The sequence below is a fragment of the Bacillus sp. C1 genome (assembly GCF_054570475.1).
This window is the reverse complement of the sequence record NZ_JBTMZT010000001.1, coordinates 172,391-230,061: the sequence shown is the minus strand read 5'-3', so window position 1 is coordinate 230,061 and position 57,671 is coordinate 172,391. Positions and strand designations below refer to the sequence as shown.

51 protein-coding genes, 1 tRNA gene, 6 pseudogenes and 2 other annotated features (2 of these 60 running past the window's edge) are annotated in these 57,671 nt (G+C 37.0%); of the genes and pseudogenes, 4 read left to right on the top strand and 54 right to left on the bottom strand.

Features of this window, described 5'->3' with window-relative positions:
* The 25 genes and pseudogenes from ACX5JI_RS01180 to ACX5JI_RS01060 all read right to left on the bottom strand — a co-directional run.
* Nucleotides 1-870: the start of an ABC transporter permease gene (locus tag ACX5JI_RS01180; RefSeq protein WP_459499284.1), read on the bottom strand. It extends 1,044 nt beyond the left edge of the window; the window shows 870 of its 1,914 coding nt (coding positions 1-870); the start codon lies at nucleotides 868-870; the stop codon falls past the left edge of the window.
* 49 nt (nucleotides 871-919) lie between these two features.
* Nucleotides 920-2,842, bottom strand: a complete 1,923-nt coding sequence (locus ACX5JI_RS01175) for an ABC transporter permease (protein WP_459499283.1) — start codon at nucleotides 2,840-2,842, stop codon at nucleotides 920-922.
* The gene (locus ACX5JI_RS01170; RefSeq protein WP_459499282.1) at nucleotides 2,817-3,593 is read right to left on the bottom strand and encodes an ABC transporter ATP-binding protein; all 777 of its coding nucleotides are present in this window, start codon (nucleotides 3,591-3,593) and stop codon (nucleotides 2,817-2,819) included. Before ACX5JI_RS01170 ends, ACX5JI_RS01175 begins: the two co-directional genes overlap by 26 nt.
* Nucleotides 3,594-3,686: 93 nt before the next feature.
* On the bottom strand, nucleotides 3,687-4,769 hold the full coding sequence (locus tag ACX5JI_RS01165; protein WP_459499281.1) for a HAMP domain-containing histidine kinase: 1,083 nt from the start codon (nucleotides 4,767-4,769) through the stop codon (nucleotides 3,687-3,689).
* Nucleotides 4,759-5,466 carry a response regulator transcription factor gene (locus ACX5JI_RS01160; protein WP_459499280.1) on the bottom strand — a complete coding sequence of 236 codons (708 nt, stop codon included), beginning with the start codon at nucleotides 5,464-5,466 and terminating at the stop codon, nucleotides 4,759-4,761. The genes ACX5JI_RS01165 and ACX5JI_RS01160 overlap by 11 nt, the downstream gene beginning before the upstream one ends.
* A gap of 165 nt (nucleotides 5,467-5,631) precedes the next feature.
* Nucleotides 5,632-6,918 carry a GTPase ObgE gene (gene obgE, locus ACX5JI_RS01155; RefSeq protein WP_459499279.1) on the bottom strand — a complete coding sequence of 429 codons (1,287 nt, stop codon included), beginning with the start codon at nucleotides 6,916-6,918 and terminating at the stop codon, nucleotides 5,632-5,634.
* Nucleotides 6,918-7,466 carry a Spo0B C-terminal domain-containing protein gene (locus ACX5JI_RS01150; RefSeq protein ID WP_459499278.1) on the bottom strand — a complete coding sequence of 183 codons (549 nt, stop codon included), beginning with the start codon at nucleotides 7,464-7,466 and terminating at the stop codon, nucleotides 6,918-6,920. The genes obgE and ACX5JI_RS01150 overlap by 1 nt, the downstream gene beginning before the upstream one ends.
* 64 nt (nucleotides 7,467-7,530) lie before the next feature.
* The gene (rpmA, locus tag ACX5JI_RS01145) at nucleotides 7,531-7,821 is read right to left on the bottom strand and encodes a 50S ribosomal protein L27 (RefSeq protein ID WP_000944957.1); all 291 of its coding nucleotides are present in this window, start codon (nucleotides 7,819-7,821) and stop codon (nucleotides 7,531-7,533) included.
* A 3-nt stretch (nucleotides 7,822-7,824) separates the two neighbouring features.
* Entirely contained in the window at nucleotides 7,825-8,169 is a 345-nt protein-coding gene (locus ACX5JI_RS01140) for a ribosomal-processing cysteine protease Prp (protein WP_459499277.1), read from the bottom strand.
* An 11-nt stretch (nucleotides 8,170-8,180) separates the two neighbouring features.
* On the bottom strand, nucleotides 8,181-8,489 hold the full coding sequence (rplU, locus tag ACX5JI_RS01135) for a 50S ribosomal protein L21 (protein WP_000270909.1): 309 nt from the start codon (nucleotides 8,487-8,489) through the stop codon (nucleotides 8,181-8,183).
* A gap of 14 nt (nucleotides 8,490-8,503) precedes the next feature.
* Nucleotides 8,504-8,581 (bottom strand) — a sequence feature (ribosomal protein L21 leader region).
* Nucleotides 8,582-8,658: 77 nt separating this feature from the next.
* Nucleotides 8,659-10,047: an Rne/Rng family ribonuclease gene (locus ACX5JI_RS01130; protein WP_459499276.1), complete on the bottom strand. Its 1,389-nt coding sequence runs from the start codon at nucleotides 10,045-10,047 to the stop codon at nucleotides 8,659-8,661.
* 68 nt (nucleotides 10,048-10,115) lie between these two features.
* A complete protein-coding gene (locus ACX5JI_RS01125) occupies nucleotides 10,116-10,976 on the bottom strand; it encodes a M50 family metallopeptidase (protein ID WP_459499275.1) in 861 nt (286 codons plus the stop codon).
* Complete coding sequence (locus ACX5JI_RS01120; protein ID WP_459499274.1) at nucleotides 10,969-11,712, bottom strand: peptidoglycan DD-metalloendopeptidase family protein; 744 nt, start codon at nucleotides 11,710-11,712, stop codon at nucleotides 10,969-10,971. Before ACX5JI_RS01120 ends, ACX5JI_RS01125 begins: the two co-directional genes overlap by 8 nt.
* Before the next feature lie 159 nt (nucleotides 11,713-11,871).
* Complete coding sequence (gene minD, locus ACX5JI_RS01115; RefSeq protein WP_459499273.1) at nucleotides 11,872-12,669, bottom strand: septum site-determining protein MinD; 798 nt, start codon at nucleotides 12,667-12,669, stop codon at nucleotides 11,872-11,874.
* Between the two features lie 2 nt (nucleotides 12,670-12,671).
* The gene (gene minC / locus ACX5JI_RS01110; RefSeq protein ID WP_459499272.1) at nucleotides 12,672-13,358 is read right to left on the bottom strand and encodes a septum site-determining protein MinC; all 687 of its coding nucleotides are present in this window, start codon (nucleotides 13,356-13,358) and stop codon (nucleotides 12,672-12,674) included.
* A 35-nt stretch (nucleotides 13,359-13,393) separates the two neighbouring features.
* A complete protein-coding gene (gene mreD / locus ACX5JI_RS01105; RefSeq protein WP_459499271.1) occupies nucleotides 13,394-13,936 on the bottom strand; it encodes a rod shape-determining protein MreD in 543 nt (180 codons plus the stop codon).
* Between the two features lie 12 nt (nucleotides 13,937-13,948).
* Complete coding sequence (mreC, locus tag ACX5JI_RS01100; RefSeq protein WP_459499270.1) at nucleotides 13,949-14,803, bottom strand: rod shape-determining protein MreC; 855 nt, start codon at nucleotides 14,801-14,803, stop codon at nucleotides 13,949-13,951.
* A gap of 53 nt (nucleotides 14,804-14,856) precedes the next feature.
* Nucleotides 14,857-15,873, bottom strand: a complete 1,017-nt coding sequence (gene mreB, locus ACX5JI_RS01095) for a cell shape-determining protein MreB (protein WP_459499269.1) — start codon at nucleotides 15,871-15,873, stop codon at nucleotides 14,857-14,859.
* Between the two features lie 159 nt (nucleotides 15,874-16,032).
* Nucleotides 16,033-16,173 (bottom strand): annotated as a pseudogene (locus tag ACX5JI_RS01090) (JAB domain-containing protein); the annotation flags it as partial.
* A gap of 79 nt (nucleotides 16,174-16,252) precedes the next feature.
* Nucleotides 16,253-18,136, bottom strand: coding sequence for a reverse transcriptase/maturase family protein (locus tag ACX5JI_RS01085; RefSeq protein WP_459499268.1), 1,884 nt, complete (start codon nucleotides 18,134-18,136; stop codon nucleotides 16,253-16,255).
* 571 nt (nucleotides 18,137-18,707) lie between these two features.
* Nucleotides 18,708-19,244, bottom strand: a pseudogene (gene radC, locus ACX5JI_RS01080) (RadC family protein); the annotation flags it as partial.
* A gap of 47 nt (nucleotides 19,245-19,291) precedes the next feature.
* Nucleotides 19,292-19,867 carry a Maf family protein gene (locus tag ACX5JI_RS01075; RefSeq protein ID WP_459499267.1) on the bottom strand — a complete coding sequence of 192 codons (576 nt, stop codon included), beginning with the start codon at nucleotides 19,865-19,867 and terminating at the stop codon, nucleotides 19,292-19,294.
* Between the two features lie 418 nt (nucleotides 19,868-20,285).
* Nucleotides 20,286-21,245, bottom strand: a complete 960-nt coding sequence (locus ACX5JI_RS01070; protein WP_459499266.1) for a stage II sporulation protein B — start codon at nucleotides 21,243-21,245, stop codon at nucleotides 20,286-20,288.
* A 162-nt stretch (nucleotides 21,246-21,407) separates the two neighbouring features.
* Entirely contained in the window at nucleotides 21,408-22,709 is a 1,302-nt protein-coding gene (locus tag ACX5JI_RS01065) for a bifunctional folylpolyglutamate synthase/dihydrofolate synthase (RefSeq protein WP_459499265.1), read from the bottom strand.
* 94 nt (nucleotides 22,710-22,803) lie between these two features.
* Nucleotides 22,804-25,449 carry a valine--tRNA ligase gene (locus ACX5JI_RS01060; protein ID WP_459499264.1) on the bottom strand — a complete coding sequence of 882 codons (2,646 nt, stop codon included), beginning with the start codon at nucleotides 25,447-25,449 and terminating at the stop codon, nucleotides 22,804-22,806.
* 37 nt (nucleotides 25,450-25,486) lie between these two features.
* Nucleotides 25,487-25,718 (bottom strand) — a binding site (T-box leader).
* A 244-nt stretch (nucleotides 25,719-25,962) separates the two neighbouring features.
* Here ACX5JI_RS01060 and ACX5JI_RS01055 point away from each other — a divergent pair.
* The gene (locus ACX5JI_RS01055; protein ID WP_098491261.1) at nucleotides 25,963-26,157 is read left to right on the top strand and encodes a YszA family small membrane protein; all 195 of its coding nucleotides are present in this window, start codon (nucleotides 25,963-25,965) and stop codon (nucleotides 26,155-26,157) included.
* A 24-nt stretch (nucleotides 26,158-26,181) separates the two neighbouring features.
* Here the strand turns inward: ACX5JI_RS01055 and ysxE are convergent, their stop codons facing one another.
* From ysxE to hemA, 8 genes are all read right to left on the bottom strand, one after another.
* On the bottom strand, nucleotides 26,182-27,210 hold the full coding sequence (ysxE, locus tag ACX5JI_RS01050) for a spore coat protein YsxE (RefSeq protein WP_459499263.1): 1,029 nt from the start codon (nucleotides 27,208-27,210) through the stop codon (nucleotides 26,182-26,184).
* 227 nt (nucleotides 27,211-27,437) lie between these two features.
* Nucleotides 27,438-28,463 carry a stage VI sporulation protein D gene (gene spoVID / locus ACX5JI_RS01045; protein WP_459499262.1) on the bottom strand — a complete coding sequence of 342 codons (1,026 nt, stop codon included), beginning with the start codon at nucleotides 28,461-28,463 and terminating at the stop codon, nucleotides 27,438-27,440.
* Between the two features lie 190 nt (nucleotides 28,464-28,653).
* Complete coding sequence (gene hemL / locus ACX5JI_RS01040) at nucleotides 28,654-29,943, bottom strand: glutamate-1-semialdehyde 2,1-aminomutase (RefSeq protein ID WP_459499261.1); 1,290 nt, start codon at nucleotides 29,941-29,943, stop codon at nucleotides 28,654-28,656.
* Nucleotides 29,943-30,932 carry a porphobilinogen synthase gene (gene hemB, locus ACX5JI_RS01035; RefSeq protein ID WP_459499260.1) on the bottom strand — a complete coding sequence of 330 codons (990 nt, stop codon included), beginning with the start codon at nucleotides 30,930-30,932 and terminating at the stop codon, nucleotides 29,943-29,945. Before hemB ends, hemL begins: the two co-directional genes overlap by 1 nt.
* Nucleotides 30,933-31,157: 225 nt before the next feature.
* Nucleotides 31,158-31,916 (bottom strand): uroporphyrinogen-III synthase, encoded by a 759-nt coding sequence (gene hemD, locus ACX5JI_RS01030; RefSeq protein WP_459499259.1) that lies wholly within the window; start codon nucleotides 31,914-31,916, stop codon nucleotides 31,158-31,160.
* Between the two features lie 2 nt (nucleotides 31,917-31,918).
* Nucleotides 31,919-32,848 (bottom strand): hydroxymethylbilane synthase, encoded by a 930-nt coding sequence (gene hemC / locus ACX5JI_RS01025; RefSeq protein WP_459499258.1) that lies wholly within the window; start codon nucleotides 32,846-32,848, stop codon nucleotides 31,919-31,921.
* A 15-nt stretch (nucleotides 32,849-32,863) separates the two neighbouring features.
* Nucleotides 32,864-33,697: a cytochrome c biogenesis protein gene (locus ACX5JI_RS01020; RefSeq protein WP_459499257.1), complete on the bottom strand. Its 834-nt coding sequence runs from the start codon at nucleotides 33,695-33,697 to the stop codon at nucleotides 32,864-32,866.
* 17 nt (nucleotides 33,698-33,714) lie between these two features.
* Nucleotides 33,715-35,052, bottom strand: coding sequence for a glutamyl-tRNA reductase (gene hemA, locus ACX5JI_RS01015; RefSeq protein WP_459499256.1), 1,338 nt, complete (start codon nucleotides 35,050-35,052; stop codon nucleotides 33,715-33,717).
* 594 nt (nucleotides 35,053-35,646) lie between these two features.
* Between hemA and ACX5JI_RS01010 the strand changes: the two genes are divergently transcribed.
* Together ACX5JI_RS01010 and ACX5JI_RS01005 are read left to right on the top strand one after the other, a co-directional pair.
* Nucleotides 35,647-36,099: a MarR family winged helix-turn-helix transcriptional regulator gene (locus ACX5JI_RS01010; protein ID WP_459499255.1), complete on the top strand. Its 453-nt coding sequence runs from the start codon at nucleotides 35,647-35,649 to the stop codon at nucleotides 36,097-36,099.
* A 2-nt stretch (nucleotides 36,100-36,101) separates the two neighbouring features.
* On the top strand, nucleotides 36,102-36,518 hold the full coding sequence (locus ACX5JI_RS01005) for an organic hydroperoxide resistance protein (RefSeq protein ID WP_459499254.1): 417 nt from the start codon (nucleotides 36,102-36,104) through the stop codon (nucleotides 36,516-36,518).
* A 97-nt stretch (nucleotides 36,519-36,615) separates the two neighbouring features.
* Here the strand turns inward: ACX5JI_RS01005 and ysxC are convergent, their stop codons facing one another.
* The 10 genes and pseudogenes from ysxC to ACX5JI_RS00955 all read right to left on the bottom strand — a co-directional run.
* Nucleotides 36,616-37,212 carry a ribosome biogenesis GTP-binding protein YsxC gene (ysxC, locus tag ACX5JI_RS01000; protein ID WP_459499253.1) on the bottom strand — a complete coding sequence of 199 codons (597 nt, stop codon included), beginning with the start codon at nucleotides 37,210-37,212 and terminating at the stop codon, nucleotides 36,616-36,618.
* Entirely contained in the window at nucleotides 37,212-39,539 is a 2,328-nt protein-coding gene (lon, locus tag ACX5JI_RS00995; RefSeq protein WP_459499252.1) for an endopeptidase La, read from the bottom strand. Before lon ends, ysxC begins: the two co-directional genes overlap by 1 nt.
* Before the next feature lie 213 nt (nucleotides 39,540-39,752).
* Nucleotides 39,753-41,423 (bottom strand): ATP-dependent protease LonB, encoded by a 1,671-nt coding sequence (lonB, locus tag ACX5JI_RS00990; protein WP_459499251.1) that lies wholly within the window; start codon nucleotides 41,421-41,423, stop codon nucleotides 39,753-39,755.
* Nucleotides 41,424-41,529: 106 nt separating this feature from the next.
* Nucleotides 41,530-42,789, bottom strand: a complete 1,260-nt coding sequence (clpX, locus tag ACX5JI_RS00985) for an ATP-dependent protease ATP-binding subunit ClpX (RefSeq protein WP_459499250.1) — start codon at nucleotides 42,787-42,789, stop codon at nucleotides 41,530-41,532.
* A gap of 264 nt (nucleotides 42,790-43,053) precedes the next feature.
* Nucleotides 43,054-44,337, bottom strand: coding sequence for a trigger factor (gene tig, locus ACX5JI_RS00980; protein ID WP_459499249.1), 1,284 nt, complete (start codon nucleotides 44,335-44,337; stop codon nucleotides 43,054-43,056).
* A 331-nt stretch (nucleotides 44,338-44,668) separates the two neighbouring features.
* Nucleotides 44,669-45,667 (bottom strand): hypothetical protein, encoded by a 999-nt coding sequence (locus tag ACX5JI_RS00975; RefSeq protein ID WP_459499248.1) that lies wholly within the window; start codon nucleotides 45,665-45,667, stop codon nucleotides 44,669-44,671.
* A gap of 197 nt (nucleotides 45,668-45,864) precedes the next feature.
* Nucleotides 45,865-46,113 carry a hypothetical protein gene (locus ACX5JI_RS00970; protein ID WP_459500248.1) on the bottom strand — a complete coding sequence of 83 codons (249 nt, stop codon included), beginning with the start codon at nucleotides 46,111-46,113 and terminating at the stop codon, nucleotides 45,865-45,867.
* A gap of 280 nt (nucleotides 46,114-46,393) precedes the next feature.
* A pseudogene (locus ACX5JI_RS00965) lies at nucleotides 46,394-46,687 on the bottom strand (group I intron-associated PD-(D/E)XK endonuclease); the annotation flags it as partial.
* Nucleotides 46,688-46,735: 48 nt separating this feature from the next.
* Nucleotides 46,736-47,956, bottom strand: a pseudogene (locus tag ACX5JI_RS00960) (IS200/IS605 family accessory protein TnpB-related protein).
* A gap of 197 nt (nucleotides 47,957-48,153) precedes the next feature.
* Nucleotides 48,154-48,222: pseudogene (locus ACX5JI_RS00955) on the bottom strand (group I intron-associated PD-(D/E)XK endonuclease); the annotation flags it as partial.
* Between the two features lie 149 nt (nucleotides 48,223-48,371).
* On the opposite strand from ACX5JI_RS00955, the gene ACX5JI_RS00950 reads away from it, so the two are divergent.
* Entirely contained in the window at nucleotides 48,372-48,986 is a 615-nt protein-coding gene (locus ACX5JI_RS00950; RefSeq protein ID WP_459499247.1) for a PH domain-containing protein, read from the top strand.
* A 320-nt stretch (nucleotides 48,987-49,306) separates the two neighbouring features.
* Here the strand turns inward: ACX5JI_RS00950 and ACX5JI_RS00945 are convergent, their stop codons facing one another.
* From ACX5JI_RS00945 to ACX5JI_RS00895, 11 genes and pseudogenes are all read right to left on the bottom strand, one after another.
* Nucleotides 49,307-49,453: a hypothetical protein gene (locus ACX5JI_RS00945; RefSeq protein WP_459499246.1), complete on the bottom strand. Its 147-nt coding sequence runs from the start codon at nucleotides 49,451-49,453 to the stop codon at nucleotides 49,307-49,309.
* 84 nt (nucleotides 49,454-49,537) lie between these two features.
* The gene (locus ACX5JI_RS00940) at nucleotides 49,538-49,846 is read right to left on the bottom strand and encodes a hypothetical protein (RefSeq protein ID WP_459499245.1); all 309 of its coding nucleotides are present in this window, start codon (nucleotides 49,844-49,846) and stop codon (nucleotides 49,538-49,540) included.
* 122 nt (nucleotides 49,847-49,968) lie between these two features.
* Entirely contained in the window at nucleotides 49,969-50,169 is a 201-nt protein-coding gene (locus ACX5JI_RS00935) for a cytoplasmic protein (RefSeq protein ID WP_459499244.1), read from the bottom strand.
* 422 nt (nucleotides 50,170-50,591) lie between these two features.
* Nucleotides 50,592-51,455: pseudogene (locus tag ACX5JI_RS00930) on the bottom strand (tyrosine-type recombinase/integrase); the annotation flags it as partial.
* A gap of 472 nt (nucleotides 51,456-51,927) precedes the next feature.
* Nucleotides 51,928-52,001: transfer RNA gene (locus ACX5JI_RS00925), tRNA-Gly, on the bottom strand.
* Nucleotides 52,002-52,102: 101 nt separating this feature from the next.
* Nucleotides 52,103-52,609 (bottom strand): metallophosphoesterase family protein, encoded by a 507-nt coding sequence (locus ACX5JI_RS00920; protein WP_459499243.1) that lies wholly within the window; start codon nucleotides 52,607-52,609, stop codon nucleotides 52,103-52,105.
* A gap of 13 nt (nucleotides 52,610-52,622) precedes the next feature.
* The gene (locus tag ACX5JI_RS00915; RefSeq protein ID WP_459499242.1) at nucleotides 52,623-53,234 is read right to left on the bottom strand and encodes an XTP/dITP diphosphatase; all 612 of its coding nucleotides are present in this window, start codon (nucleotides 53,232-53,234) and stop codon (nucleotides 52,623-52,625) included.
* An 11-nt stretch (nucleotides 53,235-53,245) separates the two neighbouring features.
* Nucleotides 53,246-53,983, bottom strand: a complete 738-nt coding sequence (gene rph, locus ACX5JI_RS00910; RefSeq protein WP_459499241.1) for a ribonuclease PH — start codon at nucleotides 53,981-53,983, stop codon at nucleotides 53,246-53,248.
* A gap of 132 nt (nucleotides 53,984-54,115) precedes the next feature.
* On the bottom strand, nucleotides 54,116-55,159 hold the full coding sequence (locus ACX5JI_RS00905; protein WP_459499240.1) for a GerMN domain-containing protein: 1,044 nt from the start codon (nucleotides 55,157-55,159) through the stop codon (nucleotides 54,116-54,118).
* Between the two features lie 348 nt (nucleotides 55,160-55,507).
* The gene (gene racE / locus ACX5JI_RS00900) at nucleotides 55,508-56,323 is read right to left on the bottom strand and encodes a glutamate racemase (protein WP_459499239.1); all 816 of its coding nucleotides are present in this window, start codon (nucleotides 56,321-56,323) and stop codon (nucleotides 55,508-55,510) included.
* Nucleotides 56,324-56,525: 202 nt separating this feature from the next.
* Nucleotides 56,526-57,671, bottom strand: partial view of an MFS transporter gene (locus ACX5JI_RS00895; protein ID WP_459499238.1) — the 3' portion only. Its footprint extends 177 nt past the window's final position; only the last 1,146 of its 1,323 coding nucleotides appear in the window; its start codon lies off the right edge, out of view; the stop codon is at nucleotides 56,526-56,528.

The window sequence follows — 57,671 nt, the reverse complement described above, 5'->3', positions numbered from 1 at the left end:
CGTCAAAATAGAAATAGAAAATAAAAACTTTGCATGATCTTTCAATTTATGCTCAAGACTGCGAAGCACAAATAAATTAGGATATTTATAATAGATATGCTTTTGTTTTCGAAGCCCTTTCAAAACAATCAAACTTCCTTGCGTAAATAAAAAATAAGTCCCTATAATTACGGTACTAAAAATGGGATAGAAATAGAGGAATAACTTTCCTAGCGTTACTTTTACCGCCAGGGTGTAACCACATAAAAGAAAAATAATTCCTAAACCAAATCGCCATTTGCCTACTTTAAAAGCTCTACGTCCTTTTCTCTTATCCAATAATAAATCCACAATTTCTAACTTCCGCACATTCCATAAACTAAATAATGCTAAAGAAAAAAAGATACATGAATATGCAACAGTTGTCATCAAAATCGGTTTTATTTGAAAGCTAAAACCAATCGTATTCTCTAAATCTAAGAGCATACTTAATGTCATTAAAAATAAATTTGAAAATAACATCCCAATCCCAAGCCCCATACAAGTTGCTACAAAATCAACTACAACCTGTTCTAGCAATAATAAAACGGAGATCCTAACATTTGTAGATCCCATTAATTTAAGCAATCCTAATTCTTTCTTTCGCGCATCAAGAAAAGTGGCATTAGAACTTAACATAAACAATGCCGAAAACATAAGAATGAGATAACTACATCCTTGTAAACCCGACCTGATTCCAATATGGACATTACTGTCTGCAACTTCCGGATGATAAACAAAAGATGTATACATATAAAAAACTGCTACAGAGAAAGAGCTACTTAACAGAAATGCTTTATAACTCCGCCAATTCCCCCTTACATTTTGTATCGCTAGCTGCCTGATATTCATCTATATCCTCCCTGTAACTTGTTACATAGGTAAAAAGCTAGAGGTCTCCCTAGCTTTTCACGTGTTTTAAATACCCTCTTTGTGCAACCATAAAATAAATTGCTGAAGCTACAATATAGGCACCAATCACAATCGCTCCTGATTTCCATAAATCGATATAAAGCATTTTCCCTAATGTATGCAGAGCAAATCCACTATGAATCGTACCAATTAAAATTGGGATAAAGAAGATAACTCCCATTTGACGAATCGCAATTTTATGAATTTCTTTATCTGTCATACCGATTCTTTTTAACGACTTAAATTGAATACGATCTTGTTCCTTATCGTTAAACCATTTAAAATATGTCATGCTACAAGCAAAGAAGAAAAATAGTACCGCTACGAAGAAGCCGATGAACATTGTAATCGCTCCACCTTCTCTTATATTTTTATAAGCAAACACCGAATTCTTCAGTTCTCCTTGCTTCTCTGGTGCGATTTCCTTCTTCAAATCTAGCACAAGATCTTCTGTACTTTTCCAATCTTCAATATAATAGCCGTAATATTTTGTCTTTTCTTCATCTGGTACGAGCTTTGCATACTTCTCAAAATCTTGATCATTCACAACAAGATATTCACCATCATTAAAAACAGAATATGCAGTTGGTTTATTCATATGAACAGACTGTTTTTGTCCGTTAATTGTAAATTCATACGGTTTCGTCTGGTCTACCTTCATCATATCATTCGCCATATCAATTATAACCATCGTTGCACTACCTGGTGCATTATGAACTTCGCTAGGTTGTTCTCTCTTTTGTTTACGCACTTCCGCATTATATTCTTTTTCTGAAATAACCGCTATTGGTACTTCATGTTCACCGTTAAACAATGTTACTTTCTGCGTGGCAGGCAGTTTTACGCTGGTTACTTTTCGCACATCTTCAAACCCATGCTTTTTTAATAACTCTTGTACTTTTTCTTCGTTAATAATGCTATGTGTATTTAGTCCCTTCTCTTCATATGAAATAGCATGTGGCGTAAGATCTACCGTTTTCGCACTCATATTTTCAAAATATACATAAAGCGTACCTATCGCCGAAGAAACAACCGCCGTAATAATAGAAATTACAAACAGAAAACGAGCGTTATCTTTCATCTTATAAATAAGATTGCTAAGTACAAACATATTTGGATATGTATAAAAAGATTGTTTTCGTTTTTGCAGTGCTTTTAACACGACTGTACTACCTTGTGTAAACAATAAATATGTTCCGCCAATTGTCAATCCTACAATCGGTAAAAACAGTATCATAAAGTTCATGAACGTCACTTGGAAACAAAGTACGTACGCCACAACAATACATCCTACACCGACTACACATAACCATGTAAATGCAAATGGCTCTACTTTTTGTTTTCTAGCTTCTCTTAGTAAATCAATAATTTGCAAGCGTCCTACTGTCCAAACGCTAAACAATGATAGTACGAAAAAGAGAATAAAATATACACCAGCTGTCATAAGAACTGCTTTACTATTCCATACGAGCGGAAGTGTTTTATCAATTTTCAATAATACACTTAATGCTTGGAAAAAAAGTTTGGAACAAAGCGTCCCAATACCAATACCTACTACAATTGCAATGCTACCTAACATCATTTGCTCTAGTATAATCATTCGCACGAGCTGAGCTTTCGTTCCGCCTATTAATGTTAGCAAACCAAATTCTTTTTTTCGTGCTCGTAAAAACGTTGAATTTGCATATAAAATAAAGAGTGCTGAGAAGATGACAACGATATAGTTCATCGATTCTAATCCTTTTGTAACCATCACCTTCATGCTAATATTACCGCTCACGACATCTGGATGATAAATGAAGGAAGCATACATGAAAAAGACTACAATCGATAAACAACTACTAATCAAAAAGGCTTTATAATTACGCCAATTTCCTTTTACATTATTAAGCGCGAGCTGGCGAAAGTTCATGATATTCCCCTCCTAGCATCGCGAGTACGTCTAAAATTTCTTGGAAAAAGGCTTGTTTTGTTTTTCCTTTATGAATTTCCGAGAAAATTTCTCCATCACGGATAAAGAGAATTCGTTCGCAATAACTAGCTGCTACAGGATCATGTGTTACCATTGCAATCGTTACTTTCTTTTGCTCATATAAATCTTGCAGAGCACCCATTAATGATTTCGCAGATTTAGAATCTAAATTCCCCGTTGGTTCGTCTGCTAAAATTAATGTCGGTTCGTGAATAATCGCTCTTGCAGCTGCGGCACGTTGTTGTTGTCCACCAGATACTTCGTATACTTTTTTATTTAAAATCTCTTCAATGTTTAAGAATTTTGCAATTTCAAGTACTTTCGCATCAATTTCATTCACAGGGCGCTTCGCCATGACAAGTGGTAAAATGATATTTTCTTTAATCGATAACGTATCAAGTAAGTTGAAATCTTGGAATATGAACCCTAAATGTGTACGACGAAATTCTGCTAGTTTTGCTGCACGCATTTGACTAATCTCTTCACCATTTACATACACATGCCCCGATGTTTGTTTATCGATTGTTGCTAATAAATTAAGAAGCGTTGTTTTCCCGCTCCCCGAAGGCCCCATAATTCCGACAAATTCGCCTTCGTCAATTTTAAAATTTATATCGTTTAAAGCAGTCGTCGCTACTGAACCTTTTGATTGATATACCTTCGTTAACCCTTTTACTTCAAGAACACTCATTTCTAATCCCCCTATGTGTTTTCTTCTTACATTTACTATAAAAAAAATGAGAAAAAGAAACGAGTGATTTCTCTTACAAAACGATTTGTTATCTTACAATTTTGTCATTTTTCTCATCGATGTGTGATATTCTTCATCTTTAGAAAATTGAAATGTAAATGTTGTCCCTGCGCCTTCAGTTGATTGCACGTAAATTCCATGCTGCAAGTTATTGCAAATCTCCTTCGTAATATGTAAACCCATTCCTGTTGCTTCCCTCGTTTTCCGGCCATTTATCCCCGTAAAGAATGGGTCAAATACACGCTTTATATCTTGCTTCGGAATACCAATCCCATTATCACGAATATGTAATAAAATTTTCTGATTCTTCTCCTCTATTTGAAACTGAATTTCTTTCTTCTCTGCTTGTGCGATTTTTGTATACTTAATAGCATTCACTACAATTTGACTCATTGCGATACTAATCCATTTCCGGTCCGATGCAACCATACAAGTATCTTCTTCAAACATCAATTTCGGATATACAGAAGATTGGATAAAAGACTTTCGATTTTGATTAATAATATCTCGCACGATATCTATTACATTTATTACTTCTACTTTATAATCTTTAGCAAACTGCTCTAATCTCGCCATATGTAATGCTAAATCTAAACCATTTAAAATATGATTATTTTCTTCACGAATACTTTCAACTGTTTCCCTTGCCTCGCGATGTTCTTTACCGTATTTCTGCAGCAATAATTCAATAACTGAAACCGGTGTTTTCATTTGATGAATCCATTGATTCATGAAAATCATTTGTTGCTGCTCTTTCGTATGCTGCTGGTGAACCTCATTCATATATTGCTGCCGTAGCAACGTGAATGCTTCTACAATCACTTCTTGTTCTGACGTATAAGAAGCATCAATAAGTAAAGAGTCATGTAACGTATGTCCTCCAGCGATATATTGCTCTATTCTCTTTAAAAACACGCTTCGTTTTCGGTAATCGTAAATGAGATATACACTAAACACAACTATCCCTAATAAAATTCCATATAACCATGTACTCCAGTCGAGTGACCTTTTTTCTAACAAGCTTTGTAACTGCAATACGAGTCCAAATAAACAAAGACTTACAATATAAGAAAAGATTAAAGAGAATCGGTCTATGAGGTAGCTTTTAACCTTCATGCCCGTCTCCCCATTCTGTAAGAAGTGCATAACCATATCCACGTTTTGTCACAATTACATTTTTAATGCCAAGCTCCTCTAATTTCTTTCTCACGCGCTTTACGTTCACAGTTAATGTATTATCATCAACAAAAGCGACTTCATCCCATAGCGCCTCTAATAGTTCTTCACGCGTTACATATTGATTCGCCTGTTTCATTAAACACTCGAGTAAATAAAATTCATTTTTTGTAAGTTCAATTTGTTGTCCATTCCACTCTACTGTATGTTGTGATGGAAATAGTAATAATCCGCTAACACCTAAACAATCGCTTTCTGTTGATAACGCATACTCACCGTATCCACGTCGCAAGGCACTCTTCACTTTTGCCATTACAATATCTAAATGAAACGGCTTCATAATATAATCATCTCCACCATTTTCAATCGCCATCACTTGGTCCATTTCCCCTGTTCTTGCTGAAATGAAAATAATCGGTGCATTCGATACTGTACGAATTTGACGACACCAATAAAAACCATCGAAGTACGGTAAATTAATATCAAGTAACACTAAATGAGGATTCACCTTCACAAACTCGTCCTTTATTTGACGTAAATCGCTTGCTCTAAATGATTGATAACCGTACTTTTCTAAATGTTCTTCTAATATCCCCGCAATCTTTTCATCATCTTCTACAATCAATACTTTATACATATACTTCCTCTCCCCTTGTTTCACTCTAAAACATCAAAATTGCGACCTTGACAACAAAAAAGATACCCTCTTCCTCCTTAAAAAATGAGCTTTTTATCAGCCTTCTATATCTTCCTTCACACCCCTTTTTTCCATTATAAAAAAGACTGCCGTATTTTGGCAGTCTTAATCGATAAATTCGAATTGATATTCAAGAATTTTTACAATGTCACCGTCTTTAGCACCACGTGCACGAAGTGCTTCATCAATACCCATTCCACGCATCTGACGAGCAAATCTACGTACAGATTCATCACGCGAGAAGTCTGTCATCTTGAATGTTTTCTCAATGTCATAACCAGAAATGACAAATGTACCGTCACTTTCGCGTGTAATTTCAAATTTAGATCCTTCAGACTCAAATTTGTACATTACACTCGCTTCAGATTCATCTACAACATCATGTACTGGGAATTCTGGTGTTGTTTCTACTAGGTTTGCTACTTCAAATAGTAAATCACGAACACCTTGTTTTGTTACTGCAGAGATTGGGAAGATTTGTACTTCATCGCCCACTTTCTCTTTAAACGCTTGTAAGTTTTCTTCTGCATCTGGCATATCCATTTTGTTTGCAACAACAACTTGTGGACGCTCTGTTAGACGCAGATTGTATTCTTTCAATTCAGAATTGATCGTTACATAATCCTCATATGGATCACGACCTTCTAAACCAGACATATCAATTACATGTACGATAACACGTGTACGTTCAATATGGCGTAAGAATTGGTGTCCAAGTCCAACGCCGGCATGTGCTCCTTCAATTAGTCCAGGAAGGTCAGCCATAACGAAACTACGATTATCACCAGTTTCAACAACACCAAGGTTTGGAACGATTGTTGTAAAGTGATATTCTGCAATTTTCGGACGCGCTGATGATACAACGGATAACAATGTTGATTTACCTACACTCGGGAATCCAACCAGTCCAACGTCTGCTAATACTTTAAGTTCTAAAATTACATCACGTTCTTGACCCGGTTCCCCGTTCTCAGCGATTTCTGGCGCTGGGTTTGTCGGTGTTGCAAAACGTGAGTTACCGCGGCCACCTCGGCCACCTTTTGCGATAACTGCTGATTGCTCATGCGTTACTAAATCCGCAAGAATTTGACCAGTTGCTTCATCTTTCACAACTGTTCCCGGTGGAACTTTTACAATTAAATCATCCGATTTACGACCATGTTGGCCTTTACTCATACCATGCTGACCACGATCAGCTTTGAAATGACGTTGATAGCGGAAATCCATTAATGTACGTAAGCCTTCGTCAACAACGAAAACAACATCCGCACCTTTACCGCCATCTCCACCTGCTGGGCCACCTTTTGGAACATACTTTTCACGACGGTATGCAACCATTCCGTTTCCACCGTCGCCGCCTTTTACATATATCTTGACCTGATCTACAAACATTATTTCACCACACTTTTTTCGATTGGTTGTAATATAACTGAGACTTCATCGTCTCGCACTGTATAAGAAATGGAATACCATTTATTGTTTTGGTTCGTAAACCACGTTTGTAGTTCTTCTACATTCGTTAGCTTACCACGAAAATCAAAAAAGAAACGAGCATCTTCCGCGCTACATTCGATTGTGATACAAACATAATTTTCAACATAAACGTCTAAACTATGCTGAAGTATTGAGAAAAATTCATTCGTCCATGCACAAACCGTCTCATCGACATGAGATAAGTTATGTAGTTCTCCTAATACTTCGTACTCCAATAAGCACGGTTGCTGTTTCCAATTATATGTTAAAATCCATTCTGAAAATAAAGGCATCGATAGCCCCATCAGATAAGATTCTTGTCTCGCTTCTTGGACAAAACGATCGATGAGCCCATGAATCTCTTCCACTCTTCCGAGTGAAAGGTTTCCCTTAATCATCTGCATGCGATTCAGCCAATCATGCCTAGAATGGCGCAATGCATCTATAATTGTCCATTTTTTATTCATCCAGATACTCCTTAATATAGAAAAACTCTAACCTGCACTCAGGTTAGAGTTTTCCGTGAGTTTCTTATGCTTCTTGAGCAACAGGATATACGCTCACTTGTTTGCGGTCACGGCCAAGACGCTCGAAGCGTACTACGCCGTCAACTTTCGCGTATAAAGTGTCATCGCCACCACGACCAACGTTAACACCTGGATAAATTTTTGTACCGCGTTGACGGTAAAGAATTGAACCACCTGAAACCGTTTGACCATCTGCGCGTTTAGCACCAAGACGTTTTGACTGAGAGTCACGACCGTTCTTTGTACTACCTACACCTTTCTTAGATGCGAAAAACTGAAGATCTAATCTTAACATACGTTACACCTCCTGCATTTTTTCTATTAAACGGATATACTTTCCGTAATCAAGTTCAATCGTCTTAAGCGAAACAACTAATCCTTCTAAAAGCGTTTGGGCTTTCTCTGCCGTATGAGCATCTAAATCATTAGGCAACTCATACGTTAAGAACCCACCATCACTTCCGAGTTCAATAGTTGCTTGCACATTACAAAGTACTTCCACTGCATTTATAGATCCAAACACGACCGCAGTTGTCGCAGAACAGACAAGGTCTTGCCCATGCGGTGCATAATCGGCATGTCCGGTCATTTTAAATGATTGGATACTTCCTAATTTCGTGCGACTTATCGTAACTTTAATCATCTTAACCCGAATTAAGCGTTGATTGCTTCAATCACTAGCTTAGTGTAAGGTTGACGATGACCTTGTTTTTTACGATTGTTCTTTTTCGCTTTGTATTTGAAAACGATGATTTTCTTAGCGCGACCTTGTTTTTCAACTTTCGCAGTAACTGTTGCACCTTCTACAACTGGGCTACCAACTTTCACGTTTTCGCCACCAACGAAAAGAACTTTGTCAAAAGTAACAGTTTCACCAGCTTCAACATCTAATTTTTCAATGTAGATTTCTTGACCAGCTTCAACTTTGATTTGTTTTCCACCTGTTTCGATAATTGCGTACATACTTGCACCTCCTCATAATTACTAAGACTCGCCAAAACGAGGTAGACATAAAATGTCTTTTTGGAACCTGTCTTGCGCGGTTGTAGCATATAGCAGTTTAGGTGCTATAAACTATAACATAAAGATGTTATCACGAAACATTGACGATTGTCAATAAATGTTCTGCTAACTATTTTTTCCGTTCTATCATTTCTTGTTTCTTTCCAAATCGAACAATCGCATACTTCTCCACTTCTTCATCCTTAAAATAAATGTGAAACGGTATATTTTTTTGTAATTCTTTTTGTAAAAATATTTTTTGTACTTCCCTTGGTGCTGCAATTAACACCGCTTCATCTTCTATACTACTATATGTAATAAGCTCTCTTTCTAACTCGTATGCAACTGCTTCATTTGAAATCACATATCCTGCCGTTTTACACTGCACACAATCTTCTAGTAGTACGTCACGCAGCGAGTGTTTTTTACGCTTGCGTGTCATCTCTAAAATACCGAGCTCTGTAAATCCGAGAACACGTGTATATGTACGATCTCTTTGTAAAGAAGAAATAAGTCTCTCTCTTACCTTCTCTTTATCTTCTTGTTTTTTCATATTAATGAAATCAATTAAAATCATACCACCAATATCACGTAATCTTAATTGGCGAGCAATTTCTTCCGCAGCTATTTCATTCGTTCGTAATACTGTATCTTGCAAGTTCTGTTTTCCAGTAAATTTACCGGTATTCACATCAATTACCGTCATTGTCTCCATTTGCTCCATAATTAAATAAGAACCATTTGATAACCACACAATTTTTTGCAGCGCCTTTTCAATTTCACGATCTACACCATAGTGACTGAACATAGAAGTTTTTTCATTGTAAAATAAAACTTTTTCTTTCCCTACTTTTTCTTGTAGTTCTGGTACTATACTACGTGTATCTACAATGATTTTTTCAATCGTTTCAATCGGATTTTCATTAAAGACACGATCTAAAAAAGTAGCCGGGCGATGAAGTAATAACGGCGCCTTACCTTGATCTTCTTTTCTTTTTAATTCTTTAAACAACGTTTGAAAATGTTGCATTTCAAGCTGCACTTCACCGATTGTACCTTTATCACAAGCTGAACGAAAAATATATCCTCCTGCTCCATCTACTTGAATTTCAAGCAATTGCTGTCGTTTTTTATTATTTTTTATTTTCCGGGAAACAGCGCGCATCTCGTCATAAGGCATATACACGACATATTTCCCGGTAAATTCTACATTCGCTGTTAATTTGGGACCTTTTGTATCGATCGCTTCTTTTACTACTTGCACGAGCAATGCTTGCCCTTCATGCACTCGATATGATGGTGGAACATCATCATATGAAAGATAGGCATGTTTTTCTAAACCGATATTAACAAACGCTGCATTCATCCCCGCAATCGTTCGTACGACACGCCCTACATAAATATGTCCAACAATCTCTTGCTCTTGATTTCGTTGCCATAAAAGTTCGACAATCTCTTGTTTCTCCTCTACAGCAACTCGTTTTTCCGAACCAGTGTAGTTGATGTATAACGTCTTCAAAATACTTTTCCTCACTTTTTTATTTTCTTTTTCTCTTACAATATAAAAGGTTAGTGTCTGCGTCAACACTAACCGATTAACTCTTCCACAGATGAAGTTGTTCGTTTTTCAGTAAAATAAGCATAAAGCAATTCATTTTCATCCAATGTATAATGTTCTTTATATTTGCCATGAACAATAATTGAGTGCTTATATCCCCTTCGAAACTTTGTAAAAATCGTATATAATTGATCCTCCGTCTCCACCTCAATGGGAGCGATTTTTTCAATCTCTCGCTTATTTCCATAATAACGTTCCAATAGAAAACGTATAAATGCATAGCGTCGTTGTTTCCATTCTTGATACAGAGAAATCGCTAAAAATAAAAGAAGCACCCACATCATAATACTATTACTATTCCACAGAAGCTGCCAACCTAATATCACACTAAAAAAAACACATGATATTTTCATCATTTTCTCATGCGCTTGTAAATAAGGAAATTGATATGACAAAACATTAAACAATATTTTCCCACCGTCTAGTGGCCAAATGGGTAGTAAATTAAACCCTAAAATAATAACATTGTTCCATACAAAAAAATGATACATATCCTCACTAAACCACCCAATTCTTGCTAAACCATACGCTAGCCCAATCATCCATACATGTTGAATAGGGCCAGCTATTACAACGATTAATTCTTCCTTTAACGACTTATTCCCATGTTCTTCAAGCTCTGCCACCCCACCAAACGGCAAAAGTTGTATTTGCTTAATTCTCCATTTAAAATGTGCTGCCGCAAAAGCATGCCCAAGCTCATGAATCAAAACAATACAAAATAAAAGTAGTAATTCTTTAAATCGAGCTGTAAAAATCCCAATTGCTATAATTCCCCAAAACAGTGGATGTACTGTAATTTTTGACAATACTTCACTATATTTATTCAAATGAAATCACCTGGATCGGATCGATAAATTTTTCATTCTTTTTGATAGCAAAATAGAATGTCCCATTTTTGTTATCTGCACTAGTTCCAGCTGTTCCAATCTTTTGTTTCTTTTCAACATAATCATATAATTTTACAGACGTCTTACCTAAATTCCCGTACCACGATTCCGTACCATCTGCATGTTGAATCTCCACTATATTCTCAAACCCCTTTTTTTTACCAGCGAAAATAACAACTCCTTCATTTACAGATTCAACAGCTGTATTCGCAGCTGTTTGTACAAATACACCTTGACCATCTTTTTGAAAACTTTGCATCACCTTCCCTGAAGCGGGAACTGCATAATCTTTTTCTTGCACAAATTGCTTCTTTTCATTCGCTGGTAGAAAAGCGAGGGGCTTTCCAAATTGATTTTCATACCATTTCGCTATAGTAGCAAACTGAAATTCTTCTTGCATAACTTGTTTTACAGCCGTTCTCACTCCATCAAAAGAAGCAGGTGCATTTTTAAATAAAATAGCTACCGAGAGGACAAGAATTGCAGCTAATAAAAATTTAAATAAAAAGACTTCCTTCCGAAAAAGAGGATGTACCTCTTTTTCACCTTCTTCAATGAACATCGTTTCTCCATCAAAATTTTCTCCTGAAAAATACCGTTCTTCTTCAAATTTTTCTTGTTCCTCCCTTCTCTTTGCAATCCGTTTTTTAATCTCTTCTACACGTCTATTCTTCATCGTGTCCCCTTCCTTTTTACCTCTTTTCGTAAGAGAGGAGTAAAGTAAACGCACTCTATTTGCCAAACTTTATACAGTTTGTACATATGTATGAGCCCTAAAAAGAATATATTCATGAGAAGAAAAAAGAAAAGCACCTCGCATACATGCGAAGTGCTTTTAACGAATTCCAAAGAAATTCTTTACTTTTGTGAAAACAGATAATTTTTCTTGTTCAAACGCCTGTAAAGGTACAGCTTCACCTAGCAAGCGTCTTGCAATATTTCGATATGCTAATGATGCTTTCCCATTCGGCTGCAATGCTACAGGCTCGCCTGTGTTTGTAGCGCGAATTACTTCATCATCGTCCTCGACAACTCCGAGTAGCTCAATCGAAAGTGTACGTACAATTTCATCTACATCTAACATATCTTGCTCATGTAGCATATGGCTACGTACACGGTTAATAACAAGTTTTGGTGGCTCAATATCTTCTTTTTCTAAAAGCCCAATAATACGATCCGCATCACGCATCGAGGATACTTCAGGTGTCGTTACAACAATCGCTTTATCCGCGCCTGCCACCGCATTTTTAAATCCCTGCTCAATACCAGCAGGACAATCAATTAATATGTAATCATAATCTTGACGTAATAATTGTATTAATTCATCCATTTGTTCAGGTGTTACCGCTGATTTATCACTCGTTTGTGCTGCAGGTAATAAATAAAGCTCATCAAAGCGCTTATCTTTAATAAGAGCCTGAGGTAAACGACAACGACCTTCGACGACATCAACAAGATCAAATACAATACGATTTTCTAACCCCATTACTACGTCTAAGTTTCTTAGACCAATATCCGTATCAATTAAACATACTTTTTTTCCGGATAATGCTAAGGCTGTACCAATGTTTGCAGACGTTGTAGTTTTTCCTACTCCGCCTTTTCCAGATGTAATTACTATTGCCTCTCCCACAGCTATACAATTCCCCTTTCTAACTTTGTTAAATTAGGTCTAAGATGAGTGAGAAGTTGCAGGCGATCGACAACAATGTGATTGTTCTCATCAATATACGCACATTCTGCCGCCTCTGCTCCGTCTTCTTTCTCTTCCGGAGCCCGCATTGTCACATCACTAATTCGAAGTTGCATTGGATTCATAACAGATGCTGCAATGACAGCATCTGCATCTCCGTAATATCCAGCATGTGCAATACCTCGTAATGCTCCAACGACAAAAATATTTCCTCCAGCGATAACCGTTCCGCCTGGATTGACATCTCCAATTAACAATAGATTTCCTTTTACATGCAATACTTGACCTGAGCGAACGATTTTGGAAACAGGGACAATTTCTGTTTCTTCTTTCCATGCTATTGCTTCAGCTTTTGTTATAACATCACTTTCAATTGAATCCACAACAAGATTTTTTTTATTGCGAATCAAAGTGCGAAGTTCTTCTTGCTGTACATTCGTTAAATAGCGATTGCCAACTTTAACATGTACTTCAATTAATGACCGTCCATCACCATCATAATAGTGAGTGGATAGTTTTTCGTCCAATTCTTGCAGTAATTCAGAAAATGAACAGCAATCATCTAAATGTAATGTCAGTCCATCTTTCGTCCCTTTTATCGTTACATTATGTTGCATTTTTTCTTCCACTAAAGTTCACCCCAACGATTCAATTCGACATAAAATCAGAAAATCCTTTTTTCTTTTTCTTCCATCGCTTTTGAAAGACGCACAAGATATCGTCTCAGTGGGAAACAAATTAGCAACAAGAAAATTCCATTTAACAATAAAGTAGCAACGAGACGATCTGAGAAAAAGATATGCGCTGGTACATGAATACGTCCTAGCAAAGTTAAAAATCCATATACATAATACTCTAATGCTGCAATACCCATTAATACAATAAAAGAAACAATAAATAAGTTCAATTGCAACACTCTCATCGTATTATAAACAATATACGCTAAAATCGGATATGCAAATATATATACACCAACGAGTTCTGTATATACAGTGTCAAATAAAAAACCAAATAATAGCCCATAGTAAACACCTTGTAGAGGACTAAAGTAAACAGTAATAAAACATAAAACAATCATAAAGAAATGCGGAACTGCAATACTGTCTTTCCAAAACAATTCTGTTGAAACTACAGTAGAAAACATATTTTCGAATAAAAACACACAAAGAAGCAGCAGAGGAAGAATTGCTCTTTTCAAAATAGCCATATCTTCTCCCCCTTACTGTTCTAACGCCGCTGAGGGCATAACTCGTTTTGTAACCATAACATGGTCTACATCATTTAAATCCGCAGCAGGTTTTACGTAAGCTGTTTGTGTTAATCCGTATTCATCTGGTGCAACATCTACAACTTTCCCAATCACTAATCCTTTCGGGAAAATATCACTTAACCCTGATGTTACAACGGTTTGATCTTTTTCTACTTTTACATCAGATGGAATTTTTGTGAAAACAAGCGTTTGTTTTTCCTTGTCGTATCCTTCAATTAATCCAAAAATACGCTCTTGTCCTTCTACTACAGCAGAAATACGATTTGTTCGATTCAGTGAACTTAATAATTCTACAGTTGATGTAAATTGAGATACACTTTTCACTCGTCCGACTAACCCTTTGGAAGTCATAACGGCCATATCCTTCTCAATTCCTTGTTGTGCACCTCTATCAATTCCGATTAAGTCATACCACTTGTCCGGATTTCGTGCAATCACTGTAGCTTGAATTGGCTTATAGTCACGAAGAGAATCTTTTTTATCAATCGTTTCGCGAAGTTTCGCATTATCTTTTTCTAAATCTTTTACTTTCACGGATAACTCCGCATACTTATCTAATTTTTCTTTTAATGTTTTGTTTTCTTCATACGTGCGCTTTACATCTTCTACATTTTCAAAGAATCCGGCAACATAATTCGCTGGCTTTTGGAATACACGTTCTACAACACCGACAGTATCTTTTACAAACTGCTCTGGCCATGTTAGATTGTTCCGTTCTTTCAATGAGATTCCAATCAATGCCACAAGAAGAATAATACTAACTAGCAAAACAATTAATCTTTTGTTTAAGAAAAACTGTGGCACGTTCACACCCTCTTAACTTCATTGATTTTTATTTTTATTTTTATTTTGAAATATTATCGAGCAGTTTTGAAAAGGTCGATATTATCTAAAGCTTTACCTGTTCCAATTGCTACGCAATCAAGTGGGTTTTCTGCAACAAGAACTGGCATTTTCGTTTCTTCACTAATTACTTTGTCCAAGTTGCGAAGTAACGCACCACCGCCTGTTAACACAATTCCACGGTCCATAATATCCGCTGCTAATTCCGGCGGCGTTTTTTCTAATGTATTTTTCACTGATTCAACAATTGCCTCTACTGTATCTTTTAGTGCATCTGCAATCTCTTCAGGTTTAATTAATACTGTTTTTGGTAAACCACTTACTAAATCACGACCACGGATTTCCATTGGTTCAACACCTTCTGGGTCACCAGCAGATCCGATTTCCATTTTTAGTGCTTCCGCTGTTCTTTCCCCAATCATTAAGTTGTAGTTCTTCTTAATGTATTGAATGATAGAATCATCCATATCATCACCGGCAACACGAACAGATTGACTTGTTACAATCCCACCTAAAGAAATAATAGCAACTTCTGTTGTACCACCACCGATATCAACAACCATGCTACCAGTTGGTTCCCAAACAGGTAAGTTTGCACCGATTGCTGCTGCAAATGGTTCTTCGATTGGATATGCATCGCGCGCGCCTGCTTGACGAGTTGCATCGATTACTGCACGTCTTTCTACAGCCGTAATACCAGATGGTACACAAACCATTACATAAGGCTTACGAGAGAAAAATCCATTTGATTTTTGTGCTTGTTGAATATAGTATTTCATCATTGTCGCTGTCGTTTCATAGTCAGCGATTACACCGTCTTTCATAGGACGAAGAGCTACTACGTTTCCTGGTGTACGACCAATCATTTGTTTCGCATCGCTACCAACTGCAACGATTTGTTTTGAATCTGTTTGTAGTGCTACAACTGAAGGTTCGCGTAACACCACACCTTTTCCTTTTACATATACAAGCGTATTCGCTGTTCCTAAATCAATTCCAAGATCACGAGTAAAACCACCAAATCCAAACATGTTATCTATCTTCCTTTCTCATTTCCACGGACTCATTTTCTTACTTTATATTTATAATAAAACAGTACGTTTTTATACTTTCTATCCTTTATTGTAAGCGAATGCCTACAAAAAACTCATAAATCACATTATAAAACAAAATAAGTAAAAAGAATAGTCTTAAATATGACCTTTTTCTTTTAAACTTACGAATTTATGGTCACCTATAATAATGTGATCAAGAACTTCAATTCCAATAATCCTTCCGCATTCTACTAATCGTTTTGTCACTTCAATATCTTCACGACTCGGCGTCGGGTCGTAGGGTAGGGAGCATGCGCCTTACTTTGTCCCCAAAGCAGGTTTCATAGTCCCCCCCTCAGAACCGTACGTACAGCTTTCACTGTATACGGCTCGCCAGTTGACTAATCGGATTTTGCTTCTCATGATGGTCATGATGGCATTTAAAGCATAGGACGATAGTTTTCCTTTGTCGTTCAATCATAATCTCGTCCAAATACTTTAAATTTCGTTTCTTTTTCAAGTCCTTTAGCTTTCTAATGTGATGAACTTCCATCTGACCTTCTGTTGCACCGCACGCTTCACATTTATTTGCCAATAAACGCTTTTCAAAATCTGTTCGCCCAGAATATTTCATTGTGTTCACATATGAATCTATTTCTGGTGTATCAGCTTTAATCGCACCCTTATGTTTAGGCAGGTCTTTTAATTCCACAAACTGATAAAGTTTTTCATTGCCATGTTTATCTTTTCTTACTAGACAAAGTACTCCTTGTTTGTGGGTTCTCATGCTTGTAGCCACTTTCATTGAGGTACTTCTACGTTTATTAGCTATGGTTTTAATGAAACTACTCTCTGCTAAATAAAACAACTTATCTAAATGATGGTAATTATTCGCTAGCTTGTAGTAGTTTGCAATTCCTCGCAGTTCAGCGTTATAGGTATACAGAATCTCTAACTCTGAATTGTTAATAAGCTTTGCTCGATGTATAATTTTGAAATTATCAAGATTACCATATCCGTTTTTTATAGCAAATTCTTTCATTTTCTTTTTGGGAATTTCCAACTTAATTGCTCCTGAGAGAGTCCTCTTTTTTAAAGGATGTTTATGGTTTTTATACAAGACCCTAGTCACTTTCATTTCATCCCACTTACGAAATTCATATCCAAGAAAGGAAATTGGATTCTCCAAGTGGGTGATAAGTGTTTTTTCTTCACTTAATTCAAGGTGCAGTTCTTGTTTTAGAAAATTCTTTATCGTTTCTTTTATATTCATTGCACTATCTTTGGAACCAGCTATCCCTATTACAAAATCATCAGCATAACGAACATACTTCATTCTTTGATAGTCATTATCCATAGGATTGACAGAGGGGATAACAATCTGTTTGCGCTTTAACTCTGCGATAGTTTCTGTTATTTTCTCTCTGCCTTCCCATAATCGATGTCCGTTTCTGTCATCTAAGCTTTTGACTTTTCGGGAAAGCGAACGGATTTCCGAGCGTATTTTAGTGTATTCTTTATTTCTCGCCCTTAATTTTCCTTGATCAAAATTCTTCATTTTCTTTTCCAAAAATACGTCGAACTCATGAAGATAGATATTGGCTAATAAGGGTGAGATAATACCGCCCTGTGGTGTACCGCTGTATGTTTTTTGATAAATCCAGTTCTCCATGACACCACTTGCAAGTGCATTGTGAATAAGTAGAAGGAAACGATGGTCATTAATTCTTTTTGAGATAAGATTTAATAGTACAGAATGGTCAATATGGTCGAAGAAGCCTTTTATGTCTCCTTCTATACACCATGTTAACCCCTTCCATGTGTTCTTGATTTGGGATAATGCTGTGTGACAGCTTCTCCCTTCTCTAAATCCATGAGAGTTATCTGAGAATGTTGGTTCATAAACATTTTCCAAAATCATTCTCATTACTTCCTGTACCAACTTATCTTTAAAATTAGGAACTCCTAGAGGTCTCTTTTTACCATTTGCTTTTGGAATATAAACTCTTCTTACAGGTGCAAAACGAAACGCCCCATTCTTGAGTTGTTCAATGATTTCATCAATCTTTTGTAAGCTAAAACCATCGATTGTTTCTTCAGACGTTCCTTTTGTTAGATTCCCAGCATTCGGATATAGCTTTGCGTATGCTTTAATCCATAGTTCTCTTTTATACATGAGACGGTAACAATCCGTTATTGTTTTACCATTTTGAGAAGCTTTCCTTATAACGTCCAACTGATGAAATGGATTTATTGCCATATTCATGACTCCTTTCTCATTGACGTTCACATCAACCTGTCTCCCTTCCCCCTGCTAAACTCATTACAAGCAAACGTTGAGTACTATGGAGACTCCGTTACCGTATGCAATTTTCATAGACCTATGTCTAATAGCCAATTGGCGCTTGCACTTAGGTAATCCCTGCATTATGACATAATTTTAGATACGTGATGGTTAGGTATCCCTTTCGACGGTTTCCTCTAGTGGAGGATTGAAGGACAAACCTTACTATGGACAGGGCTCAGGCGATACCCAGCAGACATAGCGGAGGTATGTCTCCCATTTTGTCCTCATTGCCTGTTAACTATCGTAGACAACGGCGCACCCACCGCTCATTCGTCTAGGATTCAAGCAGTGTAGCTTTTACCATACATCACTTGGTCTGAAGAACCGACTCGACATTAGATAGTTTGGTCATCTTTTCTCCTTTTCACATCATGCTATGTTCCCTCTATGGGTTTCCCCTCAAGGTAAGATGCTGACCATAGAACATTGTAAGGAGTTCTAGTTTTCTAAGAAAACGCTAAAATTACGCACCTTGCAGGCGCACACCTGAAGGATGGTTATGCAGACATATAATAGAGGCTGCCGCGCGGCGAAAAGCTTCTTTGAACACCTCGCGGGGGTGCACAATGGAGGCATTTAGACTTCCAATAAACACAGTTTGGCGATGCATCACTTGATTTTTCGTATTTAAATATAAACAAACAAAGTGCTCTTGCTGTAAAAAACGCATCTCTTCCATCATGTAACGTGCACAATCCTCTGGACTTCGAATGCTATAGCGATTTTGGTACTCTAAACGCACCATTCTTCTTCCGAGTTCAAAAGCAGCAATTAGCTGAGATGCCTTTGCTACTCCTACACCATGAATGCTTGTTATCTCTTCTATTGTAGCATCTTTTAACATGCGTAATCCGTCAAAATGATATAAAATTTGATCAGCTAATGTTAGCACAGTTTCTTCCTTAGAACCGGTTCTAAGTAGCACCGCAAGAAGTTCCCGATTCGATAAATTACTTGCTCCTTCTACTAATAAACGTTCCCGTGGTTGTTCTTCTTTTAAAACATCACGAATACCGTTCATATTTTCACTCCTTTTTTTCGTTTTTCGCAAAGAAAACCCATGCAATGTTAAGCATGGGATGCATCATTATCGAACTGCTTTAACTCGCGAACAAGACGTGCAATTGGTAAACCTACTACACTGTAATAATCTCCTTGAATATGCTGAACAAAGATAGAACCTTTCCCTTGAATGCCATAACTTCCTGCCTTATCAAGTGGTTCTTTCGTCCCAATATACGTATCAATTTCTTCATCTGTTAATTCCCAAAATGTAACTTCTGTACGTTCATAGAAAGTGACTGTTTTTTCTTTTGAAATGAGCGCAACACCGGTATATACTTCATGTGTTTTTCCTGACAATAATTGCAGCATTTCCTTTGCTTCCGCCTCACTCGCAGGTTTTCCAAGAATGCGCGATTCATACGTAACAATTGTATCTGCACCTAATACTAAACATTCACCATAATTTTCTGCTACAGCAGATGCTTTTTGCAAAGCAAGTGACATCACAATATCAGCAGGTGATGAATATGCACCGATTGTTTCTTCTATTTCACTTACAACAATTTCAAATGGTACATCCGCGAGTTTAAGTAATTCCTTACGGCGCGGTGATCCAGATGCTAAAATCAGTTTTTTCATATGTTTCCCTTTCCTTTCTTGTGTATCACAGAACCATATAGCTTGATCGTATCAAATGAATATCTTTCCCTCAAATTCAAAAAAATATCATTTTCTTTTTGGAAAATGGCTGCTTCCGTTTGCATACGACTTCATTCTGTACACCAAAACAACAATTTGCTCTCAAATATATAAATCCAATTTGATTTTCTAACAGATACATTATGGTTATGAAGAACAGACAGAGACCTCCACTCATTTTCTCCTTCTGTTTTCACATGGAATGGGGCTAAAAAAGGCACTGACCACTTCTATCCATGGCCGGATGCTCTCATCCATCTAAAAAAATGGTTTGATGTTAGTTTTTTAATTTGAATTTATATATAATCCCAAAGAAAAGAAAGAAGTATCGGCACTTCTTTCTTTTTACTCCATTATTCTACTCTTTTGCTTTTTGCGAAACAACTTTTTCATAAGAAATCAAGCCATCAATGATCACTTGATTCAATTTCGCTACTACTTCTTTATCGGCCTTTTGTTCTTTTATTGTTTGCGCAGCTACTGATGCATACGTATATATTTTTTTTACCTCCTCATCTTTAATGGATTTTTCTTCTTTTTCAATCTCCTTCCATCCTTTTCCAATCACTTCTATCTCTTTCGGATCGCTTTTACTTCCAGATTCTATACTAGCCAAGTGCTTTACAAAGTGAATGTATAATGGTTGTAATTTATTGAGCAATGGACCAAATTCTTTATCGTTTTTTAGCAATGCCTGATCTGTAATTTCCCATTTCTTTTTCAAAACTGATACGCCGTCCTTTTTATATTGTCCGACTAATTGGTCCACAGATTGCTCGTTATTAGAAATTCCAACTACAAGGGAATACTTATCATTATTCGGTTTAATAGCTGCTACAATGCCCTTATCTTTCCACTCTTGAATAGCTGCTCTTCCTGTTTCTTCAGAGGAATAGAGACCGCCTTGCACAAAATATAAAGTAATTGGTTCTAAAGCAGCAGCGTTCCCTCCTTTCGTTTTTTCTACTTTTTCCTCTTCAGCCGTCACTTCTTTTTGCTCTGATTGATTATTCTGTTCTCCACTTGTTCTCGTAGCTTCCCGAACCGTACCTTGTCCCGTTAACAAGTGAAGCATTCCCATCCCTAACACTGTACCAATGATTATGGCAGTAGCAACTGTAAAGATAAGTATATTATTCCACTTCTTCCGTTGCCGCTGAATAGATGGTAGCTTATTCTTTTGAAATGGCACTACATTTTGTGACGCCTCGCTATCAACTACCATCCAGTCAAACTCTTCTTTTTGTTGCTTCTTTTCCTCATACTTCGCTTCCGTTCCGTTTACTTTAACTGAGATTGTTCGTGATTGCTTGTCCATACCCTCACCCCTCACCTCTTATCATTGTCCGCATCATAACATACTCACTACATAAAAAAACGAGATATCTGTCAGAGGGATTCGTCAAATTGTTGCATATTGTTATCTTATATGTATGCATTTGACTTCATTTGTAGAACAAAAAAACTAGGACATGCTGCCCTAGTTTTTTTCACGAATATATTTTCGAACCTCTGAAATGAAATAAAGGGAGCCTGTGATAATGAACACATCCCTTTCTTGCAGGTTGTTTATTTTCGCATCAATTGCTTCTTTCCAATTCTCAAAAATTTGCTTTTTCTCCTTATTTGAATAAGCAGCAAGCTCCTTAGCCGGGATCGCACGATCAAATGTGAATGTTGTAAAAATCATTTCATCTGCAACTGTTTCTAATTGTCCTACCATATTTTCTAGTTGCTTATCACCAAGAGCAGTAAATAACACAATAACGTTTTTATCATTGTAATGAGTCTCTACTGTTTTCACAAGACTCATAATCCCTTCCGGATTATGAGCACCATCAATAATTACATCCGGATTACTTTGCATTCGTTCAAATCTTCCAATCCAGTATGCTTCACTTAACCCTAAGCGAATTTGCTTTTCCTCCATTAAGAATGATACGTATATTTTAAGATACATAACCCCCATCAATGCTAGTGCTGCATTTCCAACTTGATGACTTCCTTTCATTGAAATCCGAACTTCCTCAAAAGAAGAAAACGGACAAGAAAAATCAAAATACTCTCCCTCTTGACTAGAACGCTGATGCGCTGCTGTAAATTGCTTTCCGAGTTCATAAAGGTTTGCATTTTTTTCTTTAGCAACTTTTCGAATCACCTCAAGTGCTTCCTCATCTTGTACCCCCGTAATAACTGGAACCCCTGACTTAATAATCCCTGCTTTTTCATACGCAATTTCTCCTAACGTATTCCCTAAAATATGCATATGATCATGACCAATATTTGTAATCAACGTCAATACAGGATGAACAACATTTGTAGAATCATAACGGCCGCCAAGCCCTGTTTCAAACAAGACGATATCACAGAAGTTGACTTTACCAAAATAACAGATTGCCATTACTGTAATGATTTCAAATTCCGTTGCTTCTCCTAAGTTCGTTTTATCTAATTTTTCTACAACTGGTTTAACCAAATTTACAAGCTCAGTAATCTCTTCATCTGTAATTGCTATTCCATTTACACTAATCCGCTCATTGAATGTTTCAATGTATGGAGATGTAAATGTACCAACTTTATACCTTTCCGCTTCCAGCATATACCGCATATATGTTAACGTGGAACCTTTTCCATTTGTTCCTGCAAGATGAATGCATTTTATATGATGCTCGGGATTCCCAAGTTCCTCTAGCATCCATTCCATTCTTTCTAATCCTGGTTTAATTCCAAACTTTAATCGGCTATGAATCCAGTCAATTGCTTCTTCGTATGTAAGTACCACGTATGCATTCCCCTTTCAAAAGACAAACTTCTTGATTCTATTATACGCAAAGAAAAGAGACTCACCAATATAGTGAGTCCCTTAAAAATGATTTTTATTTTTGAAGATCAGCTAAACGTTGACGAACTGCTTCACGTTTTTCTAAGTAATCTTGCTCTTTCGCACGCTCTCCTTCAATAACTGCTGCAGGAGCTTTTGCTACGAAACCTTGGTTTGAAAGTTTCTTCTGTACACGCTCTACCTCTTTATCAAACTTCTCAAGTTCTTTTTCAAGGCGCGCTTTCTCTTCATCAAGATTGATAAGATCAGCTAACGGTAAGAATAATTCTGCACCTGATACAATTGCAGTCATCGCTTTTTCTGACGCTTGTAAATCCGTCTCGATTGTTAATTCACTTGGATTACAGAAACGCTCAATGTAAGAACTGTTTTTCGTAAGCTGTGCTAGTACCACTTCATCTTTTGCTTTAATTTGCAATTGAACTTTTTTACTCATTGGCGTATTTACTTCAGCACGAATGTTACGAACAGAGCGAATGATATCAACTAGAAGGTGCATTTCTGCTGCTGCTTCTTTGTCTTGTAAATCTTCGCGAACTGTTGGCCACGCTGCTACTGTAATAGACTCGCCTTCATGAGGTAAGTGCTGCCAAATTTTCTCTGTTACAAATGGCATAAATGGGTGTAATAAACGCATCGTTTGATCTAGTACGTACGCTAAAATAGAACGAGTTGTTTTCTTCGCTGCTTCATCTTCACCGTATAATGGCAGTTTTGCCATTTCAATGTACCAATCACAGAAATCATCCCAAATGAAGTTGTATAATGCACGACCAACTTCACCAAATTCATATTTATCCATGTTACGCGTTACACTTTCAATCGTTTCATTTAGGCGAGTTAAAATCCACTTATCTGCAACTGACTTTTCACCAGTTAAGTCGATATCTTCATACTTCATGTCATCCATATTCATTAATACGAATCGTGAAGCGTTCCAAATCTTATTGATGAAGTTCCAAGTAGATTCTACTTTCTCCATGCTAAAGCGTAAATCTTGGCCTGGTGCACTTCCTGTTGATAAGAAGAAACGCATTGCATCTGCACCGTACTTTTCAATAACATCCATCGGATCAATACCGTTACCAAGAGACTTACTCATTTTACGTCCTTGCTCATCACGAACTAAACCGTGAATTAATACATCTTTAAATGGACGCTCTCCTGTAAACTCTAAACCTTGGAAAATCATACGAGATACCCAGAAGAAGATAATATCATAACCAGTTACAAGCGCGTCTGTTGAATAGTAACGTTTGAAGTCTTCTGCATCTTCATTTGGCCAACCAAGTGTTGAGAACGGCCATAATGCTGAACTAAACCATGTATCAAGTACATCGTTATCTTGATTCCAATTTTCAATATCTGCTGGTGCTTCTGTACCTACGTACACTTCACCAGTTTCTTTATGATACCAAGCTGGTATGCGATGTCCCCACCATAATTGGCGAGAAATACACCAATCGTGAATATTTTCCATCCAGCGTAAATATGTGTTTTCAAAACGCTCTGGTACGAACGTTACTTTTTCTTCTTCTTTTTGTTGCAGCGCAACAGCCTTTTCTGCAAGTGGTGCCATTTTTACGAACCATTGCGTTGATAAATAAGGCTCTACAACTGCTCCGCTACGTTCACTATGACCAACAGAATGCATATGAGGCTCGATTTCTACTAATACACCTGCTTCTTGCAAGTCTTTTACTAACTCTTTACGGCATTCAAAACGGTCCATGCCACTGTATTTACCAGCTTTTTCATTCATTGTACCATCTTCGTTCATTACAAGAATGCGCGGTAAATCATGACGGTTACCTACTTCAAAGTCGTTCGGATCATGAGCTGGTGTAATTTTTACAACACCTGTTCCAAAGTCTTTTTCTACGTATTCGTCAGCGATAATTGGAATTTCACGACCTACGATTGGAAGTGTAACTGTTTTTCCGATTAAATGTTTATAGCGCTCATCTTCTGGGTGAACTGCTACTGCTGTATCACCAAGCATTGTCTCTGGACGAGTTGTCGCAAGGCGAATGTGACCAGAACCATCTGTTAATGGGTAATTCATATGATAGAATGCACCTTGTACATCTTTATGAATTACTTCAATATCAGATAATGCAGTACGTGTCGCTGGATCCCAGTTAATAATATACTCACCGCGGTAAATTAAACCTTTTTCGTATAGTTGAACGAATACTTTATTAACCGCATCAGATAAACCTTCATCTAATGTAAAGCGTTCACGAGAGTAGTCTAGTCCTAAACCAACTTTTCCCCATTGCTCGCGAATGTGAGAAGCATATTCTTCTTTCCATTCCCATGCTTTTTCAAGAAATTTCTCACGGCCAAGGTCGTAACGTGAAATCCCTTCTTCACGAAGCTTTCCTTCTACTTTCGCTTGTGTTGCGATACCTGCATGGTCCATACCAGGAAGCCATAATACATCGTACCCTTGCATACGTTTTGTGCGTGTTAAAATATCTTGAAGTGTTGTATCCCACGCATGACCTAAGTGTAACTTACCCGTTACGTTTGGAGGCGGAATTACGATTGTATACGGTTGTTTTTCCGCATCTCCTTTTGCTTCGAAATATTTGCCATCAAGCCACCATTTATAAAGACCTTCTTCCACGGACATATGATCATATTTAGTCGCTAAATTCTTTTCCGTATTTGACATTATTTTCCCTCCTTAAAATAAAAAATGTCCCTCATCCAAAAAGGACGAGGGACATCGTGGTACCACCTTTATTTACAAACAAATTCAAAATTTGCTTATACTCTTAATTTGATAACGGACAGATCCGTCTTTTCCTAATGAGAATGACTCCGTTCAGAAAAGATGCTCCAGGGCTACCTTCTAACATGACTATCTAGAGAATCTCACAGCTACTAATTCTCCTCTCTGCAGACGTTTAATGTTATACTCTTCCCCTTCAATGCATTTATATAATTGTTAGCTATTATATACAATAGTGTAAAAAACGAAACTACATTCGTCAAGATAAAAATAATTTTCATCCCCACTACTTTCTATACTTTCCTCATAAACATATACTATCGTCAATCAGCTTAACCGGTTTTATTACAATCTATACAAAAAGGGCACAAGCACATTAGGTACTTACCCGGCATATTGTAATATTACCTCTTCACTTGTTACGATTACTCACTTTAGTATGGAGGAATTATTATGCGACGGTACAGACGCACTTATAATTTTTCAACCCCTTCATGGGTTAGAAATTTACAAACAATATTTTCCGATTTTGCAATTCCCCTTACGATTTTCCAAGGAATTCGCACGTTGCTACTTCCGACCTTTTTAGACTTTATCATCCTTATTATCTTTGTTGTCGCAACGATTCGTTTGCATTTTCAGCCGTAGCCTCAATAATACTTGAGGCTACGACTATCCTTCATTCCCTTGCTGCGCTGCTTGTAATTGTGAAATAAAATATTCTACATTACTTACAAGCCAATGCGCTTGCTGCATTGTTTTTACACCTTGAAGTTCTTTCTTTTCTCCTCGGCTTTGCCCTTTACTTGCATAAGATTGAACTTGCTGAATAAATGAGGATGGGTATGTTAAGTACGTAAACATAAGGAGTTGTTCTTCTTTTGTAAATGGAAAATTCTTCTGATATACCTGATACCATTCAAAACGATCGCTTCTCGCAATTGGATATGTGTTCAATGAACGGGAATAAAAGCGAACAAGATCTTGAACTGGTGTGGCAAACCCCGACTTTTCTAAACTAATAAAATAACCGTTTCGTTCATAATCGAATAAAAAATGATTCATCGATACGTTGCCATGGATAAAAGACACTCGTGTTTTTTCTTTTTCTTTCATCGCTTCATGCCACTCCGAAAACTGTTTCGTTGCAAATTCACGAGCTCTCATCACATGATGAAAATACGTACAATACTGTAATTCAAACGGAGACATATACCATTTCGCCTCAGATTCCACAAGAAATCGTTCTAAAAACTCACCATCTTTCTCCCATCGGTCTGAAATATTTGTATAATGCTTCTCTAACACTTCTTCCGTATAGGTCTCTTCCTTTACCGTCCTTTGATGAAGTAGCGCTAGCGTCTGAAGCATTTTATGATATTGATCATTATCCTCTCCGCCGCCTTCTGCTCGCTCTAGCCAAGGCATTAAATAGTAACTATATGTTTCATCGTTCAAAATGTGATTTCCATCTATCGCATGATAAATGGGTGCATAATGTGTAAATCCTTTTTCACGTAAAAACTGAACATGATACACTAAATTATTTCGCTGCAATCGATGAGATGGTAATTTTTTTAATGCATATGGACCTTGATTTGTATAAATTTTTATGACACTACCGTGCTCTTCCATATGTTGGACATCCAATTGATACCGCTGTACGATTGGTGTATAACGATTTCGCAATTCTATATCCATACGAATGATCCTTTCTCATTCAAAAGCGTAAGATAAAATGAAACTTTAATCAGTGGGAGGTTCTTCATCACCCGCTGATTATTAGTCTTCACGAATCGGGCTTTTACGGGCAGCCCGACTCTCACCTAACTTCTTTGCTGTCGCTGAATTTTGAAGTGGGAGTCTTACTACCTGCAAATAGCAAAACTAAAATGACAAAAAAGAGATAAGTGGAGAAAATTCTCCACTCACTTTGTCTTTGCTTTTGACACCGGTATATATATAATTTGTCCTGCAGTTAAATATACGTCTTCTGTTTGATTCACACGATGTATATGCTGGATAGACGTTTCATATCGCTCCGCAACCGATTCAATTGTATCCCCTTCTTGCACAAAATACATCCGTAATTTCGTAAACTCTTCTTCCGGCTCTTTCGTAAATAATTTTGTTAAGTATAATGCATTTTCATCTCGCTGTGAGTACGTTGTTTCCTCTTGCTCTTCCGGTACTTTCTCTGTTTGCTGTTTCTTAAAATCCTTTCGACCGAATAATTCAAATTGTGGTGTCGTTTCTTTTTCTTCTCGTTCTTCTTCATACTCTTCTAACAGATGTTCCTTCTCTTCTTCCTCTTCTTCCTCTTCTACCTCTCGTTCTTTACGTTCTTCTAATTGAAACGGTTCAAATGCATAATCTTCCCATCCGTCTGATTCTGTATGAGCTGTGACTTCTTCTTCCACTGGTAAAGCATATTCATCCACTACTGTGTTTTCTGGATCTCCTTCAATTTCTTCTTCGTATACTTCATTTTGTAATCTCTCATTCTCACATAAACCAGAGATTGATACGTCTGCTAATAATTGCAAGCAGCCGTTTTCCTTTAATTCATAATCAAATTCCTCAATAGAAACATACAATTCTTCAACTTGTTTCACTCGATTTCGCGGAATCGAAATTTCTAACGGAAAAGAGTGTACAAGTTCGTTTACACCATCTTCTCTCGTTTCTACATAATCAATGGATTTCGCTGGAGATAACTCTCTTAGTGAAAACGTGGAATCATCTTTCCTTGCAACATATTCTCCCGTTAAATCCAATTGCCCTCTCACAATCACCTCGTATTCAAGTTCTTCTATCTCAACGTCTGGATCTAACGAAATTGACAAAAGTTCTTCGACTTCCTGTCCTTTTTGGAACCAAACTGATTCTTTTAATGAAAAACGTAATGAATGATCTGTTGCCACTTCTTTTCCCCCTCCCAAACTGTATGTCATTACAGATTTATGTGCATGGGAGTCATTTTATGAGTAAAAAATCGAACTACACATATGAGCTTCCTACTCAAGTCTTTCATATCAGCATTTTTTCATATGTTGAACATTCGACATCACCTATCGGTACTTCGACGATAGGTGACACAACAAAAAAAGGTTGTCAGAACTCTCCTGACAACCTTTTTTTACTTTATGCCTTTAATTTTGACATTGCCATTTCTGCCGCTGCAATTGTTGCTTCAATATCAGTATCACTGTGTGCTGTTGATAAGAAAAGGCCTTCAAATTGCGAAGGTGGTAAAAATACCCCTTGCTCTACCATTTCACGATAATAAGCTGCGAAAAACTCTAAATTTGAAGTTTTCGCTGCATCATAATTAATAACTGATTCATTCGTAAAGAATATACCTATCATAGAACCCGCCCGGTTAATATGGTGCGGGATACCGTGTTTTTCAGCCGCTTTACGCAGCCCATTTTCTAACATTTCAGCTTTACGCTCAAACTCTTCGTAACACTCTGGCGTTAATTGGACTAATGTTTCATAACCCGCCGTCATCGCTAAAGGATTACCTGATAATGTACCCGCCTGATAGATTGGTCCGCTTGGTGCAACTTGGCGCATAATTTCCGCTTTACCACCGTATGCTCCTACTGGTAGCCCTCCGCCGATTACTTTCCCTAAACAAGTTATGTCAGGTGTTACACCGTAATACCCTTGCCCGCAGTTATAAGCAACGCGGAACCCTGTCATTACTTCATCAAAGATAAGCAAGGCACCATTTTTCTCTGTCACTTCGCGAAGCCCTTCTAAAAATCCTGGCTGAGGTGGTACAACCCCCATATTTCCAGCTACTGGTTCGACGATCACACATGCGATGTCATCACCAAATTGTTCGAAAGCATATTTTACGCTCTCTAAATCGTTATACGCTACTGTAATTGTATTTTTCGCTACACCTTCTGGGACACCAGGGCTATCTGGTAAACCGAGCGTTGCAACACCAGATCCAGCTTTAATTAATAATGAGTCACCATGTCCATGGTAGCAGCCTTCAAATTTCAAAATTTTATTACGACCAGTATAACCGCGTGCTAAACGAAGGGCACTCATCGTTGCCTCTGTACCGGAGTTTACCATACGTACAATCTCAATTGATGGCACACGCTCAATTACAAGCTGCGCTAATTTATTTTCAATTTCTGTTGGCGCACCAAAGCTTGTTCCTTTTTCAGCAACAGCCTTTAATGATTCTACCACACGGTCATTTGCATGCCCATGAATCAGTGGTCCCCATGATAATACATAATCGATATATTCATTCCCATCAATATCATAAACTTTAGAACCTTTTCCGCGTTCCATGAAAAGCGGGTTCATACCGACAGATTTAAAAGCGCGAACAGGGCTGTTTACGCCACCAGGCATTAAATCTTGTGCTTTTTCAAATGCTTCAATCGACTTATCAAACTTTTTCATTATTGTGCGCCTCCTTCTTGTAACCATCGTGCTGCATCTTTCGCATGATACGTAATAATTAAATCTGCTCCTGCACGTTTCATGCTTAATAGTTTCTCAAGTACAATATCTTTTTCATTAATCCAACCATTTTGCGCTGCTGCCTTAATCATCGAATATTCTCCACTCACGTTATATGCAACAATTGGTAAGTTAAAACTATTTTTCACATCACGAATAATATCTAAATAAGAAAGGGCTGGTTTTACAATTAAGAAATCTGCTCCTTCCATTACATCTGATTCCGCTTCACGGAATGCTTCTATACGGTTTGCTGGATCCATTTGATATGTTTTACGATCACCGAATTGTGGTGCACCATGCGCTGCATCGCGGAATGGACCGTAAAAGGCAGATGAGTATTTCACAGCGTATGACATAACCGGTACGTGTGCAAAACCATTTTCGTCTAACGCATGACGAATACCCGTTACAAATCCATCCATCATGTTAGATGGGGCAATAATATCCGCACCAGCTTTCGCTTGGCTCACTGCTGTTTTAGCAAGAATTTCTAACGATTCATCATTTAAAATAATTCCGTCCTCAATAACGCCGCAATGTCCATGGCTTGTATATTGACATAAACATGTATCTGCAACGACTACTAATTCAGGGAACTGTTCTTTAATTTGTTTAATTGCGCGTTGGACAATGCCATGCTCACAAAATGCGGAAGATCCGACTTCATCTTTTTCAGCAGGTAGGCCAAATACAATAACAGAACGAATACCTAAATCTACTACTTCTTGCATCTCAGCTTGCAATAAATCTAAAGAGATTTGATATACATTTGGCATAGAAGGAACTTCGTTACGCACATTCTCTCCTTCTAATACAAAAATAGGGTAAATAAAATCTTCTGTATGTAAATATGTTTCACGTACAAGTGCACGCATACTTCCGCTTTGTCTTAAACGACGATGACGATTAAACTGTAAAGAATTCATAGATTTCTATCTCCCATTCTTTTATTTAAATTATGCATTTTGATTATATATAAATTCATTTTGATTTTTCGACACATACCCCACTGCTATGAAGAACAAAAAGTGAATTACACTCATTTTCTCTCTTTGTTTTAACTTGGCATGAGGCAGGAAGAGGGGCTGACCGCTTCTATGCATGGCCGGATGCTCTCTCCCACCTAAAAAGAATGGTTTTATGCTATTTTTTCAATTTGTATTTATATATATTAAAATGCATTGTATTAATGCTTCTACTGTATATTCTTTTGGAACGATTACATCAGCAAAATAACGTCTTGCCTCTTGCGCTGTTATCGGTCCTATACAAGCAATTGTACATTTTTTTATCCATTCTCTCCAGTTTGTTCCCTCAAGTAATTTCACAAAACTTGTAACGGTAGAAGGACTTGTAAATGTAACAACATCTATCTTACCTAGTTTTAAATTCGTAATGAGCTCTTGCTGCTTCTCATCATTTGTGTTCGTTTCGTACACAACCAACTCTTCTAAAAACACACCAAGCTCATGAAGTGCATTTGGAATAATATCTCTAGCTAAATTCCCTTTTGGAAATAAAATCCGTTCCGTCCCGGTTAATTTTGCTACAAATTCTTTAGCGAAAGTTTCTGCCACAAAATCCGTTGGAATAAAATGAACCTCATAACCTCGTTTTTCTAATTCTTGCCCTGTTTTCACCCCTACTGCAGCAATGCGAACAGTAGAGGGAATCCCTTTACATAAACCATCTAAAAAAAATGCTACACCATTTTTACTCGTAAAAATAACCCAGTCATATGTGTCCAGCTGCTGAGATACATTTTGAAGTACCCGCTGAGATACACCTTCTATATGCAAAAGCGGAATTTCCAGTGGAATTCCGCCCTCTTTTTTCACCGCTGCACTCATTTGTTTTGCTTGATGCTGGGCACGCGTAATCAGTACCGTTTTACCAGCAAGAGCTGTCATAATTAGTGTTGCTCCTTATTTGCCGCAAAAATGAGCTCTTTTGCTCCTTGCTGAATTAAACGATTTGCTGCCTCTAAACCGACTTGCTTTGGATCTAAACCCGTAACACGTTCTTTTAACAAGACTGAACCATCCATAGAACCAACAAGCGCTGTTAATTCAATTTCATTATTCTCCCCGAGTGTTGCATATCCAGCAATCGGAACTTGGCAACCCCCTTCAAGTTTATGAAGAAATACTCGTTCAGCTGCCACTGTTCGCTCTGTTACAGCATCATTGATATGTGATAATAATTGTAATAAATCATTATCGTCCCCGCGGCATTCAATCGCTAGAGCTCCTTGTCCTACAGCTGGTACACATAACGTTTCATCTAAATGCTCTGTAATCACATCATTATCCCAGCCCATTCTTTGTAATCCAGCTGTTGCTAAAATAATTGCATCATAGTTTTCTTCTTTTAATTTACGTAATCTCGTATCAATATTCCCGCGAATCCACTTCACTTGTAAATCCGGTCTAGCAGCTAACAGCTGGGCACTTCTTCTTAAACTACTCGTCCCAATAACCGCACCTTCTGCTAACCCTTCAAATGATTCCCCATTTTTTGAGATAAACGCATCACGTGGATCAACACGCTTTGGTATACATCCTATTGTTAATCCATCCGGAAGTACAGCTGGCATATCTTTCATACTATGTACAGCCATATCAATTTCTTTCGTCAGCAGTGCATGTTCGATTTCTTTTACAAACAAACCTTTCCCGCCTACTTTCGAAAGTGTTACATCTAAAATGACATCACCTTTTGTAACAATTTCCTTCACTTCAAATTCATACGGTAAACCAAGCGCTTTCAACTGATCAATAAACCAATTTGTTTGCGTTAATGCTAACTTACTTTTTCTTGAACCTACAATAATTTTGCGCATAATTTTCTCTCCCCATTATAAATACCAAAAGTGGAAATTGGATAAACTGCTTAATAGAAAAATATTGATTAACATAACGAGAAAAGCTCCAATGTTCCAATTTACAATCTTCTTACCTCGCAATATATCTGACCCTCGTAAATATAAACCTATGCAATATACAAATAAAACAACAAAAGACCCGATTACTTTCGTGTCATACCAATGGAAATTATCTAGTTTCGTATATCCCCATATACATCCAAGCAAAATTGCTAATAGGAAAAACGGAACAGAAAATAAATTTAATCCATATGACATCGCCTCAAGTTTTGGTAAATTCCCTAGTCGTCTTAATCTCGCATTCCATTTTTTCTGTTTTAACAATCGATATTGCAGCAAATACATAATGGAAAAAATAAACGATACTGTAAACGCTGCATAAGAAATAATCGCCATTCCTACATGCACATATACAAGTTCTGAAACTAATTGATGTGCAAGTACCGGCGACATTTTTCCAAGCGGAGTGAAAATAGAAAAAGCACTTACGCCAAAAGCAATAACATTTGTAAAAAAGACTAAAAAGTCAATGCGCATAAATCGATTGATTACGAGTGACATTGTAATTAATAGCCACACATAAAAATAAATTCCTGACAATAATGTTAAAATCGGATTCGTTTCTGATTCTGTAGCCCGAAGTAACATAAAAATAGACTGTAATACCCATACAATCGCAAGTAACCAAAAAGCAATTCGATTCGCCTTTCGGTTACTTTGGAAATAATCTATAAAATATAAACTAATGCTACAAGCATATAAAATAATTGCGATATGATAAATAATACTATTATTTAAAAAGCCCATCCGATCATCCTTTCAGGTTATAAAGATGGAACGGATGTTGTCCACACTCGTTTTTGTTCCGGTTCTTCTATATGTTCCACATTCTCTTCGTGCATCTCTAAATCAAAAATCTTTGCAAATAAAGCTAATTTTTCTGCAGCACCTTCTTCAGTAGCCAATTCCTTTGCTACTAAAATTGGATCTTTCAACATTTGATTAATAATACTCTTTGTATGCTTACTAATTACTTTTCTTTCACGATCACTAAGTGTCGGAATTTTTCGTTCAAGACTTTGCATCGTCTCACCTTGAATTGCTAGCGCCTTGTCGCGAAGAGCTGATATTAACGGAACAACTCCAAGCGTATTTAACCATGATTTAAATAGAATGATTTCTTCTTCAATCATAAGTTGAATTTTTTCCGCCTCTTTTAAACGCTCAGCACGATTCGCTTCTACTACACCTTGCAAATCATCAATATCGTACAAGAAAGAACCTTCTAGCTCATCGATTGCTGGATCAATATCACGCGGCACTGCAATATCCACCATAAATAGCGGACGACCTGAGCGCATACGCTCCACTCGTGTCATCATTTCTTTTGTAATTACATAGTCAGATGCTCCTGTTGAACTAATTAAAATATCCGCTTCTAACAGGGCACATTGCAATTCACTTAACGGTTTTGCATGCCCCATATATTTCTCAGCCATGATTTCCGCTTTCGTAAATGTACGGTTCATTACTGTTACTTTACGTGCCCCACTTCCATATAAATTTTGCAGAGCAAGTTCCCCCATTTTCCCAGCACCAAGAATTAAAACGTGACAATCTGCTAAATCACCAAAAATTTTCTTTCCAAGTTCAACAGCAGCATAACTAACAGACATTGCACTTTCCCCAATTGTTGTTTCTGAGTGGGCACGCTTTGCTAACGTAATCACTTGTTTAAACAATTCATTAAAAATTGTGCCTGTCGTTTTCACTTCTTGCGCCTCTAAGAAGCTATTTCGAATTTGTCCTAAGATTTGTGTTTCTCCAACTACCATAGAATCTAATCCGCACGTTACACGGAATAGATGTTCAATCGCACCATCTTGCTCAAAAATAGACAAGTATGGTGAAACTTCTTCTATCTCAAGCTGAAACCAATCAGCTAAAAATTTCTTAATGTAATATCGTCCCGTGTGTAATTGATCGACGACAGCATAGATTTCTGTGCGGTTACACGTTGATACAATGACATTCTCTAACACGCTCTTTTGCTTTTGTAATGTTGTCATTGCCCTCTCTAACTCTGCTGCCTGAAATGTGAGTTTCTCACGAAATTCTACAGGGGCTGTTCGATAATTTACACCAACAACAAGAATATGCACGCAGCATGTCCCCCTTCAACCGTTTTATCACCTTATTTACTATCATAATACAACTTTCCTCTTATGAATCTGACAATCGTGTGAACATCAAAAAATTTTTTTCAAATTCTCACAAATAGTAGAAAATATGGTACCCGTCTAACTATATAAATACAAATTTAAAAGCGATATACCCCCTACTCTTTAAGCCATGCATAGAAGCGTTTAAATCCTCTTCCTGCTCCGTGCCAAGTCAAAATAAGTAGCAGTCACCTTTTGTCCTTCATATCAGTAACTTATATGTCGGAAAATCAAAATGCATATACACTTCACTTTATAATCATTATAAAATAATAACTCTATTTGTACGTTACCAAAAAAAATTGTCAGAATCAAGTGATGGAAACTATTCCATAAGAATTGGAAAGCTATCTTTATTTATCTTCTTTCATCATACAGAAAAATATGTATGATTGTTCCAAAATGTAACAACTTCTTTCACCTGAAACATCACACTAATTTTCCCCAGTGAAATACATTTGACATCTCATCTTTTTTTCGATATATTGGTTTTACAAAATTAAATTGTGCGCAATTTAAAAAGGAGGAATGCTCATGAAGGAGAATCCTTTACATCTCGATAATCAACTTTGCTTCTCTATTTATGCCTGTTCGAAAGAGATAACACGCTTTTATCGGCCTTATTTAGAAGAAATGGGCATTACGTATCCGCAGTACATTACATTATTAGTACTTTGGGAACAAGATGGAGTAACTGTAAAAGAAATTGGTGAACGTCTATTTTTAGATTCTGGCACATTAACCCCTATGTTAAAACGCATGGAAACATTAGCTTTCATTAAACGTGTTCGTTCTAAAGAAGATGAACGTAAAGTGTACATTGAACTAACAGAAAAAGGACACACTTTAAAAGAAAAAGCATGCTCATTGCCAAAAACTATGGCTACCAATTTAGGAATTACAGAACAAGAATATCGATCATTATTAATTCAATTAAATAAATTAATTGAAACCATGAAAACAATCAATGATAGAAAAGGGGAATAAACATGGAAAAATTATATACAGCAACTGTAACTGCAACAGGTGGAAGAAATGGGAAAGTGGTTTCAGAAGACGGCATCCTAAATCTTGATGTAAAGATGCCCAAAGCATTAGGCGGTATGGGCGGCGTGGCAACGAACCCAGAACAATTATTTGCAGCTGGTTACGCAGCATGCTTTGATAGCGCTCTGCAGCTAGTTATTCGTACAAAACGGATAAAAGTAGACAGTACAGAAGTCACAGCTCACGTTTCCATTGGGAAAGATACGGATGGTGGTTTTGGCTTATCTGCTGTACTTGATGTACGCGTTTCGGGTGTTTCTCATGATGAAGCACAAGAGCTTGTTGAAGCTGCACATGGTGTATGTCCCTATTCAAAAGCGACTAGAGGAAATATTGAAGTTACATTACACGTACTGTAGGAAGATATTCGAAAAACCTGGTAAAGATAGCTGCCATATTTCTTTATCATTCTTTTTGAACTTATACTGTAAGAAACAAAAAACGCGCGACGAATCGTCACGCGTTTTTTGTTTTTGTAAATTTATGAATGGCTTTCCACGCTTCTTCTTTTCCAAGACCTGTTTCTGATGAAAATAGAACAACTTCATCACCTTGTTCAATATCAAGCGTTTCTTTCACAACTTTCAAATGCTTTTGCCATTTTCCTTTTGGAATTTTATCGGCTTTCGTTGCGATAATAATCGTTGGGATTTCATAATGCTTAAGGAAGTCATACATCATCACATCGTCTTTTGTTGGCGAATGACGTAAGTCCACTACTAATACAGCTGCATCCAACTGCTCGCGCGTTGTAAAGTATGTTTCAATCATTCTTCCCCATGCCGCTCGCTCTGTTTTGGATACTTTCGCATATCCATAACCAGGCACATCGACAAAGTGCATCATTTCATTGATTAAGAAAAAATTCAATGTTTGCGTTTTTCCTGGTTTAGAAGAAATACGCACTAACTTTTTACGATTTAAAATTTTATTAATAAAGGAAGACTTCCCAACATTAGAACGACCTGCTAATGCAATTTCTGGTAAGTCACCATCTGGATATTGTTCTGGTTTAACAGCACTAATGACAATATCTGCTTTTGTTACTTTCATTATTTCACTCCTACTAATGCGTGCTCCAATACTTCGTCTAAATGAGACACAGGCACAAACGTAAGGTTTTCTTTTACGCTTTCTGGAATATCATCTAAATCTTTTTCATTTTCTGCCGGCAAAATAATTTTCTTTAATCCCGCGCGGTGAGCACTTAATGTTTTTTCTTTCAAACCACCGATTGGTAATACACGGCCACGCAGCGTAATTTCACCTGTCATTCCTACTTCCTTACTTACAGGTACACCTGTTAATGCGGAAATAAGTGCCGTTGCTATCGTAATACCAGCTGATGGACCATCTTTTGGAACTGCTCCTTCTGGAACATGGATATGAATATCATTCTTCTCATGGAAATCTGAATCGATATGAAGCTCTTCTGCACGAGAACGAATATAACTAAACGCAGCTTGTGCGGATTCTTTCATAACATCCCCAAGTTTCCCTGTTAAAATTAATTTTCCTTTTCCTGGTGACACAGATACTTCAATTGCAAGCGTATCACCACCAGCAGCTGTGTACGCTAAACCAGTTGCCATTCCAACTTGATCTTTCGTTTCAGCTTGCCCGTAACGGAATATCTGTTTACCGAGTAAGTCAGTAATATTTTTTTCCGTTACAATAATACGTTTACGCTCTTCTGTAACAATGATTTTTGCTGCTTTACGACAAATCTTTGCAATTTGTCGTTCTAACGTACGAACACCAGCTTCGCGCGTATAGTAGCGAATCATTTCAAGCAGCGCCTCATCACGAATTTGTAAATTTCCTTTTCGCAAGCCATGTTCTGTTAATTGCTTCGGTACTAAATGCTCCCGGGCAATATGTACTTTTTCAATCTCTGTATAACCCGCGATTGAAATAATCTCCATCCGATCAAGAAGCGGACCTGGAATGCTTGCAAGTGTGTTTGCAGTTGCAACAAACATTACTTTTGATAAATCATAAGGCTCTTCAATATAATGATCGCTAAAGTTATGGTTTTGTTCTGGGTCTAGTACTTCAAGTAACGCCGCAGATGGATCGCCGCGAAAATCATTGGACATCTTATCAATCTCATCTAATAAAAAGACTGGATTGATTGTTTTCGCTTTTTTCATCCCTTGAATAATACGCCCCGGCATTGCTCCTACATATGTACGACGGTGACCACGAATTTCAGATTCGTCACGTACACCACCAAGTGAAACGCGGACAAAATTACGATTTAGCGATGTTGCAATCGAACGCGCTAAAGATGTTTTTCCGACACCTGGAGGTCCTACTAAACAAAGAATTGGTCCCTTTAGAGAGTTGGTTAACTTTTGAACAGCTAAATACTCTAGCACACGCTCTTTCACTTTCTCAAGACCGTAATGATCTCTATTTAAAATGGTTTCAGAATGTACTAAGTTAATCATATCTTCTGTTGCTTCTGTCCACGGAAGCGCTAATAACCAATCCAGGTAATTACGAATCACACCGCTCTCTGCCGAACTTACTGGCAACTTTTCATAGCGATCTAATTCTTTCAAGGCAGCCTTCTTCGTTTCTTCCGGCATTCCTGCCTCTTCGATTTTTCCACGAAGTTCTTCCACTTCGCCGCCTTTACCTTCTTTATCACCAAGTTCTATTTGGATCGCCTTCATTTGTTCGCGCAAGAAATATTCTTTTTGCGTGCGTTCCATCGAACGTTTCACTTTTTGTCCAATTTTCTTTTCTAAACTAAGTAGTTCCTGTTCATCTTGAATAATGGAAATAAGTGTATGCAATCTTTCTTTTGCTGATCTAATCTCTAAAATTTCTTGCTTTTGTTTTGTCTTAATCGGTAAATGAGAAGAAATCAAATCAGCTAGACGACCAGGTTCCTCCACATCTGCTACTGTTGCAAAGGTTTCACTCGATACCTTTTTCGAAACTTTAATGTATTGCTCAAAGTGTTCAAGTAACGTGCGCATTAACGCCTTTTCTTCTAAATCGCCTTCTTCTTCCTCTGTTACTGTTTGAATAGAAACTTGTATTGCATGTTCTTCTTCCATAAATTCTACAATTTCTGCTCTATGTAAACCTTCTACAAGGACACGAAGCGTACCGTTTGGCAGTTTTAGCATCTGCTTTACTTTCGCTACTGTACCCACACTATATATGTCATCTTCTTTCGGATCATCGATATTCATTTCTTTTTGCATTGCTAAAAAGATGATATTTTCATCCATTGCTGCCTGCTCTAGTGCTTGTATCGATTTATCACGTCCTACATCAAGATGCAGAACCATCGTTGGATATACGAGAACGCCTCTTAATGGTAGGAGGGGCACAATTCTTTCGTTCGTATTCATACTAGACATAGCACCTCCATAATAAATTAAACTCCTGTTCAACTATTTTATATTACAATACACCTTGATGCAATTGCAGAGACTCTTTACAATTGCAAATTTCCTATTTTTTCTTCCCACAAAAGAAAAAAGGGACCTCGCTTAAGCATACAAACTTAAACGAAGTCTGGCAAATATTATATATTCTATGAAGCATTTCCCTAAGAAGAATCACCGTTTCAATTACATCGATTGCACATCATCTACATCTAACTTACGATGCACATCAGTTTCACGATGCAAATTTTCCCTAACGAATGTTAACGCAAAAACTTCTTTTAGCTTTCGAACAGGAATAATCTCAATACCCTTTATCGTATATAAAAATGGCTGCATGTTTTCAGCAGGAATAATAACTTTTTTCGCTCCTGCCTTCTTCGCTGCTTTCACTTTTGCATATACGCCGCCTACTGGTTTGACTTCTCCATGAATGCTTATTTCCCCGGTCATCGCTATTTCATTATTCACATACACTCGGTGAAGGGCTGAATATACCCCTGTTGCCATTGCAATTCCCGCTGACGGCCCATCAATGGGAATACCACCTGGAAAATTAATATGTATATCATATCCTTCTGGCAACAAGTCTAGAGAGCGAAGTACGGTTAATACATTATCCACTGATCCTTTCGCCATACTTTTACGGCGAATCGATTTTGTTTGACTACCTATACTTTCTTCTTCTACAATTCCTGTAACATTTACCGTACCTTTATCCCTAGCTGGAATTGCCGTTACTTCAATTTCTAATAACGCCCCTGTATTTGGTCCATATACAGCAAGACCATTTACAAGTCCAATTTTCGGAATTGGGTAAATATGTTTTTCATACTTCGGAATAAGTTGACTAGAATGAACAACCCATTCAATATCCTCATCTTTAATAAAGGAGCGCCCCTCATTAATTGCCATTCCTGCTGAAATTTGCACAAGATTAATGGCTTCTCGTCCATTTTTTGCATACAACCCGATTATTTCAATCCCTTGTTCACCAATTTCCATCTTCACTTTTTCAGCGGCATTCTTTGCTACTTTTTGAATTTCTTCCGTATCAAGTTCACGAAAGAAAACTTCTAAACAACGAGAACGAATGGCCGGGGGAATTTCATCAGGAGAACGAGTTGTTGCTCCAACTAAACGAAAATCTGCTGGTAAGCCTTTTTGAAAAATATCATGTATGTATGTCGGAATCATTGAATTTTCTTCACTGTAATATGCACTTTCCAAAAATACCTTACGATCTTCTAATACTTTTAACATTTTATTCATCTGGATTGGATGCAATTCACCAATTTCATCAATAAATAAAATGCCACCATGTGCATCTGTCACTGCACCTTTTTTCGGCTGAGGAATTCCCGCCTGCCCCATCGCACCTGCCCCTTGATAAATAGGATCGTGCACCGATCCTATTAACGGATCGGCAATGCCACGCTCATCAAAGCGAGCTGTTGTTGCATCTAGTTCAATAAATGTTGCATTCATTCGAAATGGAGATTTTTGATTTTTCTTCGCTTCTTCTAACACAAGACGTGCTGCTGCGGTTTTTCCGACTCCAGGAGGCCCATATATAATGACATGCTGTGGATTCGGTCCACAAAGCGCCGCCTTTAATGATCTAATTCCGTCTTCTTGCCCAACAATATCTAAAAAAGAGGTAGGTCTTACCTTTTCAGCAAGCGGTTCTGTCAACGAAATCTCACGCATTTTACGAAGTTGCTCTAACTCTTTTCTCGATTCTCGATCAATTGAAACTTTTTGTGTTCGTTGATTTCGAAGCAAATGCCAAAAATACAATCCGACAATTACACCAAAAACAAGTTGAACAAGTAAAAATATGTTTGTCCAGCTCATAATTCATTTCCTCCCGCTATGTTTTACCATCTAGTATTTCCTGGGAAGAAAAGCGCTAAACATAATAAGAAACAGCAATTATAAAAATTGCTGTTTCTCACTTACACTATGCAGATGTTTTTGTATTCAGTACAGTACCGTCTTGTAACACCAATTTTGGCGGTGCATTATCCGCTACTGTTTCTTTTGAAAGGATACACTTCTCGATATCTTTACGAGATGGAAGCTCGAACATTACATCTAGCATTAAGCCTTCAATAATAGAGCGAAGTCCACGAGCACCTGTTTTACGTTCAATTGCTTTTTTCGCAATTTCAATCAATGCTCCTTCTTCAAATTCCAACTCAACATCGTCAAGCTCCAATAATTTTTGGAACTGTTTTACAAGCGCATTTTTCGGTTTTGTTAAAATATCAACAAGAGCACCTTCATCAAGTGGCTCTAGGTTTGCAATAACTGGAAGGCGACCGATAAACTCTGGGATTAAACCAAATCGTAAAAGGTCTTCTGGTAATACGTGAGATAAAACATGCTTTTCATTTACATCAGCATTTTTCTTCTCTGAACCAAATCCAATTACCTTTTCACCAAGGCGACGTTTAATAATTGGCTCAATGCCATCAAACGCACCACCACAAATGAATAAGATGTTCGTTGTATCAATTTGAATAAACTCTTGATGTGGATGTTTACGACCACCTTGAGGCGGAACGCTTGCTACAGTACCTTCTAAAATTTTCAGAAGTGCCTGCTGTACACCCTCACCAGATACATCACGTGTAATCGATGGATTTTCTGACTTACGCGCCACTTTATCAATCTCATCAATATAAATGATTCCTTTTTCCGCTTTCTCTACATCATAATCAGCTGCTTGGATAAGTTTTAATAAAATGTTTTCTACATCTTCACCTACATATCCAGCTTCTGTTAAAGATGTTGCATCCGCGATTGCAAATGGAACATTTAAAATACGTGCTAATGTTTGAGCTAGTAATGTTTTACCACTACCTGTCGGCCCAATCATTGCGATATTACTTTTCGCCAATTCTACATCATCAATTTTGCTGTTAGAATTAATGCGTTTGTAATGATTATATACCGCTACCGCTAATGCTTTCTTCGCATTATCTTGTCCGATGACATACTCATCTAAGATTTCACGAATCTCTACCGGTTTCGGTACATCTTTGAATTCTACTTCCTCATCTTTTGCAAGCTCCTCTTGTACAATCTCTGTACAAAGCTCAATACATTCATCACAAATGTAAACACCTGGACCTGCCACAAGCTTTCGGACTTGCGTTTGTGTTTTACCACAGAAAGAACATTTCAATTGTCCTTTTTCATCATTAAATTTAAACATATTTTCACACCCCTTACAAAGTGCTAACCTCTTGCCTACGTATGTACACGATAAATGTATCGTATGTAAATACATATTATGTCACTACGTGGCTAGAAATACAAATAATATGACTAGTTATGTACAAATAAAAAGTTTTTAAAACTTTATGAAATATGTATATTCGACTTTTAAAGGATCATTTCCTTCTTCATCGAAAAGTTTTATAAATATATTTATATTTATAAAACAAGGCACGATCAAAAATCGCGCCTTGTTATTCTATTATGCAGCTTTGCTGTTGTCTACTAAGAAGTCTACAGCTTTACGAACTTTAAGGTCTTCAGCTAAAGCATCAGCACTTCCAAGAGCTTGTGTGATAGCGTCAACTGGCATGTTGTACATTGCAGCCATTTTTTCAACTTCTGCAGTTACTTCTTCTTCAGTAACTTCGATTTTTTCAGCTTCAATGATTGCTTCAAGAACAAGGTTGATTCTTACACGTTTTTGTGCATCTTCTTTCATTTGCTCTTTTAACTTGTCAGCATCAGTGCCTGTGAATTGGTAGTAAAGCTCAAGGTTCATACCTTGTTGGCTTAAACGTTGTTCAAATTCACGAACCATACGATCTAACTCAGTTTCGATCATAGCTTCTGGAATGTCGATTTCAGCGTTAGCAGCAGCTTGTTCTACTACTTCGTCACGAACTTTGTGCTCAGCTTCATGCTTTTTGCCTTCTTCTAAGTTTGTGCGAAGTTTTGCTTTTAATTCATCAAGAGTTGCAACTTCTTCGTCTGCATCTTTAGCGAACTCGTCATTTAAAGCAGGAAGTTCTTTTGCTTTAATTTCATGAATTGTTACTTTAAATGTTGCTGGTTTACCAGCAAGCTCTTCTGCATGGTACTCTTCTGGGAATGATACTTCAACATCTTTAGAGTCACCAGATTTCAGACCAATTACTTGCTCTTCAAAACCTGGAATGAATGTACCAGAACCGATTGCTAGAGAGTAGTTTTCGCCTTTTCCGCCTTCAAATGCTTCGCCATCAACGAAACCTTCGAAGTCGATTACAGCTGTATCACCGTTTTCAACAGTTCCTTCTTCTTTAACAACTAGTTCAGCTTGACGCTCTTGTAAAGATTTTAATTCGTTCTCTACATCTTCGTCAGTTACAGTTGTTTCAACTTTTTCTACTGCTAGTCCTTTATATTCACCTAATTTAACTTCAGGTTTTACAGTAACTTTTGCAGTGAAGATTAAGTTTTCATTTTTCTCGAACTTCTCGATGTCGATTTCAGGATGAGCAACTGGGAAGATACCAGTTTCATCGATTGCTTCACCGTATGCTTTTGGTAAGATGATATCTAAAGCATCTTGGTATAAAGACTCAACACCAAAGCGTTGTTCGAATAACGGACGAGGCATTTTTCCTTTACGGAAACCAGGTACGTTAATTGTTTTTACTACTTTTTTGAACGCAGCGTCAAGAGAGTTGTTTACTTCTTTAGCATCAACTTCGATTGTTAAAACGCCAACGTTACCTTCTAATTTTTCCCATTTTACAGCCATTTATTCTTTCCCTCCAACTATAATAATGTATGCACATACCTCTACAGATCGAGTTTTCTATCATTTCTTTTTTAGAAACAATAGCAAGCATGGAAGCCAATTTTAGGCTGTCTACTCCTCTAGCAATTAGCCAGAAGACACACTGTTCCCCATCTATGATTTGTCAATAAGACAAACACGGTATATTTTGTTCGAGAATAATATGAAACATATTAAGTAAGAGAATTACACTTCTCTTCTCTTACAACCAGGCAGAACTCTGCCTTTTGCAACCCTTACATTATAACATAGAATATTCTCGTTTCAATAACTGAACGATTCTTTTTCATAATTATACGGGTAAATGTCCTTCTCTCTCGACGCGTAAAAACCATTGATACGCAATATGAAACTCTTCAACAGTAATATGATACGCTGCCATAAGTTCCTCTTCATCGATGATCAATCCGAAGCGTTTTCTCCCGATTCTCTCCAAAACCGCTGCCCATGTTTCATGCTTATCCATTGGTAATGAAAACGGGAAAATACTAGTTTGCATTTCTCTCCAATACGTAATAATCGCCTCAAATATATCTGGATGATCATTTTCTAATCGATTCGATAATATATGTATAACTTTCTTCGAATACTCATCATTATGACCTAAACACGCTGGGATAACCATTATTTTTTCGCCAAATTTCTCTACTTCTATTTCTTCTTCCATACGCTTTTCTACCATTTTGTATAAAATGGAGGTTTTTAAATACGGATGTCGCGTACTATCAATAAGAAATTTTTGTAAAGACGGCAAAGCTTCTTCAAGGTCCTTCATTGAAAGAGCATTTATGACCTGTAATTGCTGCCCAAAACTTTCCACAAATAAATCCTCAGAAAATCTTTCTAAGTCAAAATCTGATTCTATCGGTGTTGTTTCTTCACCATTTAGCATACTCTCAGCAAATTGGGCAAGCTGAGCTAACTTTTCTCTTTGCTCTACAGTCAATTCTTTCTTCTGAAACACCTCTTCAACAGTTTCAATTACACCTACATAATCATTTGTTTGAACTAAAATTGCCACGTATGTTTCAAGAATATCCCCAAACAACACTGTCCCTGTTTCCAGTAACTTCTCACATCGTTCTTTTGATTCTTCCACTCGTTTTAATTCTAATAAACAAATAACTGAAGCTAATTCTGTTTGTTCTGTTTCTCCATTATACTGGCGTAATATTTCAAAACAGCGCAATGCATCCTCGAATTTCCGCTCCTGCAGTGCTATAAACCCTTGATCAATATAACGAGCTGACAACTGCGGAAACAATACGACCGTATTTTCTTTTTTATCCATACGTCCGCCTCTTTTTTTAGATTTTAAATATCTTCAAAGTAAATATAACAAATGGCTGTTCAGAAAACAACATGCCAATTACATTTATTTGAAATATAGAAATATTTAATTTTTATAATAAAAATAAAAAAATCACACCAGAAATTCCTCTTTATACACATAAAGATCCTCAGCACATAACACAGAGGATCTTCTCATCAATAGAAGGCTTTTATAATTGTAGGATATACGAAAAGAGTAATCATTTGGAGTACCATAATTGTAACAACAATCATGCTAAAAAAGAAGATTGGCTTACTTTGTTTCATCAAAAACATAATAATAAGCATAATGCAGACAAATAAACACATAAAAAATAAACTTGTAGTAGAGCTTAATATTCCGCTAGGGACAAATAACAATAGTATAACACTACAGACACCTATCATTCCGAATAGCCATTCCATCCATCTACCCATTCCCTCTCATCACACTTCTTTTTATGCTACTAAATGTTTTACAACATCAATTACATCTGTTAATTTCTCATATGCAACAAACCCAAAAGCTACTGTTAAAGCTGTTACAATTAATCCTTTCATGGTTTCTTCCTCCTCGTTTTATCTTCGTTACCTCCATTATAAAGAACTGGCTATTTGTTACCATCGAACTTTCTTACACTTACCTTACAGAATTGTAAGATTTCAAAAATAAAATAAAACCACCTAACAAAATTGAAAGTGGTTTTTACGGAATTTCTCTATAGTTGTCTACAAAATTAACATTTTTTTCTTGCTGATTCTTCGGAGGGGCTATTCGTAAGCTAACAGATTCACTAAATGATTTCGGATCAAAGTAATAGCATAAATCCGTTTGAGGACAATATACACAATAAACATCTATCTCTTCTTTGTCTACACTCTTTATAGCTACCCCACTTGCAGTTGAATAATTAGAGTGGAACCTGATTTCAAGTATCCCTTTCTCATTCACTTCTCGATATTTAACTTGTATCCTCTTAAACACACCACCCTTATGAATACTCCCCCACTTAGCAAAGCTTGAAGTGGGGGTTTCTGACGTTTCGACCTAACGGACGATTAACGTCAGTGGAGTTAACACACTAGCGAGCTGGTTCACGCCTAACCCCTCTATCCCGTTTTCCCATGCATTCGGGACTACTTTTCGTAAAATATTCGCCGCTGCATTTACGTCTGCGTTGAGTTCGATGCCTTTTGCAGAACGATACATACCACGTTTTATTCGTCTTCCTGAAAAAGTTGCATGTTGGTCATCTGTTCCATACGTTGGAATGAAGTCATGATCTAGAAAACTTGCTTTTGACGTGTACGATTCCTCGGTTACAATAACTTGAATACCTACTGCATGTGCTTTGTATGTAATCATTTGAATCAATACACGATGCGAGATATGGCAAAATGTTTGGTTATTTTTCTTTCCCATATCAGTTTCTTGTTTCCAACTTTTGTTTTGACCAATAACGATTTGGCAAACTCTCTCTTCTTGAGCTAGTTTTACAATATGATGACTCGCTTTATGAAAGATGTCTTTTATTTTCAGGTAACGCTTTTGATGAAGTTTTTCTATTCTTTTTGAGGTAAAAGGTCCTTCCCGTGTTTGTTTACCTTGCCTGAGAACACTTGTAAAATTTCCCAATATGTAATTGCAATTTTGTCTTTGGAAACTTTAAAAACGTATCATTTTTAATGACACAATCTTGGTTTGTATATAGGATTTCCTTTTCAGAAGAACGAATATACTTTGGAATGCTAGGTTTTTTAGTGTATTTGTGGGGATTCTTTTTATAATCTTTTAAACTAGCAAAAAAAGACTTCCAATTTTGGAATACGTTTTTCATGATGGATTGACTAGATTGTATAGGCAAAGCACGATAATCATTCTGAATCATCGCTTTAAATAATGCATCCAGAAAATTGTAATCTGCATACGGTTTTTCTGTAGTTGGTTCTAAAAACAATTTACATTTCACTTCTTTTTGTTTTTCTTTTGGTTTTGTTTTCTCTTTTTCCACATTCTTTTGATAGGCAAGAATTTGTGTCTCATTCATCTTCCCTATGTTTGTAGCAATTGTATCTAAAACTTCTTTTTGTAAAGGTTGCAACTCCTTATTTTGTGTCAAACCTGTATACACTTGTCGTATATAAAATTTGTCGTGTTGTACATATTCTTCGCATTTTGACAAGATTCTTGAAAATAAGAATACATACGATGTCCTTTTTTAATCCAAATTTGAAAAGTTTTATAATTTGTTTGCTTTTCCGTTGTCATTTTTTCACCTCCTTGTTAAGGATATTACGCCAAAACAAGAACGTATGTTTCCATTGTTTTATTTGAACATAAAATATTTTTTCGATTCACCTCACCACCTTCACATATATTTAGAGGTGGGAGTCCTCTCGAAAGATATGATAGATTACAAGATCAAACGGCGAGTGCTCTGTATGCGGAATTAAAATCATATATCACTTTTCATACAAATCCACTTGAGCTTTTAAAACACCTAAATCACCTTTTGTTTTTGTATGATGATACATATGATTCAACACCTTTAACGTTATTTTCTAAACTAAATTCGGTAACTCGTTCACAATTCCTCCTTCAAATTTTTTAATTTAACTTATAAACTGCCCGTAAACATGATAATATAATTTCATACAATTCAGAAAAAAAGGGGATGATACATATGTTCAAAAAGGTAGCTGCTGATGTTCTAGGACTAAGCGACGTAGGCTCTGTAATCACACCGAAGGATTACGATAAAGTCGATGCTGATGATTATGTAATGCATGAAGACGGAGAAAAAATCTATTTTTTAATTAAATCAAAATCAGATGAGTATTGCTTTACAAACAAAGGGTTAATTCACTTAGATGGCACGAGTGCAGCAAGCAAAAAACGCACGTTACGCCGCTTTAGTTACAGCAAATATCAAATTAGAAATGTGGCGTTAGAAACAGCTGGTACAATTGATTTGGATGTTGAGGTCAAATTTCATATGGGAGATGAATATTACTCCATTGACGTTCATAAAAAGCATATTGAGGAATTAAAAGACTTGTATAAAGCTCTTCTCAAAATCGAGGAAATTTCATACGAAAATGATATTACATTACAGTACGCTCATAAAAGTTTAGATATGGCTTCTCACACATTTAGCCGGATTACAAATGCACAAGTGAATTTAGCAGAGCAATTTAAAGAAATGAACCAAATTGCGTTTCAGTGGCTTGTTGATACGAAGAAGCAATATAATGTAAAAGATTATGGATTTGTGTTTGAAAAGTTCATTAACAACTAACTTTCGAGAAAATAAAAAACCTTGTTATCAAAAGATAACAAGGTTTTTGTAGCGTCCCAGGAGAGATTCGAACTCCCGACCCGTCAATTACCTACGATATATAAACGATTCTTTCATCGCCTGCTGAACGTTCATTTGTGCGGTCAACTGACCGTTTTTGTTAATTAATATTATACGCTATAGAGCCGTTCTACGTCAACGTCGAAAGCCCCTTTGTTCTATCGATTCCCTATCGACAACTCTGACGCATTTAGATGATCTGTATCCACGGAATAAAAATAATTGCCTTAAAATGCAAATCCCGGCGTACTTTTCCCCAATTATCGCGCCTTATACTTCTCAAAAAACTCATAAAGCGCAATTTCAACAATCTCATCTCGGTTTAACCGATGCTTATCTTCAAATCCATCTAATTTCACGCATATCTTCTTGTCGAGATTAACGGTTCTACTCGCTTTCTCCCTCACTCCACTTTCTCCAATATGCGTATACAACGAATGAATTAGATTTGTCTTATTCTGTGCTAAATCTTTTTCTTTCCGTTGAGCGATCTAATTAACCACGGTTTTAGTCGCATCCCATTCGTTAATTACCTTGCGTAGTACATTGACTTCATTTTTCGTAAGAGCATTATCTGTAACTGACTCTTGCCTATTCTCATTATCCTCCATAAACTCCTGAATGTCCGAATCCAATGACGGTTCTCCTACCCCCACGAAATTCCAACCTGACTTGCGATTATATTTGTAGCCAGCTACTTTTAGAACTTTCGATAACTTCTTTTGACTTATCCCGACTTTTTTTGCTACTATTGCTACCCTATCATTTTCTAATTCTTTTAATATGGATTCTAAATTCATCTTTATGCCTCTTTCATTTTAGTCTCCCTTCCTATTATAAAGTTTCGCAAATTGCGAAATAAACATAAATGCATAATTTCATATAAAAAAGAAAGGCGAAGTAATCTCCGCCCATTTCTGCACTATTTTATATATTTTGATCGCAGGCTAAATATATCTTCGCCTTCGCGAATACCTGCCGACCCCTTCCTCACATTTTTTATGACAGTCCAATTCGGGTTAGTTTCATCACCGATATTCTGTACTGTAAAGTTGCCGTCGCCATACTTTCGGTGACCCTCTGCCAATTTCTCTGTTAAAGCATTCTCTTTTGCTCTCGCCATCTTTGCGCCATCTCCCTTTTTATACAACCTTCTTAAACTGTCTAACCAATCACAGGTCCAGTCAATTGGAGATTCTTGTTTTCCGCTTCGATTAATTGTAACACACTATCGGAGATAAGTTCCGATAACGTTTACGCATAAAAAAAGCGACTAGAGCCGAAGCCCTAGCCGATCATTTTCGATTATTTCGTTTTAGCTAACGCCTTAACGACTTCTTCTTCCTTGACCGTTTCGTCGCCTAAGATATATAGAGTGCCGTCATTTTCGGTATCGCGCCTTTTGCATATAGTCTATAAAACGAAAGAAAGGTGGGATATTTCCTCGCCAACCTATCACAACATACGTTAACCCCGTGATAATATCGACCATACTGCGCTCTTACTATACAATTTTTATATATAATTATCGAACACAAAAAAGAAGGCGAACCCTCTACGTATGGCGTGCGGATTAATATTTTTAAGCCCGTATTCCTTCGCATGTTTAGTCATTCGTTTTGATATAATATTATTCGTCGGACTAGTTAAAACACTTCCGCCGCTCTTCGTAATAAAGAGATAATCATTATTCGCTTGGTACTCTCTGCGAATAATTTCGTTTTGTTTCATAAGAACGTCTAGCAATCGTGCGAGAGCGTCGTCAAACGGCAGATATATCGATTCATGATTCTTAATAATACCGCCATCAACACTTAATACTTTCACTTCTAAATCGACGTGTTTATGTTCGAGTTGCGCCAATGTGCCGACACGTATTCCCGTCTGATACATAAGTAGGATAGCGGTAGCATCTCGTAAATCTAAGAATCGCGTTAAGTCGAGTACCGATAACAAGATATTAATTTCACGATCTGTCGCACCCTCTTTAACAGGCGTATCCACTTTGATCTTCACGTTACGCCAAAAATTAATATCAATCCATCCATTATCGTGGCAGCGTCCTAAAAACGCCTTTAGACACTTCAAACGAGTTAATTTTGTTTGATTACTAACGTTCATAGACGATAACCACTCGTAAATATGATTAACGTTTAATTCTTCTAAGTATTGCATATCTGTTATCTTCATAAAGTGATTAACATGTAAATAGTAGTCATTTATCGTACGCTCACGTAAGCCTGTCGCTTTCATTTGACGCACAACTATATCGAGCGCTTTATCGATTGTTAAATTGAACGTATAACGATTTTCTGCGGTCTCTTTCTTTCGCTGATCGCTTTTCAATCTATCGCTAAAAATATTCGATAAGTCTTCGTTAATCGTTAAAGAATCACGTCTTTTGGACATAAAAAAATAAGCCCCCTAACTCGTTAGCGACCGCACATTGTACGATTCAACTGACGAATTAGAGAGCTTATATATCGCGGATCTTGACGTCACCGCAAAGGTTTTTGTAGCGTCCCAGGAGAGATTCGAACTCCCGACCGACGGCTTAGCTTACCACCATAGCTTTCGCTACCAGTATTTACTGTTTGTAGTCTGGACTATATCTTCACCATTTCAGGTGCGACACGTGTAGTCTCTACGGAACCTCACGATGATTTTTATCATACTTCAGAGCTCTTACCATTAAGTTTTCACCTAATCATTCAAAGCTCCTTAATCTTCTTAGGAAGATCGTAAGTTTCCTCGGTATTACCATCAGCCGTACTGTTAAGGCTTCACCGATATAGTGTCGTCCACTTTATAGGTTCTTGTTTCCCTATAAAGGCTCCTATTCTTGAAGGCCGTTGCTCTATCCTGCTGAGCTACTGGGACATGGAGCGGGTGAAGAGAATCGAACTCTCGACCAGAGCTTGGAAGGCTCTTGTTTTACCACTAAACTACACCCGCATATTTCGTTTTTATTTTTGTTTGATGTCTTATCGACAAGGTTTATTATATGTGCATTACGAGATGAAGTCAACACTTTTTTTCAAAGAGGATAAATTTTCTTATCCTCTTTGAAAAGTTTTACGTACGACAACTTTTCCCTCTAATGTTTCAAAGCAAATTTCGATTTCTTTTTCACTAATTTCTAACAAAGTAAATGTTTTTTCTTTACGGGAACGCGGCAACACGATGCTGCCAGGATTGATAAATAAAATGCCATCAATGATTTCTGCACCCAACATATGAGAATGTCCAAAACATACGATATTTGTTTGTACTTCTTTCGCACGATAGAGCAGTTTTTGCAAACTCATTTTAATATTGTATAGATGTCCATGCGTAACGAAAAAACGTATACCTTTTACATCTGTAATCGTTTCTTCTTCAAAATCATTATAAAAATCACAATTCCCTTTCACTACTCGAAACCCTTGTAAGTCTGGATGACCTGGTGTTAACTCTGAATCACCGCAATGAATCATAACATCTACATTTCCCTCATATGTCTCTTTTAATTGCTGTAATTCTTTCGTAGAACCGTGACTATCGCTTACAATTAAGGCCCTCATCGGTCTCTCTCCCTTATTCTTCTTCTAAAAACCATGCTGGGATTTTCTCTTCTAACTTACGAAGAGCACGCCCCCGGTGACTTATTTCATTTTTCTCATCTGAAGTTAACTCAGCCATCGCCCGTTTGTATTCTTCTACATAGAAAATTGGATCATATCCGAAACCATTCTCACCACGAGACTGTTCTAAAATTTCCCCTTCACATGTACCGTTTACAATAACAGGTTCTTTGTTCTCTTCTGGAAAAGCAACCGCTAACGCACAATAAAAACGAGCTGTTCGCTTTTCCATCGAAACCCCATGTAATTCTGTTAACACTTTATCGATATTCGCCTGGTCATCTTTTTGCTCACCAGCATAGCGAGCAGAACGAACACCAGGGTTTCCATTTAGCGCATCAACCATTAAGCCCGAATCATCTGCGATTACAATTGAATTTAATTGTTTACATAAACTATCTGCTTTCAAAAGTGCGTTTTCTTCAAATGTTTCACCAGTTTCCTCTACTTCTTCAATATGAGGGAAGTCATGCAGCGATTTTACTTCTAAATCAAATCGCTCAAATAGCTCGGCAAACTCACGCACTTTCCCCATATTTTTCGTTGCAACAACAACTTGTTTCATATTTTCCACCTCTACTCTATGTGAGATACAATATCGCCTAGTGCTTCTTTTTGCTTTTCAACGAGTTGTAAAATTCCGTTTTCTGCTGCATCGAGTAATTCATTTAATTCCGCGCGGCTAAACGTTGCTTCTTCTCCAGTTCCTTGCACTTCAACAAACTGACCTTTCCCTGTCATAATAACGTTCATATCAACATCAGCTTTCGAATCTTCTGCATAGTTTAAATCTAAGACTACACCTTGGTCTTCCACAACCCCAACAGATGTTGCCGCGAGATAATCTTTTACTGGAATGCTAGATACTTTGCCTGCTTGCAATAATTTTTCAAATGCTAATACCATTGCCACATAAGCACCTGTAATAGAAGCCGTTCTTGTTCCGCCATCTGCTTGAATGACATCACAGTCAATCCAAACCGTTCTTTCTCCAAGCGCTTCCAAATCAACAACCGCACGTAATGCTCGTCCAATTAAACGCTGAATTTCCATTGTACGACCCGTTACTTTCCCTTTACTTGACTCACGAATTGTACGTTGTTCCGTGGCACGTGGAATCATCGCGTATTCCGCTGTTACCCAGCCCTTTCCTTCACCTCTCATAAATGGTGGTACACGTTCTTCAATTGTTGCCGAACAAATAACCTTCGTGTCTCCAACTTCAATCAAGACAGATCCTTCTGGATGTTTTAAATAGTTTGTATGAAGACGTACACGGCGTAGTTCTGCTGCTTGTCTACCATCTACTCGCATAAAATAACCCCCTAATAACTGCTACCTATTAGTATAGCCCATTTTTAATTTCTAATTATGTATAACAATAGAAGAAGGGGAACTCAAAAAGAAATTCCCCTTTCTTACATAAGTATATCAAATTATTTACGATTAAAAACTACCTGTATTCACGTTTTGCGGACGATCGACAGGTTTTGTTAATTTTTCACCCTTCTCATTTACAAGATTTGCTTTCCCATTTACTTCAATAGAAACATTTTTCACACCTTGCTTCTCCGTTAACGATAAAACTAATGATTTCAATACGTAATTTGAAATCATATTTTTATCTTTATTCGCGTATATATTTTCATTAAAATTTAATGTAACATTTCCGTTTTGTAATTTCGGATTCGTAATGAGTTTAACACCTGAATTAAAATCATTTAGCAATGATCCATGCGTCGGTCCCTTTACAAGTTCATTTACAACTGTCGTAATATCATTTTCTTTCCCTTCTGCAACACGTCTCGTTACCGGTACATAATATTGTTGTTTATTACTTTGTGCCATAAAGTAAAGGGTAACCGGTTTTGTATTCGTTACATCTGTTACTTGCTCATCATCGAAGTTAATACCATCTGCCCGGCTCACCCCTTCTCCAACCGGCGTACCAGCAACTGGCATCTTCGTCAATTTCTCACCATTTATTTGAAACTGAACTTGTTTAATATCTTTAAATTGCGTTAACGTCCAAGCAACCGATTCAACAATTTGACGTTCTTCTTCTTTTTTATAGTTTTTCATTTCCTTTGAAAAATCTATAACCGCTGTCCCATCTTTTTTCAAATTCATAGACATCGTTGTACCTGCTGGAAGAACAGCCTTAAATCCATTTGGGAGTAAATTCTCTACTGGCCCATCTTTCACAAGGTATTCTAACGTTTGTTTCACAACTTCATTTTGTTTTGGAGCAGGTAATGCTAACGTTTGTGGTACAACATAGCCATTTTTATCAACAAGATATAGTTCATAGTTTTTCGTTTGTCCTTGCTTCTCTTTCGTAGCAGTTTTCTTCTCACCATCTGTATACGTGACCTGTTTCGGCGGATCAATTTGTTCTGTTTCTTTCTCATTATTTAACAAACCGCAACCTGCTAGTAAAGCAGCGCTTACCACAGTACAAACAAGCCTTTTAAAAGTGATTTTAGGCATACCATTTCCCCCTAAACTCTAAGTTTGTACTATCAGTATACGAGCTTTTTATCATTTTAGAACAAGCAATGACAACTTACCTTTCAATTTATGAAAACAAAAAACTCCTGATTCCTCAGGAGTTTCCATACGAATATATATATATCCATTTTGATTTTCCAACCTATCATTTGTGGCTATGAAGAACCAAATGACAACCTGCTCTCATCTTCTCGTTTTGGTCTCACTTGGCGTGGGGCTAAAAAAGGAACTGACCGCTTCTATGCTGGGCTGGATCCTCTCTCCCATCTAAAAAGAAATGGTTTTTATGTCGGTTTTTCAATTTGTATTTATATACAATTCATTTACTTACAAAGTAATATGCTTGACATTTTCAATTGGTTGTCCAAACCATTTAGAGGCAATTTCTTTAAATAAATCTATTTTTCCTGTTGTTAAGAAGAGATGATCACTTTGTTCTTCCCCTTCATTTAACATCTTACTATGGTATAAAATCGTACTCACTTCACGAGCTGTTTCATCTCCAGAGCTAATTAACTGCACCTTATCCCCCATTACCCGCTTAATAACTGGGCCTAGAATTGGATAATGTGTACACCCTAAAATCAATGTATCGATTTCAGTAGCTTTCAGTGGTTGCAACGTCTCTCTCACAACCTCATATGCTATTTCACTTTCAAAGTTTCCACTCTCTACAAGTTCAACAAATGGTGGACACGCTAAACTTTCTACCATAACACGATTATTAATAGACTTCAGCGCTTCTTCATATGCACCACTTTTTACCGTTCCAATTGTTCCAATAATCCCAACATGATACGTATTCGTCACTTTTAAAGCAGTACGCGAACCAGGATGAATCACACCTACCACCGGGATTGGTAATTGTTTTTGCATTTCTTCTAATACAACTGCAGTTGCTGTATTACAAGCAATAACTAGCATCTTAATATTAAGCGCTAATAAATGTTCTGTTATTTCCCATGTAAATTGACGCACTTCCTCACGAGAACGCGGGCCATACGGACAGCGTGCTGTATCTCCTAAATATATAATCCGCTCTTTAGGAAGCTGACGAATTAACTCTTTCGCTACTGTTAATCCCCCTACTCCCGAATCAATGACACCAATTGCTCTATTCAACATAATCACCCGTTTTCTCATTCATCATCTTAATTTTATGTTTATCAGTATATTTTACACACTTTAAGTTCGCTTACTTAAAATGTTCCCTGTGTAAAAACTCTTCATTTGTACCTGTATAGACTAGGACCTTTTTTATTTTGCTCCTTTTTTTCATAATTTGCAAGATAGAAAAATAACCGACCTTCTATAAGAAAAGTCGGTTTCTTCTATTGTTATTTTACTACGCCATCTTTTTTTGCAAAGAAGACATTTGAAATAATAACAAAAAGTGAGCTGAAATTAAAATCGCAATTAAAATGAAGTTTAAACTATAACTATTTGTCGCCTCCATAATTTTACTTGCTACCGCCGGCCCAAACGCCATACCGAAAAAGTTGATTAAGTTGTACAGTCCAAGACCAACTCCAACTTTAGCAGGATTTAACGTTTTCGGTATAAGTGTATTTAATGATACTTGAATTGCTGAATAACTCATAAATGTTAAAATAACTGCCACTAACATAACGATTACGTTTCCATTTGGAATGAGTCCTAAAATTAAAAAGCCAACTATCATAACAACAGATGCTACGTAAATCATTTTCACATTCCCAAATGTCGGTATAATTCTTCCAGTTAAAAAGCTTGATAAAATACCAAATAAAGAAGCGATAAACAGCGCAACCCCTATTACAAATGGTGATAGTCTATGTTCTCTTCCTAATAAGAGCGGTAGAAGCAATAAATTCGCACATAATGCCACATTCATTATAAAACCAATCGATATTAAACGAAGAAATGGCTTGTTCGTAAATAATTCAATATCAATAAACGGATACTCCGCCTTCTTCATTCGAGCTCTAAATAAAAATAGTAAAACAATCGATACGATAAAGAGCCAACTATTAATATTTACTCCTAATAAAACAGTCGCGATTAATGCAAATAACAAAACTGCTCCAAGAAAATCAAAATGAAAAGTTTCATCCCTTTGTCCAACTTCTTCTGGCATAAATTTCATAAGCAAGAAAATCCCAACTACCGAAATAGCCATGAACAAAAATAAATACGGCCAGCCTAATGCATTCGTAATCGCCCCACCAACTAAAGGACCAATACCAATTGCTAACGCGATAGAAGAACTAATCATCGCTAACGCTCCTGGCTTTTCAGCAGGCGTAAGTAATTTAGCGACTGCAACCATACCAAGTGCAATAAATGCAGCGCCTCCACTTGCTTGCAAAATTCTCGCAAAAATGACAATACCGTAAGATTGGTTCATAAATCCAACAATTGAACCTAGTATAAATATAACAATCGAGATAATTAATAGTTTTTTTACACTATAACGATCCGCCAATTTCCCATATACCATAGAACCGATTCC

Excerpts from the sequence above, each read along its gene's own strand:
- ACX5JI_RS01175 (WP_459499283.1), bottom strand. The coding sequence starts at position 2,842 with ATGAACTTTCGCCAGCTCGCGCTTAATAATGTAAAAGGAAATTGGCGT.
- ACX5JI_RS01170 (WP_459499282.1), bottom strand. The coding sequence starts at position 3,593 with ATGAGTGTTCTTGAAGTAAAAGGGTTAACGAAGGTATATCAATCAAAA.
- ACX5JI_RS01165 (WP_459499281.1), bottom strand. The coding sequence starts at position 4,769 with ATGAAGGTTAAAAGCTACCTCATAGACCGATTCTCTTTAATCTTTTCT.
- ACX5JI_RS01160 (WP_459499280.1), bottom strand. The coding sequence starts at position 5,466 with ATGTATAAAGTATTGATTGTAGAAGATGATGAAAAGATTGCGGGGATA.
- obgE (WP_459499279.1), bottom strand. The coding sequence starts at position 6,918 with ATGTTTGTAGATCAGGTCAAGATATATGTAAAAGGCGGCGACGGTGGA.
- ACX5JI_RS01150 (WP_459499278.1), bottom strand. The coding sequence starts at position 7,466 with ATGAATAAAAAATGGACAATTATAGATGCATTGCGCCATTCTAGGCAT.
- rpmA (WP_000944957.1), bottom strand. The coding sequence starts at position 7,821 with ATGTTAAGATTAGATCTTCAGTTTTTCGCATCTAAGAAAGGTGTAGGT.
- ACX5JI_RS01140 (WP_459499277.1), bottom strand. The coding sequence starts at position 8,169 with ATGATTAAAGTTACGATAAGTCGCACGAAATTAGGAAGTATCCAATCA.
- rplU (WP_000270909.1), bottom strand. The coding sequence starts at position 8,489 with ATGTACGCAATTATCGAAACAGGTGGAAAACAAATCAAAGTTGAAGCT.
- ACX5JI_RS01120 (WP_459499274.1), bottom strand. The coding sequence starts at position 11,712 with ATGAAGAATAGACGTGTAGAAGAGATTAAAAAACGGATTGCAAAGAGA.
- mreD (WP_459499271.1), bottom strand. The coding sequence starts at position 13,936 with ATGGCTATTTTGAAAAGAGCAATTCTTCCTCTGCTGCTTCTTTGTGTG.
- mreB (WP_459499269.1), bottom strand. The coding sequence starts at position 15,873 with ATGTTTGGATTTGGTGGTTTTACTCGTGATCTTGGAATTGATTTAGGA.
- ACX5JI_RS01085 (WP_459499268.1), bottom strand. The coding sequence starts at position 18,136 with ATGGCAATAAATCCATTTCATCAGTTGGACGTTATAAGGAAAGCTTCT.
- ACX5JI_RS01075 (WP_459499267.1), bottom strand. The coding sequence starts at position 19,867 with ATGAAAAAACTGATTTTAGCATCTGGATCACCGCGCCGTAAGGAATTA.
- ACX5JI_RS01070 (WP_459499266.1), bottom strand. The coding sequence starts at position 21,245 with ATGGACAAGCAATCACGAACAATCTCAGTTAAAGTAAACGGAACGGAA.
- ACX5JI_RS01060 (WP_459499264.1), bottom strand. The coding sequence starts at position 25,449 with ATGTCAAATACGGAAAAGAATTTAGCGACTAAATATGATCATATGTCC.
- ACX5JI_RS01055 (WP_098491261.1), top strand. The coding sequence starts at position 25,963 with ATGCGACGGTACAGACGCACTTATAATTTTTCAACCCCTTCATGGGTT.
- ysxE (WP_459499263.1), bottom strand. The coding sequence starts at position 27,210 with ATGGATATAGAATTGCGAAATCGTTATACACCAATCGTACAGCGGTAT.
- spoVID (WP_459499262.1), bottom strand. The coding sequence starts at position 28,463 with ATGACATACAGTTTGGGAGGGGGAAAAGAAGTGGCAACAGATCATTCA.
- hemL (WP_459499261.1), bottom strand. The coding sequence starts at position 29,943 with ATGAAAAAGTTTGATAAGTCGATTGAAGCATTTGAAAAAGCACAAGAT.
- hemB (WP_459499260.1), bottom strand. The coding sequence starts at position 30,932 with ATGAATTCTTTACAGTTTAATCGTCATCGTCGTTTAAGACAAAGCGGA.
- hemD (WP_459499259.1), bottom strand. The coding sequence starts at position 31,916 with ATGACAGCTCTTGCTGGTAAAACGGTACTGATTACGCGTGCCCAGCAT.
- hemC (WP_459499258.1), bottom strand. The coding sequence starts at position 32,848 with ATGCGCAAAATTATTGTAGGTTCAAGAAAAAGTAAGTTAGCATTAACG.
- ACX5JI_RS01020 (WP_459499257.1), bottom strand. The coding sequence starts at position 33,697 with ATGGGCTTTTTAAATAATAGTATTATTTATCATATCGCAATTATTTTA.
- ACX5JI_RS01010 (WP_459499255.1), top strand. The coding sequence starts at position 35,647 with ATGAAGGAGAATCCTTTACATCTCGATAATCAACTTTGCTTCTCTATT.
- ACX5JI_RS01005 (WP_459499254.1), top strand. The coding sequence starts at position 36,102 with ATGGAAAAATTATATACAGCAACTGTAACTGCAACAGGTGGAAGAAAT.
- ysxC (WP_459499253.1), bottom strand. The coding sequence starts at position 37,212 with ATGAAAGTAACAAAAGCAGATATTGTCATTAGTGCTGTTAAACCAGAA.
- lon (WP_459499252.1), bottom strand. The coding sequence starts at position 39,539 with ATGTCTAGTATGAATACGAACGAAAGAATTGTGCCCCTCCTACCATTA.
- lonB (WP_459499251.1), bottom strand. The coding sequence starts at position 41,423 with ATGAGCTGGACAAACATATTTTTACTTGTTCAACTTGTTTTTGGTGTA.
- clpX (WP_459499250.1), bottom strand. The coding sequence starts at position 42,789 with ATGTTTAAATTTAATGATGAAAAAGGACAATTGAAATGTTCTTTCTGT.
- tig (WP_459499249.1), bottom strand. The coding sequence starts at position 44,337 with ATGGCTGTAAAATGGGAAAAATTAGAAGGTAACGTTGGCGTTTTAACA.
- ACX5JI_RS00975 (WP_459499248.1), bottom strand. The coding sequence starts at position 45,667 with ATGGATAAAAAAGAAAATACGGTCGTATTGTTTCCGCAGTTGTCAGCT.
- ACX5JI_RS00970 (WP_459500248.1), bottom strand. The coding sequence starts at position 46,113 with ATGGAATGGCTATTCGGAATGATAGGTGTCTGTAGTGTTATACTATTG.
- ACX5JI_RS00950 (WP_459499247.1), top strand. The coding sequence starts at position 48,372 with ATGTTCAAAAAGGTAGCTGCTGATGTTCTAGGACTAAGCGACGTAGGC.
- ACX5JI_RS00940 (WP_459499245.1), bottom strand. The coding sequence starts at position 49,846 with ATGAATTTAGAATCCATATTAAAAGAATTAGAAAATGATAGGGTAGCA.
- ACX5JI_RS00935 (WP_459499244.1), bottom strand. The coding sequence starts at position 50,169 with ATGGCGAGAGCAAAAGAGAATGCTTTAACAGAGAAATTGGCAGAGGGT.
- ACX5JI_RS00920 (WP_459499243.1), bottom strand. The coding sequence starts at position 52,609 with ATGAGGGCCTTAATTGTAAGCGATAGTCACGGTTCTACGAAAGAATTA.
- ACX5JI_RS00915 (WP_459499242.1), bottom strand. The coding sequence starts at position 53,234 with ATGAAACAAGTTGTTGTTGCAACGAAAAATATGGGGAAAGTGCGTGAG.
- rph (WP_459499241.1), bottom strand. The coding sequence starts at position 53,983 with ATGCGAGTAGATGGTAGACAAGCAGCAGAACTACGCCGTGTACGTCTT.
- ACX5JI_RS00905 (WP_459499240.1), bottom strand. The coding sequence starts at position 55,159 with ATGCCTAAAATCACTTTTAAAAGGCTTGTTTGTACTGTGGTAAGCGCT.
- racE (WP_459499239.1), bottom strand. The coding sequence starts at position 56,323 with ATGAGAAAACGGGTGATTATGTTGAATAGAGCAATTGGTGTCATTGAT.